Annotated in this window: 50 protein-coding genes (1 of these 50 running past the window's edge); 16 read left to right on the top strand and 34 right to left on the bottom strand. The window is 52.1% G+C overall.

Annotated features, from left to right (window positions below):
* The first annotated feature begins 397 nt into the window (after positions 1-397).
* From ABEW73_RS17885 to ABEW73_RS17870, 4 genes are all read left to right on the top strand, one after another.
* Complete coding sequence (locus ABEW73_RS17885) at positions 398-2,023, top strand: PhoX family protein (RefSeq protein ID WP_430166910.1); 1,626 nt, start codon at positions 398-400, stop codon at positions 2,021-2,023.
* Positions 2,024-2,047: 24 nt separating this feature from the next.
* Positions 2,048-2,269, top strand: a complete 222-nt coding sequence (gene tatA / locus ABEW73_RS17880; RefSeq protein WP_015737862.1) for a twin-arginine translocase TatA/TatE family subunit — start codon at positions 2,048-2,050, stop codon at positions 2,267-2,269.
* Entirely contained in the window at positions 2,226-2,999 is a 774-nt protein-coding gene (tatC, locus tag ABEW73_RS17875; protein ID WP_430166908.1) for a twin-arginine translocase subunit TatC, read from the top strand. The genes tatA and tatC overlap by 44 nt, the downstream gene beginning before the upstream one ends.
* 889 nt (positions 3,000-3,888) lie before the next feature.
* Positions 3,889-6,189 carry a helix-turn-helix domain-containing protein gene (locus tag ABEW73_RS17870; protein ID WP_430166715.1) on the top strand — a complete coding sequence of 767 codons (2,301 nt, stop codon included), beginning with the start codon at positions 3,889-3,891 and terminating at the stop codon, positions 6,187-6,189.
* A gap of 148 nt (positions 6,190-6,337) precedes the next feature.
* On the opposite strand, the gene ABEW73_RS17865 is transcribed toward ABEW73_RS17870, so the two are convergent.
* The 8 genes from ABEW73_RS17865 to ABEW73_RS17830 all read right to left on the bottom strand — a co-directional run bounded on the left by ABEW73_RS17865 (position 6,338) and on the right by ABEW73_RS17830 (position 17,725).
* Entirely contained in the window at positions 6,338-7,384 is a 1,047-nt protein-coding gene (locus ABEW73_RS17865) for a glycoside hydrolase family 18 protein (RefSeq protein ID WP_430166713.1), read from the bottom strand.
* A gap of 21 nt (positions 7,385-7,405) precedes the next feature.
* On the bottom strand, positions 7,406-10,024 hold the full coding sequence (locus tag ABEW73_RS17860; protein ID WP_430166711.1) for a transglutaminase domain-containing protein: 2,619 nt from the start codon (positions 10,022-10,024) through the stop codon (positions 7,406-7,408).
* 8 nt (positions 10,025-10,032) lie between these two features.
* Positions 10,033-11,055 carry a carbohydrate-binding family 9-like protein gene (locus ABEW73_RS17855; protein ID WP_430166709.1) on the bottom strand — a complete coding sequence of 341 codons (1,023 nt, stop codon included), beginning with the start codon at positions 11,053-11,055 and terminating at the stop codon, positions 10,033-10,035.
* Between the two features lie 63 nt (positions 11,056-11,118).
* The gene (locus tag ABEW73_RS17850; protein ID WP_430166707.1) at positions 11,119-12,405 is read right to left on the bottom strand and encodes an alpha-L-fucosidase; all 1,287 of its coding nucleotides are present in this window, start codon (positions 12,403-12,405) and stop codon (positions 11,119-11,121) included.
* A 235-nt stretch (positions 12,406-12,640) separates the two neighbouring features.
* A complete protein-coding gene (locus ABEW73_RS17845) occupies positions 12,641-14,026 on the bottom strand; it encodes an alpha-L-fucosidase (RefSeq protein ID WP_430166705.1) in 1,386 nt (461 codons plus the stop codon).
* A gap of 149 nt (positions 14,027-14,175) precedes the next feature.
* On the bottom strand, positions 14,176-15,786 hold the full coding sequence (locus tag ABEW73_RS17840) for an extracellular solute-binding protein (protein ID WP_430166703.1): 1,611 nt from the start codon (positions 15,784-15,786) through the stop codon (positions 14,176-14,178).
* Positions 15,787-15,829: 43 nt separating this feature from the next.
* Positions 15,830-16,738, bottom strand: a complete 909-nt coding sequence (locus ABEW73_RS17835; protein ID WP_098749345.1) for a carbohydrate ABC transporter permease — start codon at positions 16,736-16,738, stop codon at positions 15,830-15,832.
* Positions 16,739-16,753: 15 nt separating this feature from the next.
* Positions 16,754-17,725 carry an ABC transporter permease gene (locus ABEW73_RS17830; protein ID WP_076323853.1) on the bottom strand — a complete coding sequence of 324 codons (972 nt, stop codon included), beginning with the start codon at positions 17,723-17,725 and terminating at the stop codon, positions 16,754-16,756.
* Positions 17,726-18,147: 422 nt separating this feature from the next.
* Here ABEW73_RS17830 and ABEW73_RS17825 point away from each other — a divergent pair, with 422 nt between their 5' ends.
* Complete coding sequence (locus tag ABEW73_RS17825) at positions 18,148-19,182, top strand: glycoside hydrolase family 18 protein (protein WP_430166701.1); 1,035 nt, start codon at positions 18,148-18,150, stop codon at positions 19,180-19,182.
* 450 nt (positions 19,183-19,632) lie between these two features.
* On the opposite strand, the gene ABEW73_RS17820 is transcribed toward ABEW73_RS17825, so the two are convergent.
* A complete protein-coding gene (locus ABEW73_RS17820; protein WP_430166700.1) occupies positions 19,633-19,860 on the bottom strand; it encodes a DUF378 domain-containing protein in 228 nt (75 codons plus the stop codon).
* Between the two features lie 153 nt (positions 19,861-20,013).
* Positions 20,014-20,910, bottom strand: a complete 897-nt coding sequence (locus ABEW73_RS17815; RefSeq protein ID WP_430166698.1) for a LysR family transcriptional regulator — start codon at positions 20,908-20,910, stop codon at positions 20,014-20,016.
* 159 nt (positions 20,911-21,069) lie between these two features.
* Between ABEW73_RS17815 and ABEW73_RS17810 the strand changes: the two genes are divergently transcribed.
* Positions 21,070-22,113 (top strand): YeiH family protein, encoded by a 1,044-nt coding sequence (locus ABEW73_RS17810; protein WP_430166696.1) that lies wholly within the window; start codon positions 21,070-21,072, stop codon positions 22,111-22,113.
* Between the two features lie 347 nt (positions 22,114-22,460).
* On the top strand, positions 22,461-23,930 hold the full coding sequence (locus tag ABEW73_RS17805; RefSeq protein WP_430166694.1) for an alpha-amylase: 1,470 nt from the start codon (positions 22,461-22,463) through the stop codon (positions 23,928-23,930).
* Positions 23,931-24,064: 134 nt separating this feature from the next.
* On the opposite strand, the gene ABEW73_RS17800 is transcribed toward ABEW73_RS17805, so the two are convergent.
* Together ABEW73_RS17800 and ABEW73_RS17795 are read right to left on the bottom strand one after the other, a co-directional pair.
* A complete protein-coding gene (locus ABEW73_RS17800) occupies positions 24,065-24,964 on the bottom strand; it encodes an ABC transporter permease subunit (protein ID WP_430166692.1) in 900 nt (299 codons plus the stop codon).
* 18 nt (positions 24,965-24,982) lie between these two features.
* Positions 24,983-25,891 carry an ABC transporter permease subunit gene (locus tag ABEW73_RS17795; protein WP_430166690.1) on the bottom strand — a complete coding sequence of 303 codons (909 nt, stop codon included), beginning with the start codon at positions 25,889-25,891 and terminating at the stop codon, positions 24,983-24,985.
* A 263-nt stretch (positions 25,892-26,154) separates the two neighbouring features.
* Here ABEW73_RS17795 and ABEW73_RS17790 point away from each other — a divergent pair, with 263 nt between their 5' ends.
* Positions 26,155-26,631, top strand: a complete 477-nt coding sequence (locus tag ABEW73_RS17790; RefSeq protein WP_430166689.1) for a glutathione peroxidase — start codon at positions 26,155-26,157, stop codon at positions 26,629-26,631.
* A 163-nt stretch (positions 26,632-26,794) separates the two neighbouring features.
* Here the strand turns inward: ABEW73_RS17790 and ABEW73_RS17785 are convergent, their stop codons facing one another.
* Entirely contained in the window at positions 26,795-28,768 is a 1,974-nt protein-coding gene (locus ABEW73_RS17785) for a glycoside hydrolase family 127 protein (RefSeq protein WP_430166688.1), read from the bottom strand.
* Between the two features lie 138 nt (positions 28,769-28,906).
* Here ABEW73_RS17785 and ABEW73_RS17780 point away from each other — a divergent pair, with 138 nt between their 5' ends.
* Complete coding sequence (locus tag ABEW73_RS17780; RefSeq protein WP_430166687.1) at positions 28,907-29,731, top strand: helix-turn-helix domain-containing protein; 825 nt, start codon at positions 28,907-28,909, stop codon at positions 29,729-29,731.
* A gap of 166 nt (positions 29,732-29,897) precedes the next feature.
* On the opposite strand, the gene ABEW73_RS17775 is transcribed toward ABEW73_RS17780, so the two are convergent.
* The 4 genes from ABEW73_RS17775 to ABEW73_RS17760 all read right to left on the bottom strand — a co-directional run bounded on the left by ABEW73_RS17775 (position 29,898) and on the right by ABEW73_RS17760 (position 32,151).
* The gene (locus tag ABEW73_RS17775) at positions 29,898-30,299 is read right to left on the bottom strand and encodes a VOC family protein (protein ID WP_430166685.1); all 402 of its coding nucleotides are present in this window, start codon (positions 30,297-30,299) and stop codon (positions 29,898-29,900) included.
* A 29-nt stretch (positions 30,300-30,328) separates the two neighbouring features.
* Positions 30,329-30,826 carry an SRPBCC family protein gene (locus tag ABEW73_RS17770; protein ID WP_430166683.1) on the bottom strand — a complete coding sequence of 166 codons (498 nt, stop codon included), beginning with the start codon at positions 30,824-30,826 and terminating at the stop codon, positions 30,329-30,331.
* A gap of 85 nt (positions 30,827-30,911) precedes the next feature.
* Positions 30,912-31,256: an ArsR/SmtB family transcription factor gene (locus ABEW73_RS17765; protein ID WP_430166681.1), complete on the bottom strand. Its 345-nt coding sequence runs from the start codon at positions 31,254-31,256 to the stop codon at positions 30,912-30,914.
* 154 nt (positions 31,257-31,410) lie between these two features.
* Positions 31,411-32,151, bottom strand: a complete 741-nt coding sequence (locus ABEW73_RS17760) for an HAD family hydrolase (RefSeq protein WP_430166680.1) — start codon at positions 32,149-32,151, stop codon at positions 31,411-31,413.
* A gap of 205 nt (positions 32,152-32,356) precedes the next feature.
* Here ABEW73_RS17760 and ABEW73_RS17755 point away from each other — a divergent pair, with 205 nt between their 5' ends.
* Entirely contained in the window at positions 32,357-33,241 is an 885-nt protein-coding gene (locus ABEW73_RS17755; protein ID WP_430166678.1) for a class I SAM-dependent methyltransferase, read from the top strand.
* A 125-nt stretch (positions 33,242-33,366) separates the two neighbouring features.
* Here the strand turns inward: ABEW73_RS17755 and ABEW73_RS17750 are convergent, their stop codons facing one another.
* From ABEW73_RS17750 to ABEW73_RS17735, 4 genes are all read right to left on the bottom strand, one after another.
* Complete coding sequence (locus ABEW73_RS17750) at positions 33,367-34,134, bottom strand: YheC/YheD family protein (RefSeq protein ID WP_430166676.1); 768 nt, start codon at positions 34,132-34,134, stop codon at positions 33,367-33,369.
* 555 nt (positions 34,135-34,689) lie between these two features.
* Positions 34,690-35,511, bottom strand: coding sequence for a carbohydrate ABC transporter permease (locus ABEW73_RS17745; RefSeq protein WP_430166674.1), 822 nt, complete (start codon positions 35,509-35,511; stop codon positions 34,690-34,692).
* Complete coding sequence (locus ABEW73_RS17740; protein WP_430166906.1) at positions 35,508-36,419, bottom strand: carbohydrate ABC transporter permease; 912 nt, start codon at positions 36,417-36,419, stop codon at positions 35,508-35,510. The genes ABEW73_RS17745 and ABEW73_RS17740 overlap by 4 nt, the downstream gene beginning before the upstream one ends.
* 92 nt (positions 36,420-36,511) lie before the next feature.
* A complete protein-coding gene (locus ABEW73_RS17735; protein WP_430166673.1) occupies positions 36,512-37,816 on the bottom strand; it encodes an ABC transporter substrate-binding protein in 1,305 nt (434 codons plus the stop codon).
* A gap of 194 nt (positions 37,817-38,010) precedes the next feature.
* Between ABEW73_RS17735 and ABEW73_RS17730 the strand changes: the two genes are divergently transcribed.
* A complete protein-coding gene (locus ABEW73_RS17730; protein WP_430166671.1) occupies positions 38,011-39,756 on the top strand; it encodes a cache domain-containing sensor histidine kinase in 1,746 nt (581 codons plus the stop codon).
* On the top strand, positions 39,753-41,261 hold the full coding sequence (locus tag ABEW73_RS17725; RefSeq protein ID WP_430166670.1) for a helix-turn-helix domain-containing protein: 1,509 nt from the start codon (positions 39,753-39,755) through the stop codon (positions 41,259-41,261). The genes ABEW73_RS17730 and ABEW73_RS17725 overlap by 4 nt, the downstream gene beginning before the upstream one ends.
* 10 nt (positions 41,262-41,271) lie before the next feature.
* Here the strand turns inward: ABEW73_RS17725 and ABEW73_RS17720 are convergent, their stop codons facing one another.
* From ABEW73_RS17720 to ABEW73_RS17680, 9 genes are all read right to left on the bottom strand, one after another.
* The gene (locus ABEW73_RS17720; protein WP_430166904.1) at positions 41,272-41,451 is read right to left on the bottom strand and encodes a helix-turn-helix domain-containing protein; all 180 of its coding nucleotides are present in this window, start codon (positions 41,449-41,451) and stop codon (positions 41,272-41,274) included.
* Between the two features lie 64 nt (positions 41,452-41,515).
* The gene (locus ABEW73_RS17715) at positions 41,516-43,054 is read right to left on the bottom strand and encodes a solute symporter family protein (RefSeq protein WP_430166668.1); all 1,539 of its coding nucleotides are present in this window, start codon (positions 43,052-43,054) and stop codon (positions 41,516-41,518) included.
* 139 nt (positions 43,055-43,193) lie between these two features.
* The gene (locus tag ABEW73_RS17710; protein WP_430166666.1) at positions 43,194-44,705 is read right to left on the bottom strand and encodes a solute symporter family protein; all 1,512 of its coding nucleotides are present in this window, start codon (positions 44,703-44,705) and stop codon (positions 43,194-43,196) included.
* A 6-nt stretch (positions 44,706-44,711) separates the two neighbouring features.
* Entirely contained in the window at positions 44,712-45,011 is a 300-nt protein-coding gene (locus ABEW73_RS17705) for a DUF485 domain-containing protein (RefSeq protein WP_009593006.1), read from the bottom strand.
* Positions 45,012-45,197: 186 nt separating this feature from the next.
* Positions 45,198-45,995: a LytR/AlgR family response regulator transcription factor gene (locus ABEW73_RS17700; RefSeq protein WP_430166664.1), complete on the bottom strand. Its 798-nt coding sequence runs from the start codon at positions 45,993-45,995 to the stop codon at positions 45,198-45,200.
* The gene (locus ABEW73_RS17695; RefSeq protein ID WP_430166662.1) at positions 45,982-47,748 is read right to left on the bottom strand and encodes a LytS/YhcK type 5TM receptor domain-containing protein; all 1,767 of its coding nucleotides are present in this window, start codon (positions 47,746-47,748) and stop codon (positions 45,982-45,984) included. The genes ABEW73_RS17700 and ABEW73_RS17695 overlap by 14 nt, the downstream gene beginning before the upstream one ends.
* 319 nt (positions 47,749-48,067) lie before the next feature.
* Positions 48,068-48,550 (bottom strand): threonine/serine exporter family protein, encoded by a 483-nt coding sequence (locus tag ABEW73_RS17690; RefSeq protein WP_430166660.1) that lies wholly within the window; start codon positions 48,548-48,550, stop codon positions 48,068-48,070.
* Positions 48,551-48,573: 23 nt separating this feature from the next.
* Complete coding sequence (locus ABEW73_RS17685; protein ID WP_339291939.1) at positions 48,574-49,329, bottom strand: threonine/serine exporter family protein; 756 nt, start codon at positions 49,327-49,329, stop codon at positions 48,574-48,576.
* Positions 49,330-49,527: 198 nt separating this feature from the next.
* Positions 49,528-50,511: an aldo/keto reductase gene (locus ABEW73_RS17680; RefSeq protein ID WP_430206391.1), complete on the bottom strand. Its 984-nt coding sequence runs from the start codon at positions 50,509-50,511 to the stop codon at positions 49,528-49,530.
* 221 nt (positions 50,512-50,732) lie between these two features.
* On the opposite strand from ABEW73_RS17680, the gene ABEW73_RS17675 reads away from it, so the two are divergent.
* From ABEW73_RS17675 to ABEW73_RS17660, 4 genes are all read left to right on the top strand, one after another.
* Entirely contained in the window at positions 50,733-51,257 is a 525-nt protein-coding gene (locus ABEW73_RS17675) for a PadR family transcriptional regulator (RefSeq protein WP_430166656.1), read from the top strand.
* Positions 51,258-51,375: 118 nt separating this feature from the next.
* Positions 51,376-51,582 (top strand): hypothetical protein, encoded by a 207-nt coding sequence (locus tag ABEW73_RS17670; protein WP_430206390.1) that lies wholly within the window; start codon positions 51,376-51,378, stop codon positions 51,580-51,582.
* Positions 51,583-51,880: 298 nt separating this feature from the next.
* Entirely contained in the window at positions 51,881-53,182 is a 1,302-nt protein-coding gene (gene serS / locus ABEW73_RS17665; RefSeq protein ID WP_430166655.1) for a serine--tRNA ligase, read from the top strand.
* Positions 53,183-53,671: 489 nt separating this feature from the next.
* Positions 53,672-54,709: an LLM class flavin-dependent oxidoreductase gene (locus ABEW73_RS17660; protein WP_430166653.1), complete on the top strand. Its 1,038-nt coding sequence runs from the start codon at positions 53,672-53,674 to the stop codon at positions 54,707-54,709.
* A 67-nt stretch (positions 54,710-54,776) separates the two neighbouring features.
* Here the strand turns inward: ABEW73_RS17660 and ABEW73_RS17655 are convergent, their stop codons facing one another.
* The 4 genes from ABEW73_RS17655 to ABEW73_RS17640 form a co-directional block, all read right to left on the bottom strand.
* Positions 54,777-55,535 carry an SDR family NAD(P)-dependent oxidoreductase gene (locus ABEW73_RS17655; protein ID WP_430166652.1) on the bottom strand — a complete coding sequence of 253 codons (759 nt, stop codon included), beginning with the start codon at positions 55,533-55,535 and terminating at the stop codon, positions 54,777-54,779.
* Between the two features lie 104 nt (positions 55,536-55,639).
* Complete coding sequence (locus tag ABEW73_RS17650; protein WP_430166650.1) at positions 55,640-56,392, bottom strand: SDR family NAD(P)-dependent oxidoreductase; 753 nt, start codon at positions 56,390-56,392, stop codon at positions 55,640-55,642.
* Between the two features lie 31 nt (positions 56,393-56,423).
* Positions 56,424-56,876 (bottom strand): MarR family winged helix-turn-helix transcriptional regulator, encoded by a 453-nt coding sequence (locus tag ABEW73_RS17645; protein WP_430206389.1) that lies wholly within the window; start codon positions 56,874-56,876, stop codon positions 56,424-56,426.
* 513 nt (positions 56,877-57,389) lie between these two features.
* Positions 57,390-57,671, bottom strand: partial view of a nitrite reductase gene (locus tag ABEW73_RS17640; protein WP_430166647.1) — the 3' end only. Its footprint extends 360 nt past the window's final position; the window shows 282 of its 642 coding nt (coding positions 361-642); the start codon falls outside the window, past its right edge; the stop codon is at positions 57,390-57,392.

Raw genomic sequence — 57,671 nt, 5'->3', positions numbered from 1 at the left:
GTTAACACGCTCATACAGCGTCTGGTATTCCGCAGACCAACAAACCTCGCCCTATCGATACAATCCGTCCATCAATCCATTCGCGTCCTTCGATTCATTCTATCCGTTCGACACAGTAGGTTGATCGTAACAAATCGGCCGTTCGGTCGATCCACACAATCCATCCATCAATTCAATCCAATCAATTCACCTAGGACCCAAATAACTGAATCTGTTCAATTTGACACCATCATCTGGCAGTTAGGCCAAGTTATTAAAATTAGAACCGTATATCATACCTAGATTACTTTATTTTTACAATTCCACCATTCACCGATGATATTCCCTTAACACTTTCCCTATAAACTTGTCCTGATGGCAATTTATACATTAGGGGTGGATAAGCTTGAGTAAAACGATGGATCGCAAAACGTTTCTGTCTTATCTGGGTACTGGTGCAACCGCATTGGCAGCCGCTTCCGCAGGCTTAGGCGTATTGGAAGGGAAGGCTTCCGCCATGTCCGGAACCGCAAATCATCTGTTCGGATTCAAAACGAATCGGGTCAGCGGTTACTTCGAACCAATCGAACCAACCAAAGCAGACCAGCTCGTCCTGCCTAAAAACTTTAAATATGATGTCATTGCGGCTTTTGATGACGTGATCAATCCGGCTGGCGAAAAATTCGGCTCCGGCTGTGATTACAACGCATTTTTTCCGCTTAAGGGCTCCAATGTCCGCGGCCTCCTGGTCAACAATCATGAATACTCCACCATCTTCTCCATCGGTCCTGTGAAGGACGGGAAGATGACGGCGGACCAAATCCATAAAAACCTATATTATCAAGGCATGTCCGTTATCGAAGTATACCGTGACGAGAAGGGTGTATGGAAAATGGACACCACCTCCACCCATGCCCGCCGCATCAACGGCTTCAGCAAATTCGATATCACCGGTCCGGCCAAAGGCATCCCTGCCCTGAAAGGCGCAACGACAGCTACCGGCACGTTTGCCAACTGCTCCGGCGGCGTGACGCTTTGGAACACAGTCTTATCTTGCGAGGAGAACTTCGAGGACACCGCGGCAGTCTCTAACCTGCCGGATACGCATTACGGCTGGGTCGTTGAGGTTGACCCATTCGATAAATCCTTCCTGAAGAAGCATACAGCCCTCGGCAGATTCAATCATGAGAATACCGCGATGGGCCTTGCCGCAGACGGCCGGATCGTTGTCTATATGGGCGACGACAAGAAGGATGCCTGTGTCTATAAATTCATCAGCAAAAACAAATATGATAAAAGCAAAGGCCGAGCTAACTCCGCGCTTCTGGAAGACGGAACCCTGTACGTGGCCAACCTGAAGTCAGGCAAATGGCAGCCGGTCACCCTGGAGGCCGTAACCAAGGCCGCCGCAGAGGATAAAGAGGCACAAGCCAAATTCAAGTTCCAAGGCGATGTGGTCACTTACTGCCAGGAAGCTGCGCGTCTTGTCGGCGGAACACCAACGGACCGTCCAGAGGATATCGAAATCTCGCCGTTCGATAACACCGTGTTTATCTGCCATACGAACAACGACAATCACGGCAACATCCATGGTCATATAACGCGCATTTTTGAAGCGGGCAACGATCTGGCAGCCATGGAGTTTGACTTTGAAATTTTTGCTGCGGGAGGACGCCAATCCGGATTCAGCTCGCCGGACAACCTGGCTTTCGACTCGAACGGCGATCTGTGGGTCGTGACGGATATCTCCAGCAGCAGCCAGAACAAAGGCGTTCACAAATCCTTTATGAACAACGGACTGTTTGTGATTCCAACAAGCGGGCCGGATCAAGGGGTCGCGCTGCAATTCGCCTCCGGTCCGGTGGAATCCGAGCTTACAGGTCCTTTCTTCACACCCGACGAGCAGACGCTCTTCCTGTCCGTCCAACACCCGGGCGAGAATACGGAGGACCTCAGCAAACCAACCAGCACATGGCCTCACCGCTCCGGTGAAAACATGGCGCGCTGCGCCGTTGTAGCCATTAGCGGCTTCAAACTGGAGTAATACCAATCGAAAGGAGCGAGGATCATGCCGTTTGGTAACATCGGAATCGGTGGTTTAATTCTTATTTTGATTATCGCACTCATCATATTTGGTCCATCCAAGCTTCCCGAGCTCGGTCGCGCTTTCGGGCGGACCTTAAGCGAATTCAAGGGCGCAACCCGTGGCTTGATGAACGGAGACGACGAGAATGGAAAAAAAGACGATGCTCCGCAAACTGCTGCAGCGGTCGATAAGCAGCACAGCTAATCCGAACGACCAGAGCGCGATCGAGCATCTGGAAGAAATGCGGAAGCGCCTGATCCGCACCCTGATTGCGTTTCTCGTCGCGATAGTAGCTGCCTTCATCTACGTCGAGAAGATCTACCACTGGCTGGTACGAGGCATGGACAAACAGCTCGTTCTGCTCGGTCCTTCCGAAGTAATGTGGGTGTATATGATCATTGCGGGCGTTGTGGCCGTAACCGTCACACTTCCGATTGCCGCCTATCAAATATGGCGGTTCGTGCAGCCGGCGCTGCCGGATGGGACTCACCGCTCGGCTGTGCTGCTCATTCCCGTGATCAGCGTATTATTCATTGCCGGCATCTGCTTCGGATACTTCGTGCTGTTCCCGATGGTGCTGCAGTTCATGCAGCGTATGGCCGAAGGCGCATTCCAAACGATGTATACCGCGCAAAAATACTTCACGTTCATGATCCATATGACCGTTCCTTTCGGATTCCTGTTCGAAATGCCTGCCATCGTCGTTTTTCTGACGAAGCTCGGCATCGTGAATCCGCATCGGCTGGCCAAGATGCGCAAATCAGCCTACTTTCTGCTATGTATCGTGGCCGTCACCATCACGCCGCCGGATATCATGTCCGATTTGATTGTGATCGTTCCGCTGTTCCTGCTGTACGAAATCAGCGTATCGATCTCCAGATTCATCTATCGCAAGCAGTTGCGGCTCTCTCAACCGGAGGGCAGCGCAACCTAGTAAGGAACCAATTTCAATGTGTGCACTGCTCCCTGTGCGCACGTTGCTTGGTCCGGTGTATGCCTTTTACGAGATTTGCACGAAAAATCGTACAAACTGAATGGATAAGAGCTGTCGACTCAGGATGTTGTACGAAAAATCGCACAACAGGATGGCTAATTCCAGCTGTTATACGAGATTTGTACGAAAAATCGTACAAATCGAATGAATAAGAGCTGTCGACTGAGGAACTTGAACGAGAAACCGCACAACAGGAAGGCTAATGCCAGCTGTTATACGAGATTTGTACGAGAAATCACACAAACTGAATGGATAAGAGCTATCGACTCAGGAATTTGTATGAAAAATCGCACAACAGGAGGGCTAATGCCAACTGTTTTACGAGATTTGCACGAGTAATCGTGCAAATACGATTATGAAGGGATCCTTGCAGGAAATTAGAACGAAATTTCGTTCAACCCAAGTACATGTCCGTTTCCCCCGAAATTGGACGGAACTTTATAGAACCCGTAACTGGACAGCCTCATCATGCAGGTTGTCTGACCTACGGGTTCTTTTTTTTGCAATCCTCCCCTTTACCGATATCTTCGCTTCAACACGTATCCCCCGCTTTTTTTCGAACCGATTGTTTCGTTATATCCCCCCCTATCTGAGACTTTTGACGTGATTCCATTGTATATTCGAAATGATCCATTGATTTATTAGTCAAGTTCTCCTAGTATTTTTAATAGGGTATCTATCTGCTTCGGCAGCATTTATGATAGCGCTATCAAATAGCGTAACGTGAAAACACAAATTGCTATTTGAAGAACCGTCTCGCGTGTGTAGAATGAGTTAGTTCCGGCTAAAAACTTAATAATCTAAAATCGTAAAAACGGGGGTTGCAGATATGAAATGGAATCACTTCAAGTCCAAGCTTCTGCTTAAATACACACTGTCCTACATCTCCATTTTTCTGATACCTCTTGTTATATTAACCATCATTATTTATCACAATGCCGTGAATACGCTCCGTTCCGAGATCGAGCAAACCAATGTCAATCAATTGACCCAGGCTAAAACCGTCATCGATGAGCGCATGAAAGAACTGCAGGACATCGCCTTTCGCATCGCCTACGATGAGCAGTTGACCCGTTATTGGACTCACCATCCTTACTACAGCCGTGAATCCATCGGGGCCTTGGTCAAATACAAAGCCACCAGCTCCATTATTGATGAACTGTTCCTGTTCTTCCGCGGAGATAACAGCATTTACTCGTCACAGGGCTTTGAGAATCTGAACGTCTTCACCGACCGCTATAAATTCAACAGCTGGAACGAAACGGAGATGGTCCGTGATTTAAACTCTGTCCCGATTCCGACCATGCGCCCGGCGGAGCAAGTGGTTCAGGGGACCAAAATCCAAAAGTCCATGCTGGCATACCTTGTGCCGATCGCACCTAACAATACGCCTGCCCACGGCACCGTCATGTACCTGATCCATGAGTCCAATCTGACCGGATTGATCGAATCCATCCTCAGCGACTACCATGGGATGACATATATATTCGATAATTACGGACAAGTGCTGGCCGCTAATCACCAAGGCGAAACCATTACCGAGCAGGAAGTCCACGCCCTGTTCGCGCTTGAGCCTGGAACCCACAGCCTTTCCTTGAACCAAGAGCCTCATTCGGTTGTATCCGTCAAATCCGATGCGGGCTGGACTTATGTCACCGCGATGCCAAGCAACCAATTTTTCAGCCGTATCGTTCATATTCGCACCTTCGTGATTCTGGTATTCTCCTTCGTCGTAGTGATGGGCACCATTCTTGCCATTATGCTGGCTCGCAGGCAATACCATCCGATTTCAGACTTGATGGAGTTCATCCGCTTGAAGAATGACCCGGAAACGTCCACATCCAGCAACGAGCTGGAATGGATCAAGAAAACACTGCATGACTACAGCCAGCGCGTCGATCTTCAAGAGCCTTATGCGCGGAATCATATTCTGCTCATGCTGCTGAAGCATGGCCATACCGGCGAATTCCCCTCCGAGTTCACCGAGAAGCTGGGCATTCGCTTCAGCCAATCTCATTATTTTGTCCTGACTATGGGCTGGGAAACGCACGCCCTGCCCATTGGCGACAATCCGGAGCGGCGGCCCGTCATGCAGTTAATGAACGATGTGGAGCTGCCGGCGTTTTCCGCCTATGCCTATGGAGTGGAGCTGCCACAGCCCGATCAGCTGGCCCTCATTGTCGGATTTGATGCCGAAACCGGGCATGAAGCGAGCCTTAACGCCCGTATGGAGCCGATCGCCCTGGCCCTGCAATCGATGGCGGGAGAGCACACGGGCGTCTCTCCTGCGATCGGGGTAGGCAACCGCTACAGTTATCCGGAGCAGCTGAATCAATCCTTCATTGAAGCATCAACCGCTTTGGAGGCTTCCATGCTGCACGGACAGGGCAGCAGCACCTTCTTTAACGCACTTTCCGGTTCCAGCGCACAGGATTCATCCTTCTGGGTCCCTAAGGATGTGCTGCTGAAGCTGGTTCAAAGCTTGAAACAGGGCAGTTACGATGTAGCGGTTCAGATGGTATCCACCGCATTGAATAACCTGAAGACGGAAATGCCGTCCGTACCGCTGCTGCGCTGTATCTGCTTCGATATTCTGAATACGATGCTGAAGACCGCGTCCGAGCTTGGCATCCATCATGTGGTCAATCAGCTTCCACGGGTCACCTCTTATGACTCGCTGGAGGATTTGGAGAAGAAGCTGGCAGGCCTTGCCGCGGAAATCTGCGCCCATGTCGAGGCGAAGAGCGAGACCGAAGAGAGCTCCCTGATGGACGAAATCGTTGCCTTTATCGATGCCAATTTTACGGACTATGACCTCAGCCTGGGCACGATCTCGTCTAAATTCTCCATCTCTTCATCCTATTTCAGCCGCTCCTTCAAGGAGAAGATCGGGATGAACTTTACCCAATACATCTGGCAGAAACGAATGGATGAGGTGATCCGGCTGCTGCTGCACACAACCGATCCATTAAAGGATATCATCACCCGGGTCGGTTACCTGGACACGCCGAACTTCATCCGCAAATTCAAGAAAGAGACGGGGTACACGCCCGGTCAATACCGCAAAATGCACAGCAGCAACGGCGCTGCTGATTCGCCGGATGAGGATGACGAAGAGTACACCGGATAACGAATTCGGATGATGGCGAAGAATAGTGAGTCGGTAGCGGTTTTGCCGCAAAAATAGAAACCTCCCCTGAGCCGTACCGTTAAGGGGAGGTTTTCGTATGTTTTAAACTCATCCGAGTTATCAGATCCACCGCGACCGCCAGCTGTTCCTATTTCCCGGCCGAGATGCTTTGAAGTCCTTGATGCATAGCGCCCAGCAGACGTTGGGTCGGGTCGCATCCATATTCCCAGAACATGATCCCGGCCAAGCCTTGTTCTTTCACATAATTGCATTTGCACTGAATCGATTCCTCATCGTCATAAGAAATCAAGCTGGAGCCGTTAAAAAGGTACGGCGCACAGGCTTCCTTGTCCCAATAACGAATGTAGCCGTTCTTGTTGATGTACTCCGCAGCCAGCTCGGCAAAGGTCGGACCATAGCCGCCTGTGCTGCCAGCCATTTGGTGAAGGCCATGGTTTCGATCCGGTACCTCATTCCATACACGGGAGTAGAATGCGGCACCGATGACTATCTTCTCCTTCGGGACGCCGGCCCGAACGAACAGGTTCACGGAAGCATCCGTGCTGATTCGGAACAGATCACCGGTCGACGTGTACAGATTCGTATGATGTCCGGTCAGAACCTGAAACCCGCCTCGCATATCATAGGTCATCAACTGGACAAAATCCAGGTACTGCTGCACCTCAGCCATCTCCGTGCCGTCTACATAGTACTGGTCAGCCCCTGCCGCAATCGTGAGCAGGTAATGCCGGCCATCCCGGGAGCCCTTAGCATCCAGCGCCTCCCGGATCGTCTTGAGCAGCAGGGTGAAATTCCGTTTATCATCCGGACTCGACCCTATGTCGGCCTCACCGTAACATGGATACTCCCAGTCCAGATCGATACCGTCAAAAGGGTATTCCTCCAGTACCCGTATGGCGGATGCGGCCATACGGTCCCTTCCGTCTTCGGTTGAGGCGGCTTCAGAGAAACCGCCGGCGCTCCAGCCGCCAACAGACAGAAGTACCGTAAGAGTCGGGTGATCCCGCTTGATGTTCCGGACAACCTCGCCATTCTTCAAATGCTCAGTGGTGATCTCATCATGCTTGACATGACCGAAGGCTACGTTCAGATGCGTTAATTTCAGCAGATCCTCATGCGTCATGTCGGGAAGAACCGAATCGACGGCGTAACCCGCTACAATATAATTCGTCATTACTCTTCACTCCGTTCCCTTCTAGGGTTGTAATATCGCGGTCGCAATCTGCAGGGCTTCCTTCCCGGTGCCGATCTTGTATCCGGAAGCCGTATAACGGATTTGATCTTGACGGTCCAGGACGAACAGATGAGGATAACCGGCTTCATGGGCTGCCGGATTCGGAATGAAACCCGACAAGGAAGCATAACTGGAATCCCGTACAAAAATGGTGCGGGCCGGCAGCTTCGGATAGCTTGCCGGATCAAAGGAAGCCGTCCATTCCGCATCCCCGATCACCAGCACAATCGGCAAGTCCAGCTTATCCAGCGGCTCGGCCAGCTCGCTGAGCTCGCGAAGCAAATGCTTGGTCGGCTCCCGCTCCGGTTCGATCCAGGCAGCGATAGCGCCCTCGGATCCCAGAAGATCCTTAAGAACGGCTTCCGTTCCATCTAATCGGGTAAGCGTACTGCCCGGCGCCAGTTTGCCCAGCACCGGAATGTCGACCGCCGTCTCACGATAGGTCAGCGCCACGCGCGCGGTGTCTCCGGCACGCACGGTAAAATACGTGAAGCGTACTCTTACCGTGCCATCCTTCAGCCGGATGCCCGATGTTAGGCGGTACGAACCCGGTTCAACCTCATACGGCTCGTCGTAAACATCCGTGCTGCCATAAGGATACACCAGCGTTTTGTATACGCCGTCTTCCAAGCGGGCGAAGGTAAAGTTCTCGGCATAGGATGCGGCCGGGGTATCCTGCGAACCTTTCGGATCCCTGAGAAATTGCAGCATTCCCCAGCTTGAGCTCTCCTGATTCCGAGAGGAGCCCAGACGGAACACCGCATCTTCCCAGCCTCCGTCATATAAGTACTGCGGCTTCTGCTCGCTAGGATGCAGTCGGGCGGGAATCCCCAGACTGCGGCATACAGCCACAAATAGAATGTCCAGCGACTGTTCGTCTCCCTTCATGAGACTGTACGTACCCGCCGGATTTCCCTTACCCTTCAGGTTGGGAAGGTCCTCCGCATAGGCATAGCCCTGCTCCAAACGCTCGGCAAGTGCGGAAGGATCCTTCCTGAATGCTGCAGTTTCCGCAGCCGTAAAGGTCTCACCGAATAGGCGTCGATACGGAACCAGCATTTCATAAGAAACCCTCGGGCACAGGATGTACTTCACGAAGGTATCTTCATCCCACTGTCCACGCTGCGAGAGCGCACCCATCAGATGATCATCCAGCGTCTGCCGGAAGGTATCAATCAAATCCTTTTCGTTCAGCGATTCCAGCAGCCGCAGCGGCCACTCGCCATATTCCCCGGAACGCTCCTTCAGGAATGCTGCGATTTCCTTGCTGTTTCCTCTGGCTTTTTGAAGGACGTCCCACACCCGCTCCGGAGGCAGTCCTGATGAATGGGCCAGTGCCAATGCCTCTTCTTCGCCCAGGAATGTCCCCTCATATTCGGTCCGGACCTTCGTTCCTTCCTCCAGACGGCGGTTATGAGCCTGGGTCTTCTCTTCGGATAACGCCGTCGCGGCGTCCCCTTCTCCTTCCGGTGGAGGAACCATATCGAAATCTACGATTCCTGACGACTGTTCGGATGAATCAAGCACAAGCTCGATATGTTCGCCGTCTTGGGCCTTAAACAGAGCTTCACTCCACTTGCCGCCGCTGACCGCACGAACCAAGAGGTCGCCATAACCGGTCTTAAAGGAAGCCTCTCCTTGCTCATCAGTCTTGATTTCGGCGATCGGATAAAATTCAGCCATATTATACAGTTCAAATCGAACGCTTGCGCCGGATACGGGCGCTCCCTGCCGATCCTTCACACTCACGTAAAGGGTGCGGGCCGGCGCATAGTTCTCCAGCAAATTAATCTCTGTAAATCCCTTTTCATTGAGGGTAATATCCTCCGGTCCGGGATAATCGGCAAAAATTCGTGTATTGATCAGCATCGCTCTGCGGGCTGGCGGACTGAACCAGCCTTGATTCAGGCGGGCTTCCGGTTCGCATGCCCCGATGTAATACCACTGGCCGTCCGCCCATGCCTCCACCCAGGCATGGTTGCTATCGCAATGCGCCCAGCGCGGCGTATAGACCTGACGCGCGGGGATGCCAATGCTTCGAAGAGCGGCCACCGCCAGCGTGGACTCCTCGCCGCAGCGTCCGCGTGCGTTCCGAATCATCGTCAGCGGCGAAATCGTCCGCAGATCGCTGCCGATGTAGGTCGCCTTCTCATGACACCAATAATTGGTCTCCAGAATGGCCTCCGCCATGGATAGCTTCGCGGTCCGTTCAGCCAATTCGTTGTAGAGAATGCCGCGGAAATCCTCAATATTCTCCGTATTAACCCGGTAAGGAAGCACAAAATGCAGGAACAGATGATCCGGCACGCGCTCGCCCCAAGGCACGCGCTTACGGATGTCCAGGGCTTGGCGCACATGATTCAAGAACAATTCTCCATCATAGTCGGCCATGTCGTTCACCGGCATGTAAGCAAACAAATATTTCAGGGCCCAAATCTCTTCATCGGTCAGTTCCTGCTCCAAAACATGAAACAGCTTATCTTTGCGCGCTTCCGCAAAGATGATCTTCTCCTGAAACTTTTGCTCGATCCGCTCCCGTGTCTGCGAATCCAGCGAGAACACCGCGGTTTGGCTGGTCATCCTAGCGTTCACTCCCTCCATAGCTTTCCGTCTTCCCGAATGCAGATTAGAGCCGTGCCGTCCGATGAAGGCGCGCTAATCTGGAACAGGCTGCGAGTCGTTTCAATCACAGGCTGGATGCTCCATGCATCGTCGCCCATGAGCTGCTTCGTGTCCTGCGTAAATTCACCATGGGCTTCATAGTAATTACGCTGCCGGTAATAGAGTCTGCGCAGCTCCCATTTGATCCGTTCGTCTTCCGGAAGCGTAAACGGCTGTTGCTCCTCGCCACCCGCGAACACAACGTAACCCCACAGCTCCGGGTAATGCATATTGATGATGCCCATCGGCGACCATACCCAATTGTCCTCCGGAAAAGGCTTGCCTGTCTCCGGATTCAGCACCTTACGGTACTCGCCGTCTTGCACTTCGGTCTGCCATTCCACGCGCGAGAAGTTGACGCGCCAGAACTCACCTGGCGCAGGGCGGCGGCCACCTTCGGCACATTCCTTGAGACTAGTCCAAGGAATCGCCACCTCCACACTCCATTTCCGGTTGTCGGCGCCAGGACGGTTCAGCTCCCCATCGATAAATACCGCCGTCTTAAGACCGCTGATATCCCAGCCGTTGACCGGAGGTCCGCCATCCCGGTACGGTTTCACGAGCAGCAAGTCCCACACCGTGTTCAAGGCATTAATTTCGAATTCATAATATTGATGGCTGTCTCCGTCCGGATCAATGAATATTTCAAAGTCATTGTCATAGAAAATAACCGAATCGCGTTCCGTCAATGTCGCCCATATCTGATCCTCGATCAACTCGGCTGCAAAATAAAAATAATCGTCGTCCCACAGCATTTTGACCCGGGTCCGTTTCCCCGGCTTCGGACGAAGATCCCCTTCAATATCAACGAAATCATCGGTCCACTCCGCCGCATCCCAGAATGCCTTATCCACGCGGCCATCCAGCACGAGCGGCTGCCCCGCACGCTTGCATAAATAATGCTTGGGAGCATACTCAATCCTCGGCTCCGGCACTCCACTTCTGTTCATGTCATTCTCTCCGCTTCATAAGGGAGGGTAAGCACTTATCAAGCACGTCCCTCCCCGTGATGGTTAGTTATGCGTGACAACAGCTCCCGAGCCGCCGTACATCTCCAGCTCCTCGTCAAACTCCAGCTTAAGAACCGTCACCTGTTCATGCGCGTCTTCAGGAGTCATCTTGATCCACGTCGTCCCCGGGATGTTGAACCAAGGCACGCCCCCATGAATCTCGTGCGTAAGCTCCTTGCCCGAATGCAGCACGGTAATTTTCTTGATCGGGTTGCACAGCCCCTTAATGCACACATTCTCTTTCGGAGCGTCATAGACAAACAGGTACAGTGTCTTTCTGTCCTCGGAAATCGTGCTTCCCCCCAGATAATAGCGGGTCATAATGCCCTCACCCGTTCCGAATACAGCTTCCTCATGGGTACGGATCCACGCACCCAGCCCAAGCAGAATGTCCTCCTGCCTTGGATCAATGGTGCCGTCTTCGCGCGGACCGATATCCAGCAGCATATTGCCGCCCATCGAGATGCAGTCGCAGAACATCCGAATGATCTGGTTCAAGGATTTGTATTTATGATCGGTCGGCACGTAGCCCCACGAGCTGTTGATCGTTGTGCAGAATTCCCACGGTCCCTCCGGTCTCGTGATCGGAATGCCCTGCTCCGGCGTTTTATAATCACCGTGGCCCTGCAGCCGTGAGTTGATGATGATATCCGGATTGAAGGATTGCAGGTAATGCTTGAACTCCGGCAGATTCCACTGCTCGGCACTTCGCTCCCAATCGCCATCAAACCACAGCAGATCCACTTTCCCGTAATTCGTCAGGATCTCCCGCAGCTGGTTGTTATTAAACTCCAGAAATTTCCGCCATTTCTCCTGATCCTGAACACCGTCCACGGGACTGGTGTGCGGGTTGACGCCGCTGAGATCCTCCGGCACCTTGCCTCCTTCGAACACGCTCGGATAATCCGGATGCGACCAATCAATCAGAGAGAAGTACATGCCCAGGTGAATCCCCCTCTCCCTGATCGCTTCGGCATACTCCCGCACGATGTCTCGATTGGCCGGTGTCCGCTTGACCACGTTGAGATCGCTGTACTGCGTATCCCACAGTGCAACACCATCATGGTGCTTCGTTGTCAGCACGGCATACCGGGCACCGGATTTCTCGATCAAATCCGCCCATTTCTCCGCATTGAATTTCGATGCCGTAAAACCGTCCAGCTGCTTCATGTACTCGTCGTACGTGATCCTCCCATTGTAGAAGGACCAGGATTCCGAGACTCCGTCCACGGCATAAATGCCATAGTGAATGAAGATGCCCAGCTTGGCTTCTTCGAACCATTTCTGCATATTTGTCCCCACCTCTTCATGAAGTCGTTATAAGTGAAAAATACGTTTATGAGGTTGTTCAAAAAGTCACGAAGCGAATCAGGAAGCAACTCGGCATCGAATCTTGAATTCAGCCGGGCCTTCCGGTGCTCACGTACCCAAAACGTACGCTCCGCTCCTCAGCCCCTAGCTTCATCCAACCTTCTCGGTACTGAAAATCGACCTTTTTGAACACGCACTTTATACAACCCGCCTCTTAACGAAACCGCAACACATGCGCAATCGGGGCCGGTCCCTGACGTTCCTGATCCGGAAGACGGACCGCAACGCCATCGTCCGTGCGACGATAATCGAGCGCCTCCTGACCCCCGACGAGATCAATGCGGCTGAACGCCGTCTGAATCGGAATGTGCAGCTCTTCAGGAACAGCATCTTGTTCATTTCGATACAGATAGATGGCATAGGTCGTATCGTCTTTTTGGGTAAACTGGACGGCCCCGGAGGAATACGGCTCGCAGATACGCGTGCCATAGATCGCCTCTCCATAGACTTTCAGCCATGCCCCCATGCCCTTCATTCGTGAAATAGCCGTCTCGGGCAGCCTACCGTCCGGCTGCGGACCCACATTGAGCGCCAGATTTCCGCCTTTGGCCACGATCTCGACCAGCAGATGAATGAGCTGACGCACCGTTTTATAACGATCCTCGTAGCGGAAAGAGAAGGAAGTTCCCATCGTGATACAGCTCTCCCAAGGCACATGAAGAGCACGCTCAGGGAGGGTCTGCTCCGGCGTAATCAGATTCTCGTAAGGCCCGCCGACCGTGCGGTCCGCCGAGAGGAGCCAAGGCTGAATCTCACGCGCTTTCTCTACCACTTCACCTAGCCGGATATTCTGATCACGATAATCGTTCACCCAGCCTGCATCCAGCCACAGCACATCAATGCGGCCGTAACGGGTCATCAGCTCCATGATCTGCTCATGGGTAAACTGGACAAACTGTTCCCACAGCCACGGGTATTTCTTCGGGTCATAGCTAGGACCGCGTGACGTAAAGCTTCCCGCCTCCATTCCCGGCGCCCAGTAGTATGGCGTATGCCAGTCAGCCTTCGAGAAATAAGCGGAGATGCCGAGCCCTTTGGCACGAAAAGCCTCAAACAGCTCCTTCGTGATATCGGCGTGTTTATGCGTATGGAACGGACAGTCGGGACCCGTGACACGGTAGTCGGTCGTATGCGTGTTCCACATGCAGAACCCGTCATGATGCTTGGTTGTAAAGTTCAAATATTTGAAGCCGTTATCGGCTGCCAGGTCAGCCCACAGATCAGGCTGAAAGCGAAGCGGGTTGAAGGTCTTGTTCAGATCAAAATACTGCCGCTTAAGCTCCTCTGCATCGATATCCCAGTCAATGCCGTCACGTGACCAATCCGCGTCTTTATCGCTCAGTGCCCATGATTCAACAAGACCCAACTGGGAATACGGTCCCCAATGCATCATCAGGCCCAGCTTCTGGTCCTTGAACCATTCCAGGCGCTCCAAAAGCAGCGGATCCTCCGGCTTGACCCATTTGTCCTCACTGCTGAAATTGTGCACGCCCTGCTCCACTACTGCTTGCTCTTCCTCTACCAGCTTGTTCTCCGACATGGTGTACCTCCAATAGTCATTTGTTGATAACGATATCTTTGAAGACCGCTTGGAACAGGTTTGCCTGCCCCTTAAAAACAATAGCCAACCCCCGGTCATGAATCGAGACCGGGATACGTTGGCTCTTTGTTTTTCATCTATGCATCTGATTATTGCTCGGCATTCCAGCGATCGTATGCCCCTTGATAAAGCTCGACGAGACGGTCGCTGCCCATTTTCTTAACTTGTGCAACGTATTTATCCCAATTTTCAAGCGGCTCTTGGCCTGTAACGAATTTCGCTTCCATCTGTTTTACATACGTTTCCAAATCGGACAACAGCGCAGTCGCCTCGCTCTGCTCTTCATTCGTCAAATAAACGTTAGGGAATGGCGATTTTCCGATTGGCACCAGCTTCTCTTGATTCTGCTGATCGATCCACTCATCAAATTCAGTGCGAAGACCTTTCGCAACATCCGGATCATTGACGCCTGGTGTCAAAATACCGTAGTTCGGCGTGATTTTGCCGCGATACTCCTCACGATCTCCGCCGCCTGGAACCGGGAGCCATTCTTTCACGCGGTTTGCCTCATCCTTGAATTTCCACAACGTGCCTTCAGGCCCTTGGTTAAACAACGTCGCGCCTTCATAGCTGTACAGATAATCGATCCAGCGCATGGTCGCTTCCGGAGACGGGTTGCTGCTCGAAATGGCGAATGTGCCTCTTGCCGACATACCAGGGTGCATGCCGTATACAGGAGAATCGGCGATTTCACTCTTCACTGGCGTCATGAGCGGATGCTCGCCGCTAGGTTCGCCACCGAGCGTGAAGTACGCATGGTAGTCGTTAAACAGAGCCAGCTGATTGTTTTCTCCCTTGGCTTTTTTCTGATCGCCTGTTTGCGAGAAGGTTTCATGATCCAGCAGTTCTTCCTTCCACAGACGGTTCATGAACGTCAGATAGCCTTTGTAACCTTCTTCCTGATAAGGGTAGTGTACTTTCCCATCCTTGTCAGAATAGATGCCTTCGTTGTACATGCCCCAGAAGCCGAAGAAGTACATGCGCAGGTCATCCAGCTTGACGGAAGTCAGCGGAATCTCGTCTTTCTTTCCATTTCCGTTAGGATCTTCTTCCTTGACGCGTTTCAAGAATGTATATAATTCCTCAGTAGTCTTAGGTTCGGACACGTTTAGCGCTTTTAGGAACTTGCCGTTGTACCACATCGGGCCTCTGTACCATACGGCGGCCTTGTCGACGAACGGTAGGGCATAGATATGTCCGTCCGGGGTCGTGAAGGATTTGCGGACATCCGGGTTCTCGTCAAAAATCTTTTTGATGTTCGGTGCATAACCTTCGTCAATGTACTTCTCCAGCGGAATAAGGATCCCTTGGGTGCCGTAAGTCACCTGCTCAGCCGGCTTCAGGTCTGCCGCATAGAACATATCGGGCAAATCGCCACTCGCAAACACCAGATTTTTCTTCGTTTCAAAGCTGTCAATCGGAGAAAGCTGATATTCCAGCTTGATGCCTGACAATTTCTCCATCTCTTGTAGTACGGGCATCGTATTCCAATCGGCTACACCGGCATCCTGTGACATGACCGTCAGCGTGATCGGCTCATCCACAATCGGGAAACCTTCCTTTTTTACCCCTTCCGTGCTGGCCGTCCCGGACGGTGCTGTAGCAGCGCCGTCTCCTTTGGGTGAACCACAGGCTGCAAGCATGGTTGCTGAGAGGGTGAGGCAGAGTAAAATAGATGATGCCTTACGAAGCTTTTTCATGACAACAACTCCCCTTTTTTGGTGTGGATTGTATGGTTTAAGATCAGCCCTTAACGGAACCAATCATAACACCCTGCACAAAGTAACGTTGAAGGAACGGGTAAACAGCAATAACCGGAAGTGTCGCAACGATAATGACCGCATATTTGACCAATGCGGCAATTTCCGCTTTGGAATTCATCGCTGCTGCGGACGAGGCGTCAATCGCCCCGCCGCCCTGTGCCGCCATCTCCTGAAGAACCAGGATTTGACGCAGGAAGAGCTGCAGCGGGTACTTCGCGGCATCGTTCAGATAAATCATGGCACTGAAATAGCTGTTCCAGTGGCCGACTCCGTAGAAGAGCGCCATGACGGCAATAATCGGCATCGAGAGCGGCAGTACGATTTTGATGAATAACCGGAAGTTCGTACAGCCGTCGATATGGGCAGCTTCCTGCAGCTCCTTCGGAATGGTCGATTGGAAGAACGTCCGGGACACAATAATATTCCATATGGACGCAGCTCCCGGCAGAATAAGAGCCCACATGCTGTTGACCATGCCAAGATCCTTAACGAGCAGGTAACTCGGAATCAGTCCCCCGCCGAAAAACATCGTAACCAGAAACACCGCCATAAAAAATCCTCTGCCCACAAAATCAGAACGGCTGAGCGCATAGGCTGCAGGCAGCGTGACAATCAGATTCACGATCGTACCGATCACTGTATAAATAATCGTGTTCTTGTAGCCAATCCAAATGTTGGCGTTCTCAAACACTCGGGCATATCCATCAAAAGTGATCCCTTTCGGAATCAACCACATTTCACCTGAGCTTACGTACTTCGGATCACTGATGGAGGCACTGACAATGTACAGCAGCGGGTACAGTACGATGACAAGCGCAATCGTCAGATAGATGTAGTTGCATAGCAGGAATAATTTATCCCCTTTGCTTTCCCTTACCGTGGATGACATATGTTATTCCCCCTTCTACCACAGGCTGTTTTCGCTGGTGCGACGAGCGATTTGGTTCACCGCAATCAGCAGAATCGCATTAATGACCGAATTGAACAATCCGACGGCGGTAGAGAAGCTGTACTGCGCGTCAACCAGACCGGAACGATAAACAAAAGTCGAGATAACATCGGAAGAGCTCATATTCAGCGGGTTCTGCAGCAGCAGGATTTTCTCGAATCCGACGCCCAAAATGCTGCCCATGTTCAGGATCAACAGGATGGTAATCGTAGGTATAATCGCCGGGATGTTGATGTGCAGAATCCGTTTGAACCGGCTTGCTCCGTCCACGACAGCTGCTTCATGCAGCTGAGGATCGACACCCGATAAGGCTGCGAGATATATAATGGTACCCCAGCCTGCACTCTGCCAGACGCCGGACAGCACATACACCGTCTTGAACCATGCAGGGTCCGTCAGGAATTGCGGCGCCTGAAAGCCAAGCATTTCCACAAAGTTAACAATCATGCCGGACGAAGGCGACAAGAAGGTAATGATCATACCGGACATGACAACGACCGAAATAAAATGCGGTGCATACGTGACGGTCTGTACGGTACGTTTAAAGAACGAATCCTTCACTTCATTGAAGGCCAGTGCCAGAATGATGGGCAGCGGAAAACCGATAGCCAGCTCGTACAAGCTGATGCTCAAGGTATTCCAGAGCAAATCCCAGAAGTAATAAGAGTTAAAGAAGCGTTCGAAGTGGTCGAATCCGACCCACGGGCTTCCCGTTATTCCCAACGTCGGGATGAAGTTTTTGAAGGCGATTTGGATCCCGTACATCGGGCCATAATGGAAAATGACAAAATACAGAAATGCCGGAGCTATAAACAAATACAACTCCCAGTTTCGAATCATCCTCCTCCATAATGTATTTTTCTTACGATTCGGCATCGTGTTAACCGATAAGCTTTGCGACAGGGCGGATTGACCATCTTGCTGCATAGGTTGCCCCCTCCTTTTCTAATGAAAATCCGGCCATTTTTTTCGGAAAAGCACCCCTGTTTAATGTAAAAGAAAGAGCCTTCCTGACCACTCCTTAGCGTGCAGCTTTTCGCCCGCTTCAGAAATGTTAACGCTTACATCCCAAGTGTATGGACCGCGGCACTATCCGTAAATATGTCATTTTCAATGGTCTAATGAAAACGGCTTCATGCATTGGTATGACGGGCTTTTTACGTCCTTTTCACTCTTGTCATTGTCGTTTTCAGGCAAGAAAACATGTGGTTTTTGACCCTTCCCCTCCGGCAAATTGTCATTCCGGCCAATGGGATGAGCCTTGACAGATGTCATATCTGACCGTAAGTTGGAAAAATAAACCGTAAAAGCAAAACTGACATATTCTAAAAGAAACGAGGTATTCACGTATGCAGCCATCATCCTGGATTTTAGCCGGTTATGCAGGGCGCAGAGTCTTATCCGAGATCACCGCCGAGGATGCCAAGCGGCTCACTCACTTGAACGTCGCTTTCGCCCATCTCCAAGAAGACAAGATTACGTATACCGACACGAACACCATTCACGAGATCCAACGCCTGAAAACCGTCAATCCCCAGTTAACCGTTCTGCTGTCCGTTGGCGGCTGGGGCTCCGGCGGATTCTCGGAAGCTGCAGCCACGCTCGAAGGAAGACAAAGCGTGTGTGAATCGGCCATCAAACTGCTGCAAGAGTTTCCATTCGACGGCATTGACCTGGACTGGGAGTATCCATGCTACTCGATAGCCGGAACGGCGGCATCGCCAAGCGACAAGGAGAACTTCACGCTGCTGCTGAAGGAGCTCCGGGAAACACTGGATCAGTACGGGCGGGGCAAGAAGCATTATCTGCTCACGATCGCGGCCGGGGCCGATCAATACTATATCGATGGTACCGAGATCCATAACATCCACCCCTATCTCGATTTCATTCAGCTGATGACGTACGACATGCGCGGCGGATTCCAGACGATGACGGGCCATCACACCAACCTGTACACCTCCACCGGCGATCTGTTCCGAATCAGCGTCGATGCTTCCGTCCGCCTGTTCACCCTAGCCGGTGTGCCGCGCGAAAAAATCGTGATCGGCGCCGCATTCTACTCCAGGAAGTGGAAGGATGTGCCGGATGTGAACAACGGCTACCTCCAGGTCGCCCCATCCTCCGGTGGTTACGGCCCGACCTATACCCAGCTCGCAGCCGAGTATCTTAGCAATCCTTCATATAAGCGGTACTGGGACGATGAAGCCAAAGCGCCATTTTTATTCGATGGCAGCAGCTTCATCACTTACGATGATGCCGAATCCCTGACTCATAAATGCAAATATATACAAGATCAAGGCTTGGCTGGTATTATGTTCTGGGAATACAGCTGTGATGCGACACACAGCCTGCTGGATGCGATGTACAATGCATTCCACTCCTAAAACTTGCCTGAGTCGTAACAGCCTCACTCCCCTTCAGCGTATCTTTATTTCGCTATTCGTTCCGGACTCTTTCGTTATGGTGAAGGAGTCCTTTTTCACTGCTTACGCAAAAAAAGAGACTGGCGACAGATATCATGTAATGTTTTCTACCATTTCGTTGACTTCCGATTTCTGCACTGCAATGGCTTGACTTTATTCTATGAGTCCCTTCCAAACTTCGTAAATATGTCGTTTTTATCTTTAACTATAGAGCATGCAAAGCCTCATAAACACTGGAAATTTCATACTGTATATGTTGATCTTGCACCTCACATGAAGATTACAATTCACTGACAATCTTGAGATTTGGACAGAAAAAAAGCCATTCCTGAATACGGAACGGCTTTTTTAATCTATGAGATTATGGATATCTCTCTTTATTCATGTCATTTATGTGTTATTAAATGTAACCTATTTAGCTGTTCTAGCAGTATTTCGGTCGTCATTCGTAACATCACCAAAGAAACGGATCGAGTACAATGCACACAGACCGACAATCGTATAGATAATGCGGGACCCTGCGGAGCTCTGTCCTCCAAATAATGCAGCTACCAGGTCGTATTGAAACAGGCCGACCAAAAGCCAGTTAATGCCCCCGATAATCAATAACAGCAAAGCAATTGTATTAAATGTTCTCATCGTTTAACCCCCCTTGCGTCCGATTTTCACATCATTCGTTACATGGTTTGTTTTTCTAAGGATTTTAGTATCTATTTTTAACCAATTATCGCGTTTGTAATCATGTCCGAACAAAAAAATATCCCCTTAACGGGGATGCTCTTGCACCGAGATTTAGACTCCTTTGGGAAAACCCCGCTTATGATGCAGAAGCTCAAGAAATACCTCAACGGCCTTGGTATGATAAGGTGTCTTCTGCGTAATCCATGAGAACTGCCGGGCCACCGGCTTGCCGTTCGGTATCAGCATGTGCAGCGTTCCGAGTTGAACTTCCTTGCGCACCGCCCATCTCGACAACAGCGTGACGCCAAGGCCTGCCTCCACGGATTCCTTGATCAGCTGGGTGCTTCCGAACTCCACGATATGCTGAGGGTGAATATGATACCGTGAGAACATCCGCTCCGTTGCCGCGCGGGTGCCTGATCCGGCTTCCCTGACAATCCAGGTCTCATCCGCAAGTTCGGAGAGCGATAGCTCTTGCAGATGGTCATACCGCCCGTCCCGGGGAACCATCACCACCATCTCATCCTCGGCAAAGGCCTCGATATGCAGCTTCTCATCCTGATAATCCCCTTCCACGATGCCAATATCCGCCTCATGGCGCAGGATCATCTCCGCCACCTCCGTGGTGTTCCCGATCATAATCGATGGGCGGATCAAGGGATAATGTTCCCTCATATAAGCGATCAAATGCGGCAGCATATATTCCCCGAAGGTGTAGCTGGAGCCAATGGACAAATTGCCGCTTGCCCGATGCATCAAATCGTCCACAAGCGTGTTCATGCGGGTGTACAAACCCAGAATGTCCTTCGCATGATGATATACAATCTCTCCGGCTTTTGTCAGCCGGACATATTTATTGGTTCTCTCCAGCAGCTTGGTGCCAACAGACCGCTCGAGCGATTGGATATATTGGCTTACCGCGGGCTGTGTCATCAGCAGTTCCTCGGCCGCACGGGTAAAATTCCCCTTCTCTACCACCGTAACGAATACCTCCAATGTTGGATCCACGCTTTCGGCCTCCTTCGTTTGCAATATCCACGAATGGTTATGATCTATATTATCATAACTTATCACTTATGATTATCATCATAATGATTTATTTTTCTTATCCAGCGGAATGAGATACGATGGGTTCAGACCAACCGAACGAATCGGAGGTTACATCTTATGACAGAGCCAGCTTATTCCAAATCACAAGAACACGTCCATCGCCTGGTTCGATGGACACAGCATACGTTGCCCGCCGCCGCAGGCGGCATTGCCTTTACCTTTGTCATCGCCCTCATCGGTTACGCATTAGCAAGCGTGCCAGGCCTTGGCTACCTTGGCCAGCTCGCATGGGCGATTCTCATCGCCGCGATATACCGGCAGCTGCGCGGTTACCCGGAGAGACTGCGCATTGGAATCCAATTCACGGCCAAGCGGCTGCTGCGTGTAGCGATTATACTATATGGCTTAAAGCTGAATATCGGCATCGTATTCCAGCAAGGCCTCGGTTTAATGATGAGAGATGTCATCAGCGTTGTATTTGCCATTGCGCTTACCCTGCTGATTGCCAAATGGCTGAAGGCCGATATGTCCCTGTCCCTCTTGCTCGGCATTGGAACCGGCGTATGCGGTGCGGCGGCCATTGCTGCCGTGTCCCCGATTCTCAAGGCGAAGGAGAAGGACACCGCGCTTGGAGCAGGGCTTATCGCCTTTCTTGGAACCATCGTTGCTATCGGATATACCCTCGTCCAGCCTCTGCTCCCTTTAACAGACACCCAATATGGCGTGTGGTCGGGCGTAAGTCTTCATGAAATCGCCCATGTAGCACTGGCAGCTGCTCCGGCAGGTGAGGACGCCCTTGCGATTAGTCTGCTTGCCAAGCTGGGACGCGTATTTTTGCTTGTACCGCTCAGTATCGTGCTCATGGTCTGGATGAAGCGCACCGGGCGTTTACAGAGTCAAACACGGATGGAGTTTCCCTGGTTCCTGCTGGGCTTCATGGCAGCGAGTGTACTGGGAAGCTGGGAATTTACCGGACAACCGATCATTCCCCTGCCGATCAAGGATTGGATTTCTCAGGCGGCCTCCTTTATTCTTGCCATGGCCATGGTGGGACTTGGCCTGAATGTCCACTTGAAGGATGTACGCGGTGCCTGGCGGCCGCTGCTGGCCATGTCCATCACCACCGTGCTGCTGATCCTGCTTACTTATGCCATGGCATAAGTAAGCGGAAGGCAGCCAATATGTAAGGAACGAACACCATCTCTAGCGTTGAATTATGCGCTGGGAATGGTGTTTTTTGCGTACATGATCAGTCTGGGGTGCGTGTGTTTGCCGCGGGTTTCGGGTTCGTGTGTACAGCTTACGATCCTTCCCCAAATCAAAAACCCGCGACGCAGATTCGCCAAGTCCCCCAGGGAACCCCCGTCTTTTTCTTTCCATTTTAGGGTAAAACTAAATGTATGCGGTCCTCCATTTCGAGTGGAAGGTTTAGCTCCCCTGCTTTCTTGGGTATTTGAGCTTAGTATGCAGCATTCATGCAGAGCTATCATGATAGAGGAGATGGAAGTATGCAACGAAATCATACGATTATGCAATTTTTCGAATGGCATGTTGCTGCCGATGGCTCGCACTGGAACCGACTCAAGAACGCAGCCCCGGAGCTGAGCAAGGCAGGGATCGATGCGGTATGGATTCCTCCGGTGACGAAGGCATCGTCCGCTGAGGACAATGGTTATGGCGTGTACGACCTGTATGATCTGGGAGAGTTCGATCAGAAGGGAACGGTTCGCACGAAGTACGGAACCAAACTGGAATTGATCGATGCCATCGCGGCCTGCCACAAGAACGGGATTGCCGTCTATGTGGATCTGGTCATGAACCATAAGGCCGGTGCAGATGAAACCGAGCGGTTTCGGGTTGTGCAGGTCGACGAGATGGATCGGACCAAGGATATATCGAAGCCATTCGAGATTGAAGGCTGGACCAAATTCACCTTCCCTGGCCGAGGGGATCAATACTCCTCGTTCCAATGGAATTTTACGCATTTTAACGGTACCGATTACGACGATATCAGCAAGCGTTCAGGCATTTACCGGATCGTCGGCGAGAATAAATCATGGAGCGATAACGTTGACAATGAATTCGGCAATTACGACTACCTGATGTTTGCCAACATTGATTACAGTCATCCGGATGTACGCAAGGAAATGGTGGCATGGGGCAAGTGGCTGGTGGATACGCTGCAATGCAGTGGTTTCCGGCTGGATGCGATCAAGCATATTAACCATGACTTCATTAAAGAATTTGCCACCGCCATGAAAAAAAAGCGCGGAGATGATTTTTACATCGTGGGCGAGTTCTGGAATCCCGAGCTTCAGGACTGTCGAAACTTTCTGGATACGGTGGATTATAGGATCGATCTTTTTGACGTGTCTCTTCACTATAAACTCCAAGCGGCTTCCAAAGCCGGCCGTTCCTTTGATCTGCGGACGATCTTCGACGACACGCTTGTGCAATCGCACCCGATGAATGCCGTCACGTTTGTGGACAACCACGACTCACAGCCGCAGGAATCGCTGGAATCCTGGGTGGAGGATTGGTTCAAGCAGAGCGCTTATGCGTTGATCCTGCTGCGAAAGGACGGATATCCTTCCGTCTTCTATGGCGATTATTACGGAATCGGCGGCGAGAAGCCCATTCCCGGCAAAAGGGAAGCGATTGACCCGCTGCTCTATGCCAGAGCGAATCGGGCGTATGGCGAACAGGATGATTATTTTGACCATCCGAATACGATAGGTTGGGTTCGCCGCGGCATCCAGGAAATCGAGTTTTCCGGCTGCGCGGTGGTCATTGCCAATGGTGAAGCCGGGGATAAGCGGATGTTTGTCGGCGAACATCGAGCCGGAGAGGTATGGGTGGATCTGACCCGCACCCGGAAGGATCGCATAACGATCGGCAAGGATGGCTTCGCTCTTTTTCCGGTGAACGGCGGCAGTGTATCTGTCTGGGCTCATCCGGATATTCCCGTAAAAGTGTAAACAGCAGCATACTTTCTGATATTTTGAAAAGAACCGGAGGAATCTGGATTTCACCAAAGTCTCTCCCCTGTAAGGGATACAAGCGGCGAAGGCCTTCATTCTTCCGGTTCTTGGCGTTAACAGTTAAATACCGATCAGCCCTTAACTTGAAAACGACGGCGCAGGCCTTCGCCTAACAGGTTGAACGTGATAATTAGCAGCATCATCGCAAATGCGGGATAGACAACGAATTGGAACTTTCCTAACCATATGTCCGCTCGATTCTTGGACAGAATCGTCGCCCAGTTGTAGCCGGTCTCCACGAATTCCATGACGTAATAATTAACTTCCTTCCACTCATGACCAAGAAAGATGTTCACGATCGCAAGCTGGCCGAGCAGAAGCATGACCTTTCCCATATCCAAACAGAAGTTGACGATCACTTCGGGGAACATGACCGGAATATAGTAATTTTTCGTCAGTGTCCTCGTTCGAAGTCCTAACGCCATTCCGGCTTCCATATAGGGCTCGCTCGCCATTTTGTGGGCCTGCTGCTGAATCGTGATGGCCACCCGTCCGGCTTCAACGCTGGCCAGAATCAGAATGGCCCAGGCCATCCGCTGCTGGGAGAAGAGAAAGAACGGAAGCGCAAGCAGCAGGGCCGAGGCGAAGACCGGCGGCAAATAGGAGCACAGCTGGTTCCAGAAGGTAATGAACCGGTGGGTGAAGCCCTTTTTCTTACGAGCGATCAATCCCAGGGGCACCCCGATCACATATCGGACAGCCGTAATCGCGAGCACCAGCAGGATCGTATCCTTGGCGGTCACAACCAACTTGCTCAGGTTATCGACCCCCCTCTTATCCGATCCCAGCCAGTTCTTCGAGGAAGGCTTATAGGGCGGAAGGGTCAGCTTCTGCTTCCCATCCTTCATGACCCATCTGGAGGGTTCCTTCTTCAAATCCTTATCAATGAAGGGCATGTAAGGCCCCGCCAGCATAACAAAAACAAAGAATGCGAGCAGCGTGCCTCCAATCCATAAAGGGACATTCTTCAAGTCGACTCACCTCATTTCTTATCGTGGATCAAAGTAATTGCGTGCCGAATGACTGATCCATTGGACGATCATGAACAGCACCATGAAGGAAAATGCGATATAAATAATGACACCCGGTTCATAATTGCCGCCGGTGCCGCTGAACGTATTGAAATCCAGCGCCTGAAACAATCTCCACGCCGCCCCTGGGTAGTTGCGGTAATATTCCACCACGAGCAGGTTGGACAATATGAAGACAAGCAGGCCCGGAAGATGGGTCAAGATGGTCGCGATGCCGTTGCGCAGCATATGTTTATATACGATCTTTCGGTCACTAAGTCCCTTGGCTTTAGCCAGCAGTATGTATAGTTTGCCCTCCTGTGCAAGCAGAGAAGCCGAAGTGATTCGGGCAATGAAGAAAATCGGGTAAATCGACACGAGCAGCGAAGGCAGCACGAAGGCCTCCCAGCCGTCAACCGCAAAATAGCGGATAGCCGGAACATACTTAATGAGCACCCACTGGGCGATCAGCATCAGAAAAAAATCCGGAATGGATTGGAACAGCCATGTGGTCCAGTGTCCCAGCACATTGAATTTGGTCTTGGACAATTTGTAGTCCAGGACTCCCTTCAGAATGCCGAACACGAATCCAATGATTAAAGCGGATACAATAACGAGCAGGCTTTTACCGACGGCTCCAAAAGCGGCGGCTTCTGAAGACTGGCCGGTATACTGCGATTCCCCCAGCGTCCCGTTCTGAATGGCATTTGCAAAATAATCGCGAATATACGTAACATATTCACCCAGATCAAAGGAATAATTCGTCACCCACAAATTGCTGTCCAGCGACAGATTCAAATCCCTCGGAACCAGGACAATGAGGACGATGAACATAAAAGCGAGCAGGCTGGTTACCGTCGTTTTGAGCATTTGTGTTTTTAATCTCATAAAGTCCCCCCACATATGATTTCAGCAGTATACTCTTGTTTCATCTGCTTAAACACTTATTCTACTACTACCATATATCTCCTAAATTCGTCCAGATGAAAATACAAAATTTCACTCTCTATATTTCCGCATCATGTATTGCATTCCAGCATTTGTCATGATATAGCACATAACTGCCGCTACCGTTTATAGCAAATTGCAATCCATGGCGAAAGAATATACTCTGATTGTATATACATCCTATTGGAGGAGGTTCTACGGCGATGTCCATCTATGAATATGAAGTAAAAACGATACGCGGCGAGTCCCAAACGCTCAAATCTTATAAAGGCGACGTTATGCTCATTGTCAACACAGCGACCAAATGCGGCTTTGCCCCTCAATTCGGCGGTTTGGAGAAGCTGCACCAAACCTACCGCGATCAAGGATTGGCCGTTCTCGGTTTCCCCAGCAGTCAGTTCATGAATCAAGAGCTGGAGGAGGACTCCGCGATCGAGGAGGCCTGCAAGCTCAATCATGGCGTCACCTTCCCGTTGTTCTCCAAGATTGATGTGAACGGCACGAACGCTCATCCGCTCTACCGGCATCTAACGAATGAAGCTCCCGGCGCATTGGGCATTAAAGCGATTAAATGGAACTTCACCAAGTTCCTTGTGGACCGCAGCGGCAGGGTGGTCAAGCGCTTTGCGCCAACCGATACTCCGGAGAAAATAGAAGAGGATATCAAGAAGCTGTTATAAACGCAGGCAGCCGATTCGGATAAAAAAGGGCTTGCCCGAGGTCCATCGACCTTGGGGCCTTCACGTCATGCGGTTCGGCATCATCAATCCTTTGCCATTGCATCCTTTGTATGCTGGCTGTTCTGTCAGCTCCCTCTTCGGGAGAGAGCCGACTGTACGATCTTTATACCGTGTGCGGCAGCTCGCGCACCCAAACGGCCATTTCATTCTCGCCACGGTTGCCCCATAAATAGTACGGAATGGCCTTTAATGCCGCAGGAAGCCTCTTTTTCGGAGAGGAGCGATACAGTTCATCGCCCCAATCATCAGACTCCTCAAGCCACCCATCCCCTTCAATGACTACGGCCCCGCCGAGAAAATCCGGGTCGAATCGGGAATGAAGCTTCGGATCGCCTGCGAGCGACAGCGAGGATACCGGCGCTCCATGGTCAACGCTTTCCAGGCAGTATACGAGCGGCCCCCGCTGAATCGCGGCCCTGCCGGCATTCCCCCGTATGTTTGGATTGGCTCTTACTTGATGGATTTCCATGGAGAATGCCAGTTCCACCGTGTCCCCCGATGCCCACACTCTCTTCACGTAGGCATAGCCGTCTTGGGTAATATCCTCCACGATCATCTCTTGCCCGTTCACCCGCATGACGGCTTTGCCGCGCGACCAGTCCGGAATACGGAGAGCGACGGTCCACTCGGCTGCCTGCTCAGGCTGAAGCGTAAGCGTAACATTCCCGTCCCATGGCAGCGCGCTGGTCTGGGTTACTTTCACCGGCACGTTCCCGAACCGGACCTCCGCTTCGCCGCCGATGTATAGATGGGTATACAGCGTATCGTCATTCATCGTATACACGTATTCACCCAGCGACGACAGCAGTCTCGCCACGTTCGGCGGGCAGCAAGCGCAGGCGAACCATCCCGGCCGAACCGGCTTTACATGGAATTTACCCGGATTATGGCGGCAGGCCGTAGGCCATACCTCAAGCGGATTCACATAGAAGAAATGCCGCCCGTCCTGTGCCATGCTGCCAATTACCGTGTTGAACAGCGCGCGCTCCGTCACGTCCGCATACTCCGATTTGGGTGACAGCTGCAGCATGCGCTGGGCAAAAAAGATCAACCCAATGGATGCGCAGGTCTCCGAGTATACGGTATCGTTCGGCAGGTCATAGTCCGTGGTAAACGCCTCGCCGTGATGGGTGGAACCGATTCCCCCGGTAATGTACATCTGTTTACGGACCATGTTATGCCATAGATTTACGCAAGCTTCAAGCAGAGAAGGGTCTTTCGTTCTGGCGGCTAAATCCGCCATCGCCGTATACATGTAAACGGCACGGACCGAATGCCCGACCGCTTCCTTCTGTTCCCTGACCGGCAGGTGACTCTGATGATAAGCCAAATGCGGCGGATGCAGTACCGAGGGGTAGAACGACTTCTTCTCTCGCTGTTCCCACTCCTGAAGGAAAAAGTGAGGTTCTGTCCCGCGCTCATCGATGAAATATAGGCTCAGGTTCAAATATCTCGGCTCTTGAGTCACCTCATACAGTTTCACCAGTGCCAGTTCAATCTCCTGATGGCCGTCGAACCCATGGATTTTGCCATCCTCGGGGCCAAAGACGGTATCGATGTAATCCGCCAAACGGCACACCACGTCCAGCAGCTTCCGTTTGCCCGTCGCCCGGTAGTGCGCGACTCCAGCTTCAATCATATGGCCGGCGCAGTACAGCTCATGGCAATCCGTCAGATTGGTCCAGCGTTTCTCCGGTTCCTTCACCGTAAAATACGTATTCAGATAGCCATCCGGCTGCTGGGCAGCGGCCACAAGATCGATCAGCTCATCCACCTGCTCCTCCAGCTTCGGATCGGGATGAATGGCAAGCGAATAAGCCGCAGCCTCAAGCCATTTGGCGACATCGCTGTCCTGAAACACCATGCCGCCAAATTCACCCTCGTCCCTGCCGGCAGCAATTCGAAAATTGGACACGCCATAACTCGGCTCCACGCCCGGAATTCGATCATGGAGGACTTCATATTGGTATGGGATCACCACTTCCCTTACCAGCTCTATGTAACGGGACCAGAAAGGATCCGTCAGTTTCACTTGCTTCAGAGGGACGGCAGTTGAACGCGAAGTAAGAGTTATCATCTTGGACACACACTCCTTTTGAGATTAGATAGGATAAAGCCTCGACACATCCCATTCTACGTTCTATGATAGGATGAAAACGATAACAGAATTGACCTAATTCCTTATACGATTTCACACTTCCCTGGAGGTGTTACCATGACGGAACGGAGCGTTCTTTCCTTTCCTTCGCCGCCGCTCCCCTACTTCCTTGAATCCGGAAAAACACACTATATGCCGGGCGAGTCGCATCCTAACCGGAGAAACCTTGGCGTTTTCGATCTCATCCTGGTTCAACGCGGCTGCTTGTTCCTGGGCGAGGAGGACATGCAGTGGGCGCTTGGCCCAGGGGATTCCGTTGTATTATTGCCGGATGCGTACCATTACGCCGTGCAGGGGTGCCGGGAGGAAACCTCCTTTTATTGGCTGCATTTTCAGTCCGCAGCATCAAGCGCAGCCGATGATGATTCGATCTCACACAACATTAAGCTGCCGAGGCATGGCCCTATCCCTTATCCGGAGCAAGCCTATCAACTGTTCGAGTCCCTGCACCTACTGGCAACGGAACCAAGGTCCACGGCATTTTGGCGGGAACAAACGCTGTTTATCGAGCTCCTAGTGCTGCTGGACCCGTCGAGATCGGGGCAGGAACAATCGCGGGTACGCAAAATCGCGGAGCAGGTAGAGTCCTATATCAAAATGCATTACCGTGAGCCTATCAGCAACGCACGTTTATCATCCGATCTGCATTTCCACTACAATTACCTAACACGGTGCATGAAAGAATCACACGGCGTGACGCCAACGGAGTACCTGCTTCAATATCGCCTGGACCAGGCGAAGCGGCTGCTGCTGACCACCCAGTGGTCCATGGCGCGTATTGCGGAGCATGTGGGGTTTCAATACCCGCCCTATTTCTCCCGCCGCTTCTCCGCACGTTTCGGCCTATCGCCGCTGCAATTCCGTAAGCAGTATACGGAGTAAGAAGCGAAGATGGGGCCAGCTTCGAGACACCCTACACTCTGCCATTCGGTTGGCAAGGGGATCGGCGGGGTCTTGATCGCGGAGCAACGAGCTGGCGATGCATTGTCAGCACCAAAAAGAGACGGACCCCTCCAGGGCCCGTCTCTAATGGATCGATTGCGTAACGTTACGCTTCATTCGGCAGATTAAGCTGCCATGATACGCCGAACTTGTCCGCGATCCAGCCGAATTTTTGGCTAAAGCCATAGTTGTCCAGCGGCATCATCGCACCTCCGCCATCAATTAATGCCCCGTACACCTTCTCGATCTCCGCTTCCGATTCGCAAGTCAGATAGATGGAGAAGGAAGGCGTGAACGTGAAATCATGCTTCACATTGCTGTCGATGCACATGAACGTTTGCCCCTTCAACGAAAAGGTGGCATGCATGACACTTCCCTCGGCTCCCGGCTGATTGGGGCCATAACGGACAATGCTTGTAATTTCGGAATCCTCGATAATGGAAATGTAATGGTTCATGGCTTCTTCGGCATTACCTTGAAACATTAAAAACGGGGTAACACTCTTCATGGACAAAACACTCTCCCTTGTTCATCAGATTAGGATGGGTAGTTTATCTTTCCTGTCTCAAGCAGCTGCTTCAATCCCTCAAACATATAACCCCATCCATGTTCGGTCTGGGTATGATACTCCGTCAGCGCCTTCTCGATATCCTCTGCGGTCCAATCTTCCTCGTGAGGGACAACGATCTCTTGCGTGAATGTCATCTCGCATCCTGCGTCCACTGCTTTGAACTCAACCGTTATTTGGTCCACGGTGTCGCTGAACTGGGGCATCCTGAAGGTAAGCACCAGCTTGTGGGGCCGATCGATTACAAGATACTCCCCAATGGCCCGGTACTCCTTGCCTTCCCGAACGTCAACAATCTCCCAGGTTCCGCCTACCCGAGGATCATTACGGGCGATCTTGTTCGTCGTTTCCAGCGTAAACAACCATTTGCGCATCATGTCGGGGTTTAACCAGGCATCAAATACTCGTTCCGGCGCTACCTCAAACAAGCGTTTCATGACCAGCGTGGTTGTAGAGGCATTCTCCAATGTTAATCATCCTTCTCATATTCAAAGTGGTATTCCGTCTGTTTCCCTACGTTCTCATCGTTGTCCAGTATATCCAGCCGTATTCCTAATGCTCCTCCTTCTTCGCTTTGTTCAGCTCGCGTTCCAATGCATCAAATTGTCGGGTCCAGAATCGTTCGTAGAATTGCAGCCATTCCAGTGCCCTGGACATGACGCCCGGATTGAGGCGACAGGTATGTGTCCGCCCCTGAATGGATCGATCCAGCAGGCCGGAGCGCTCCAGCACCTTGATATGCTTGGAGGCTGCCGCAAGCGACATGTCAAACGGCTCGGCCAGCTCGGATACGGTCATCTCCCGCGCTGCGATCATGCGCACCATCTCTCTTCGGGTCGGATCAGCCAGCGCGTGGAAGATGTGATCCAGTTGTTCTTCGTTATTTTGTTCAACCATATGGTTAACTATAATGAACGGAACCCATAAAGTCAACCAATCGGTTGAATATTAAGCAAGAAAAAAGCCAAACCCTCCATTTAAAGGGCCTGGCCACGATAATTCTTTAACTTAGTCCTGCTCCGGTAACACTTTGCGCTCGCCGCAGCATTTTTTATCCGATAACCTCATCCAGCAACCGCTCCAGCTCGCCATAACTCGTCACGGTATGCTGCGGTTGATGCTCCGATTCCGGCCCGACGCTCCGATGATTGAACCAAATCACATGCCAACCCGCAGCCAGGGCGCCAACCACATCATTACGCCACGAATCCCCGATGTAATAAGAGCCCTCCGGCATCGTTCCGGTCAGCCGATTCACATGGTGGAAGATCCGAGGATCGGGCTTGTCCCAACCCACGGCTCCGGATACAAACAGACGCTCCTCCGGTATGAGGTCACCCAGCTGCATAGCTACGATTTTATTCATTTGGTGTTCCGCCGGACCATTGGTAATCAAGCCAACGACATGCCCGGCATCCGCCAATTTCTTAAGAAGCTCCCGGGCGCCTTCAAACATCGTGATGTTATACTGCCGGTCCAAGTAGGTCTGCTGTACCGCCTCAGCCTCCTCGAGAGTCAGCTGTATGCCGAATTCGGCCAACGCGAATTGGAAACGACGCCTGCGCATATCCTCAACCGCTTCCCCATAAGCTTCCGTGCCAGCCCCTCCAAGTTCTACGGACAGCTTGTCGCTGTAATAGCGCATCCGGTGATAGGCGTCTTCATAAGGAAACCCGCCAGCAGGGCGGGCAACCTCCTGAACGGCATCACGAAAAGGCGCCAGATGGTCATACAATGTATCATCCACATCGAAGAAGATCCCCTTCGGTGATATTGGTGTCTTCATAAGCATCCCTCTTCCTCATTCGATCTCTCTATTGTACCCGCATCGGCACTCCCCGGGTCAAGCCTATCTGTTAATAAGTTCCTTTCCTATGATATGATGGAATTAAAGCGGCAGGAAGCAGCAATTGGAGCCTTCGTCCGTACTAGAAGCAGCCAAGAAAGCTCGAATTGTACTGCCCGACTCATGTACCCGGATAAGGAGATGAATATTGATGACCAAGGATATGACCGAAGCGTGGAGTAAGGATTTCGTTCCCGATGGCAACCGGGCCAGCAACGTGGACCGTTTCACCGGCTTTGAGGATACCTACGACCAGCATCGTCCCGAAGCTCCCCAGGAGGTTGTCGCCCTGCTGGCAGGATATTTGGAACGCAAGCCCTCTCTCGTTGTCGACTTGGGATGCGGCACGGGATTATCCTCGTTTGCCTGGAGAAACGCAGCCGACCAAGTCATCGGCGTTGAACCGAATGATGATATGCGGGGCAAGGCTATGGCCAAACTGCGATCGCTTCAGCAAGAGGCCGACGCCAGTCACGGTGTGCAGCTTGCCGACATCAAGTTCGTCTCCGGCTACTCGAACCAATTAGCGCTCCCGGATCAGTCCGCGGACATCATCACCTGTTCCCAATCCTTTCACTGGATGGACCCGGCCAGCACGTTGAAGGAGGTTTCCCGCGTTCTGCGTGAGGAAGGGATATTCGCGGTATATGATTGCGACTGGCCGCCGAGCCTGACCTGGAAGGTCGAGCAATCCTACCATGAGCTGATCGAATGGGCAGAGGCCATCATCGACCGTCATGTGGAGACACAGGAGAAGGCTTATAAAGGGAATAAGAACGAGCATCTGAAGCATATCCGGGAGAGCGGGGTGTTCCGGTTCTCTAAAGAGATCGTATTCCATCATATGGAGCCGTTCACCGCTGAACGATATACCGGCCTTGCCGTCAGTCAAGGCGGTATTCAGACCGTGCTCAAGCTGAAACAAACCGAATTGAACGATAGAATCGCACAGTTTCATGCGCTGGTCGAGGAGCACTTCCAAGGACGGACACTTCCCGTTATGCTCAGCTACCGCATGCGGCTTGGTATTAAATAAACACACAGAAAGGGGCAGCTCCAAGATCGTAATGGCCTTGGAGTTACCCCTTCGTTCGTTTTTCAGTGTAACAGGGCTGCCTTTGATTCATTTTATTGAGCTAATATTTCCGTTAGTGCAGCTCTTTATGTTTCGGTTACCTTATCGCCGAAGAGTCGCCCTTTTCGCAGAATGTTGTTCATTTTTTTGATATCCCAGTAATATTTTTGATTGGGTAATTGGGAGAACCCCTTGAAGCCCGGATAAGTAAAATTCACTTCGATAATCCATACATTTCCATTACTATCGACAGCAAAGTCAATACCGATCTTTTGATAATATTTTATCTTCCCGGCCCGATTGCAAATTTTGTTGCTTAGGCGGGTAAGTTGTTTTTTGACACTCGACGCTTTTTCTTTAGAATACCCCAATGACTGCTTCATTGACTCTTCAAAGAGAGTCACATATCCTCGTGAGCTGGTTATATTGGTGACAATACTCTTGGGCCCTGCCACTTTCGAATAAAGCCCGAAAAACTGCCAACGATTCTGCATGTTACGCATCATCATAACCCGGATATCGAAAGGCCTACCGCTAATTTGGGCTAGAGGAATGGCTTTTTGAATGATGTATGGCTGGGACAAAGACCGTTTTTTGATCTCCTTGTACAGTTCGTCCAAAGAAGCACATTTTATTACGGCCCCCCTCAAAAGGACAAAAGCGTATCCGCTGTCTGTTTTCCAAGCTTTTAATATTCCTTTACCCATGTGCTCTTTATCAGGTTTAATATAGACCGCACCATATTTTTCTATAAATATTCTCAAAGTCTGTTCATTGAATAATGTGGTAGGCGGCAAATACTTTCGTATCTCGCGGTCTTTTGAATAGAAGCGATGAAGATACCATTTTCCCACGGCCGTCATTCCTCTCCTGAGTTCCTGATTCTGTTCGTTTGCATTTCATAAGTTACTAACCAACATATTAAAAACATTTTAAAATTCAACGGCTTTTGATGGGGGTTTATAAATCATTTTTTATACCTTAGTTTTTGCTGGTTGACTTGAAGAGCATCCTAAGGCTTCAAAAGTGCGAGGTAAGAAGAAGTAAGGTTTTTACTTCGGATACGCCAGGGGGAATAACTTAGGATTACTGAACCCAAAAAACGGCCGATCTTGTTAGCAGACAGGCAACGCTATATAAGCTCCACCTTTTGATGGCACTATGTAACACTGTTACATTATTGCAGAATGAAAGGATTGCAGCATTAGAGCGATTGACTTTATTACTTTCAGATTGCATTCGGGACATATACATGAACGAAATCTCCCTCAAATGCTGTATGTTCAAATCAAAGATTAAAAAGAAAGACTGACAGCAGCATGTCAGCCTTAAATATGCTCAAAAACCTCTTATGGACCAAAATGGAACACTTGCTAAACCGTCTCACTGTCTCACATAAGCCATCCCGCTCAACCCTTCACGGCACCTGCCGAAATTCCATCAACGAAATATTTCTGTAAGAAGATATATACCAGAATGCTTGGAATGGCAGCTAACAGCGAGCCTGACGCAATCCAGCCGATCTGCGCGCTGTTCTCTCCGAAGAAGCTGGATAACGCAACTGTAATCGTTCTCGCATCCGGCTCTTGCAGGAAGAAGAGCGAAAACTGGTAGTCATTCCAGATCGAGTTCGCATTCATGATGAGAATCGTAGCCGTTACAGGCTTCAGCAGCGGGAAAATGATTCGGAAGAACAGCCCGGTCCTCGTTGCCCCATCGATCATGGCGGCCTCATCGAGTTCCCGCGGAATCGTTCCGATAAAGCTGGTGTAAAGGAAAATCGCCATCGACAGCTGAAACGTCACATGGAGCAGCACGATCCCCAGATACGTATTCATAAATCCGATATCCACGAACAGTTTATACAACGGCACCAGAATCGTAAGCGGCGGAACGATCAACGCGCTGACGAATATACCGTAAACCCATTTATTAAGCTTGGACTGATAGCGCGCCAGAGGAAAAGCGGCAAGCGAGCCAAAAGCCAGAATGAGCACGACCGATAATATCGTGATGACACCCGTATTGAGAAACGCCTGGCCCAGCCGTGCATTCTGCCAGGCGCTCACGAAATTGTCGGTAAACCAGTATCCCGGAAACAGCCACTTCGAGCTCATGTCCCGCATATCCTTGAAAGAAACGGTCAGCAGAATGTAAAAAGGGATGATGTGCACCGACGCCACGGCAAAACCGATGAACGTATAAATCCAAGTACGCTTTCGATGCTTCATTGGGACAGCTCCTTTCGGCGCAAGAAGTACAGGGCTGTCAGACTGATGACGGTAATGAGCAGGAACATCAGATTACCGAGCGCGGCCGCGAGCCCCGCATCCTGACGGGCAAAATAAAGCTCATACATCATAGTGGACAGGGAAGCCGAGGCATACCCCGGTCCGCCGTTTGTCAGCGCTTTAATGACATCGAACAGCTTTAACCCGCCAATCAGATTCAGGATTATGCTGGTGGTAAGGGCCGGCGCAAGCAGCGGGAACGTAATCCGGAAGAAGCGGTTTTTGGCCGTGGCACCGTCGATTTCAGCCGCCTCGTAATAATCCTTCGGAATGCCCTGCAGCCCCGAGAGAAAGATCATCATTGCGATCCCCAGGTACTGGTAGGTGTTAACGACCATAATGATCCACACGTTAATGTTCGGTTCGGCGAGCAGATTGACCGGCGATCCGGTAAACAGCATGATGATGTCATTGATGGCCCCGCCGTTATACTGGAGCAGAAAATACCATATATAACCCATGATGATCGGGCTGACAATGGCAGGGATATAGACGATAACTCTAACGAAGGTCCGGCCCCTGCCGTACTTGTTCAGCAGCAGCGCATACACGAGGCCGAATATATTCTGAAAAAGCGTACTGCCGACACCGTAAATGAGCGTGTTCAGAATGACGGTATGAATTCGGCTGTCCGTCAGCATTCTGTGGTAGTTATCAAGGCCAATGTAATTCATCGCCTGGGAGAACCCATTCCAATCAGTAAAAGAAATGAGCAATCCGCGGAAAAAAGGATAAAAAATAAATACGATAAACAGCAGCAGTGCGGGAACGTACATCCAGTTCAGCATAAAATTCGAATGGGTAAAACGCTTGGTGCCCCGGACCGGAGCGGCTTCACTTCCAGCCATGCCTGTCTTCACTCTCGCTCACACTCCTCTTAGCCAAGTGATAAGGCGCGCATAAGCGCAGCATACATTCCTGCACTTCGCGCGCCTTCATGTTATTCCTTGGACAACCGTTCGACCTCCATCTTCATGGTCTCGCTGAACTGCTCCGGCGTCACCCGGCCGGCCAGGAGCTCGGTGCCCGTCTTGCAGAGCACATCCCACATACCGTTCGGCAAGTAGACACGGTCAAAATAAGGGAAGACGCGAATGTCGGCGTATTGTTCATAGTAAGTGGTCAGTTCATGGTCCGTCTCCACATCCTTAAGTCCGGGAGGGTTCTTCGACACGTTGGAGAGTTCGGCCATATTCTCCGGCTTGGCAAAATACTGCAGCAGCTTCTTGGCTTCATCCGGATGCTTGGAATCCTTCCACAGCGCAAGCGTATTGCGCTCGCCGCCGGCGAATGTCGGCTTATCACCTTCGATCATGGAAGGCACCGGCATAATGCCGATGTTGATGTTCGGATCGATTTTGTGGACGTCATCCATGAATGCAGGCCCTACGAGCACGAACGTTGCTTTGCCTGCGGCAAAGGCTGCCGGAAGGTCACTGCGCTTCGCCGTCAGCACGTCCTCGTTCATGAGGCCCCGCTCCTTCAGATCGACCAGGCTTTGTGCCAGTGGCGTGAAGCCGGACCAGTCGAACGTCCCGTTCAAGAGGGCATCGGCTTGATTATTTGGAGCCGTAATGAGAAGCGGGCTCGCAAAATTGTCCAGGTACTGCCCGATCATCGAATCGTCGATGCCCGAGAGATAGAAGGGTCTCGTCTTGCCTCCACTTTCTTCCTTGATCTTTTCGCCGGCTGCAATTAACTCCTCGAACGTGCTTGGCACCTCGATCCCGTATTCCTTCAGCATATCGGCATTGTACAGGAGTCCGTCCTTCGCTTCGGTCAGTACCAGCGCGTATAACTTGCCATTCTCATCCGTCACCACGTCACGAATCGTGTCGGTGAGATTGGCGGCCCACGGTTCATCCCTCAGATCCGCCAAGTACTCTCCATAACGGAGTTTGGCCCAGCCATGCGTATCAAAAATGTCAGGCAGGTCGTTGGCGGCCATTTTGACCTTCATGGTGTTCTCATAGCCCGTGCTGTCAAACTGGAGGTTGACGCTGATGTCGGGATTCTCCTTGGTGAAGCCGTCCACGATCCCGCGATACACCTCGGTAAGCGACTCATCGGCGACGTTGACCATCATCGACAGCGTGACTTTCGCTTCACCGGAGCCAATTTTGCCCGAGCCGCTGCCGCCGTTGTTCGTGCCTGCGCCTGTTTCTATTGCGTCCGGCCGCGAGGAGCACGCCGTGATCAAGCACAGCAAGGCGACGGCCATGATCCAACATGCACGTTTTTTCATCAATACCCACCTCATTCGAAAATGTATAGTGTAACAATCCTTGCATCATTAAGGTTAGCATACATAATAGCGCTTACATATGATCCAAAACTACGATGTAAGCGCTATTTTATCTGTATTGTCGCCCCGTCCAGGTTCCAGTACAATAGAACCAACATGCTTATTCGAGACTTAGCGAAATGGAGGCTGCTCCCGTGAAGAACCGCACCTTGTCCATGCGCTCCAAGCTCATCATCCTTTTTTCCGTGACCATACTGGTCCCTGTCCTTATCATCGCTTACGTGATGCCTTCCTATTATACAAAGCTGATTACGTCGGAAACGGAGAAGCTGACCGAGTCGTCCCTTGTCGGGCTGACCAGCAACATCCAATATTATCTGGATGAGCTCGAACGGGTGACATCCATCCCCTATAACTACGACGAAGTCATGTATGCCCTGAAACTCAGATCCTCCGGCCTGTACCCGAAATCGGATCAATATACCCAATATAAGGCGGATTACGCCCTGTACAACACACTGCCAACCGTGCTCGAAAATATGCACAAGGAGATTCTAGGTACCCTGCTGCTGCCGTTCGACGGCTCCGTATTCTACAAAGATAGCCGCTCCACCCTATACACCGCCCGTACCGATTACGACTACACGGGCCAGGATTGGTACATCGATGCAGTCAAGGCAGGCGGCAAAGCCACCTTCGTGAAAGTCCATGATCAGGATTATGTGAAGATGGACGGTCTCCAATCGGTCTTCTCCGTCGCCAGGCTCATCCGCGACATGGATACACGCAAACCGATTGCGGTCATCATGTCGGATGCCGATACCGTCGTCATCGACCGCATTGTGCGCCAATTGATTACAAACGACTCGGTCGTTGTCATCACGGACAAGAATGGGCAGCTGGTCTATGCAAGCCAACAAATTCCCGAAGAAACCTTGAGCCAGCTCTCAGCAAGCGAGGTCAGATATCATAATCAGACGTACGTTAAAGTGTCGAAAACGATTGAATCCAGCTCGTGGATGGTGACCTCCCTGATCCCTCAAAGCCGATTTACGGAGAAGGTGCAGTGGATGCATAACATCGGCATGATCTTTGCCGGCGGCGGTATGATCCTTACGCTGTTTCTATTTCTTGCCTACTCCCGCAAGCTGCTCACTCCGTTTAGGGAGATGATCGGCGTGATGCGTCACGTGCAGCGCGGCGATATGTCCAAGCGGGTCGACATCCACGGCAAGGACGAGGTCGCGGAGCTGGGCGGCGCGCTGAACCGCATGATCGTCAGGCTGGACGAGATGGTCATCAGCGAATATCGTGCCAAACTCAAGCAGCAGGACGCGGAGATGCAGGCTCTGCAGGCACAGATCAACCCCCATTTCCTGTACAACACGTTGAATGGGTTTATCGGCCTGAACCGCAAAGGCGAGCAGCAGAAGCTCGACCGGGCCATCCGCTCGCTCAGCGGGCTGCTGCGCGACATCCTGTCAGCCGATATGTCGATAACGCTCGAGGCGGAATTTAACATTATCCGCAAATACGCGGAGCTGCAGTCCATGCGCTTTGGAGACCGGCTGACCTTCCATTTCTCGCTGGAGCCCTCGCTGGCTTCGCTTCGAATTCCCAAGCTGCTGCTGCAGCCGCTGGTCGAGAACTCCGTTGTGCATGGCGCCGAGCCATGCGCCCACCCGTGCCATGTCGAGGTCAACGCCCACACGCGGATTGCAGGCGGGAGGGCCCATGCCGTCATCCTTATCAAGGATAACGGGACCGGATTTGACCCTAAGAAGCTTGAGCACACCGATCGCGTCGGGCTCCGCAATGCACAGGAACGGCTTGCGCTTATTCGAGACGGTCAGGCTTCACTTCATATCCAAAGTCAGCCTGACCATGGAACAACCATTACGATCACGATGGAACTGGAAGAGGAGGGGATTGCGCAATGAAAATTATCGTAGCGGATGATGAAATGCTGGCAAGAGAGACGCTAATCCTGATTCTTGAGAACCTTCGGCCCAATCTGGACGTGACGGAGGCCAAAAACGGCTTGGAGCTGATACAACAGGCGACAGAGCTGAAGCCCGACATCATATTCGTCGATATCCGGATGCCCGGCAAGAGCGGACTTGAAGCGATGGAAGAGGCACTCCCTTATACCCCCCATGCACAATGGATCATCATGACCGGTTTTGCGGAATTCGACTATGCCCGTCAAGCCCTTCAGTTGGGTGCTCTTGATTACCTCCTGAAACCAATTGAGCCCTTCGATGTGGAGCGGATCGTACTGCGGGCTGCCGCCCAGATCGGACAGGACGCAAAATCGCTCAGCCGCGAGTTTGAATCGATGGTCGCATCGCTATGGCATAACCCGATCATGCAGACCGGACTGGAACACAAGACTGCCGAACGAGAAGGCCAATGGACTGGCATGCTGCTCTATGAGACGCGGCCCGTCCATGCCAATGAAGCTCGACTCGAACAAGCCGGACTTCTGCCGCAAGCTGCACGCCAGGTCATCGCCGACCACGGCTACAAGGAGCTGCTTCTGGCCCTGATTGGACTGGAGCAAGGCGAATATGCCCTGATTGGAAAAGCGCTCACTTCCCAAGCGGAAGCAATCATGCGACGCTTAACCAAGCTGCTTCACGACATGCTGAACAGCCGTTCTCCTGAACACCATGGAAGCCGCCCGGCAACCATCCTGGAATCGGGAACCTATGATTCGTTCGAACCGCTGCGGAATGAAATGCTGGAAATGCGTTCCCTCTCCTACCTGCGAAGCGTTACTGACGATGGGAAGCCCCTGGTTCTCTCCGACATGCGGCGGCTGGCAGAAGATCCGGTGACTGCCCGGTTCGGCACAACTGCGGTCCAGCTTGTTAGAGCATATGCGGAGGGAGACTATACAGCCTTTATGACCTGCGGCGATAAACTTAGGATGCTGTGGGTCCATGAACGGGAAGCCGCGCGCAAACTTCAATCCAGGCTGCTGGCTTTTCTGGCAGCCAGCCTGGACAAGGAAACGCCGACACCGATGCATGAGGAGTTTGTTCCATGGCTAGAACAGCTTTATGAAGAAACAGGGACCCGACTGCTTCGCAAAAAATCTGAGGGCGACCCCGGAGCCAAAGACTGGTTTGAAGAGGTCGTACTTTATTTGGAGGCGCACTTTTGCGGTGATATTACCGTTTCCGCCGTGGCCGAGCGGTTCGGGGTTTCACCAAACCACCTCAGCACGCTATTTCATAAACGAATGGGGGTAACCTTCAGCCAATACGTAACCCGGCTGCGGATGATGAAAGCGAAGGAACTCTTGTCCATCCCCGGCATGAAGGTCAATGAGGCAGCAGAGCAGGTCGGATATTACAGCACCCGGCATTTTACGAATCTGTTCAGGGAATATGTCGGTTGTTATCCCTCTGAGTTCGGCAAGCTGCTGAAACCTAAATGATGAAGCTTCGCTATTTTCTCCACATCAACCCGCATAACAATTCGAACAAATCGAGCACATGGCGCGAATTTTTGCCAGTCAGCTGCTTGATCCGATTTAAGCGGTAGTTCAGGGTGTTCCGGTGGATATTGAGTCCTTTTAACCGTATTGTTATGACAGTGCCTCCAAACAAGGCATAGACCTTGTGCACATGCACAAAGGGGCAGTACGGGGAGACACAGAGACCTTGACAGAAATTCGTATGTCATCCGTGGTTACCCCAATTCGCGGGAACGAATCTCATCCGGGGCCACATGGGCAATGGCCTGCATCTTCTCGAATCGGCCGCTTGAGCCGATTTTGCCGGATAGCAGGGTACCGAGAATGCCGCCAGCGAAGCCAATCGGAATGGACACGATGCCCGGATGCTTGAGCGGGAAGATCGCCTCCGCCCGGATCCAGCCGGCCCCGGGGTCCATCACGTTAGGCCCCACGGCCATGAGCAGCAAGGAGGATACCAATCCGGCCGCAATGCTCGACATGGCCCCATACGTATTAAATCTCCGCCAAAATAGCGTGAACAGCAGCACCGGCAGGTTAGCCGAGGCCGCAACCGCGAACGCGAACGAAACGAGGAATGCCACGTTCAGCTTCTGCGCGCCGAGGGCGAGCACAATCGAAGCGGTGCCAACCACGATGGCCGATAGTTTGGCCACTCTCATCTGCTGCGCCTCGGTCGCCCTTCCTCTGCGGAAAATGCTGCTATAAACGTCATGAGCAAATGCGGAGGATGCCGTCAGCACAAGCCCCGAGATCACGGCCAGTATGGTTGCGAAGGCAACAGCCGATACAAAGGCCATTAAGAATTCGCCACCCAATGCGCTTGCGAGCAGCGGCGCCGCCAGCTCAACCCGCTCCGACAAAACGGACCAATCGACAAAGGCCGCCGCCCCAAAACCAAGAAAAATGGTCATGGCATAAAAGATGCCGATCGTAAACGTTGCCGTTTTTACCGAAGAACGGACCGTACGCGGGTCTCTTACCGTGTAGAAGCGCGCAATAATATGCGGAAGTCCCGCTGTCCCTAAGACCAGTGCCATATTAAACGACAGCATGTCTAGCGGGTGGTCGAACATGTTACCCGCCATCAGAAACCGCTCCTGCAATGGAGTCGCCTGCTTCATGGATTCGAACAAGCCAAGCAGATCCCAATCGAATCTTGCCAGCACGATGAGACTCACGATAAAGGTGCTGCTGACCAGTAATATAGACTTGACGATCTGCACCCAGGAAGTCGCGAGCATGCCGCCGAACGTGACGTAAATGGTCATTAAGCCTCCAACCAGCACGATGGCGAGCGACGTTTCCAGCCCAAACAGCAAATGGACGAGCCACCCGTCACCAACGAGCTGGGCAATCATGTAGAAGACGGTGATCATCATGTTGTTAACGGCGATACATCCGCGCAGCCGTTTCTCGCTGAACCGAACCGCCACCGCATCCGCCATCGTATACCTACCCAAGTTATGAAGCGGCTCGGCGATGATGTACTGCACGATCACATAGGAGGCAAGGAAGCCGATCGAATAGAAAAAGCCGTCGAAGCCGTACACTGCAATGGAGCCCGCGATGCCAAGGAAGGACGCCGCGCTCATATAGTCACCGGAAATGGCCAAGCCGTTTTGCAGCCCGCTCAGACGATTGCCCGCTGCATAGAAATCATTCGTGCTTGTTGTCCGCTTGGCAGCATAATACGTAATCATTAACGTGCCGACCACAATCGCCAGAAAAAAAACGATGCCGGATATGTTCATTTGCAGCCTCCCTCCGCTACAGCCTGAAAGTCCTGTCCTGATATTCCTTTATTTTACGATAAAATGACAAAAAAAGGGCGATCCCCTGTGCTGCTAAGCAGCTGGATACACCCTTTTTGGTCAAAGAATTGGATCCGGATTACGCGCCCGTATTGGCCTTGACCAGCACTTCGGCATACTTCGCTTCATCCTTGGAAGAGGATAACACCGTCCCGATATAAGCTGCCACGAAGCCAAGCGGAATGGAGATAATGCCCGGGTTGCTCATCGGGAAGATCGGATCGCCAATCAAAATCGCTTTGCCGGCCGGATCCCATATATTCGGACTAAGCGCCACAAGAATCACCGTGCTGATCAATCCTGTCAGCATCCCGGTAACCGCGCCTGTCGTATTAAACCTCTTCCAGAACACCGTGAACAGGATGACCGGCAAATTCGCGCTGGCCGCAACGGCGAAGGCGAGCGAGACAAGGAATGCCACGTTCATCTTCTGGGCGAACAATGCGAGCAGAATGGAGACAATGGATACACCAATCGATGCGTACCGTGCCATCCTTAGCTGCTCCTTCTCCGACGATTCCCCGCGGCGCACGATTTGGCCGTAGAAATCATGGGCGAAGGCCGATGCGGCAGACAGCACAAGCCCCGTCACCACCGCGAGGATCGTCGCGAACGCAACCGCCGAGATGAGCGCGAACAGGAAGTCGCCGCCAATCGCTTTGGCCAGGAGCGGCGCAGCCATGTTGCCCGCTTTATCGACCGCGGTAATATCCGCCGCGCCTACGAAGGCGGCAGCCCCGAAACCGAGAAAGATCGTCATGACATAGAAGATGCCGATAATCCAGGTAGCGTATACTACGGAGCTGCGTGCCGTCTTGGCATCCTTAACGGTAAAGAACCGGGTCAAAATATGCGGCAGACCTGCCGTACCGAGTACGAGGGCAAGGTTGAGCGACAGTGTCTCCAGCGGGATTTTGTATTTATTCCCCGGGTTCAGGAATGCCTCCTGCAGCGGGGTGGCCGTCTTCATATGGTGGAACATCTGGGTCAGGCTGAAATCGAATTTGGCGAATACGATCAGCGAGATGATGAACGTGCCGGCCATGAGCAGTATAGCTTTCGAGATTTGAACCCAGCTCGTGGCGTGCATGCCGCCGAAGACAACATAGATGGTCATGAGCACGCCGACAATCAGCACGGACGTGACATAGTCCAGTCCCAGCAAAAGCTTAATCAGCGCACCTGCTCCAACCAGCTGCGCGATCATGTAGAAGATAGAGATGGAAATCGTGTTTAGCGCTGCAACGCCGCGCACTTTCTTGTCGGAAAAACGAGCGGCAATCATATCCGCCACCGTATACTTCCCGAGGTTCCGAAGCGGCTCGGCGACAAGGTACAGCACCACCAGGTAAGCTACGAGGAAACCGATGCTATAGAAGAAGCCGTCAAAGCCGACTAACGCGATCGAGCCTGCGATGCCAAGGAAGGAGGCAGCAGACATATAGTCGCCGGCAATGGCTGTCCCATTCTGCCAGCCCTTGAGCCCTCCGCCTGCCGTATAGAAATCGCTTGTGTTGGATGTTTTCTTGGCAGCGTAATACGTTATGATCAGCGTGAGAAATACAATTCCGCAAAACAACGCGATAGCCATAGTCGATTACGCCCCCATATCCTTTTTAATATCGTCTACCATACGGTCAAACTGGGCCGCCTTGCGGGAGTACAGGATACACAAGACCCATGTCATGACGAATTGCGCGAATGCAAATACCCATGCCCACGTGATCGGACCGATCGCCGGGTGGTTCAACACGTCGGTGTACGAAGTGAGAATCGGCAGCGCAAAGTAAAACAGAAGAAAAAAGACGGTCATCGGTATAATGAACCGTTTCTTGCGGGAGAGCAGCGTTTTGAATTTTTCGGAATGCCATACTTCAGTATAGCTTTTTTCTTCCATTGCCTTTCCCTCCATTAACGATCAGGATTCTATTGCGTCTCCCATGAATGAAAGCGCTTTATAATGATTATATACAGGAGGATTGCCTGCGACCACAGCTCCTGCGCGAAACGTCCGATAGGGTGCGCGAAAGGGCGGATATGCCGCCTGAACCGGGAGACAACCACCGTCCCCACGCGCTTCTCCCTAGGCCTCTCTAAGCAACCGGAACAAATCCCGGGCGGCCTCCCGCGACAAAGGAATCATCGTCCGCTGCTCATCCTTTAGCACAATATTGTAAGCGCCGTTCTGCCAAGGGGACAGCTCCGCAATCCGGTTTACGTTAACCAGGTAACTGCGATGAGGACGAAAGAACGAGTAACCCGTAAGCTTCTCCTCCAGCTCCTGCAGCGTGCTCTTGCTCGTAATCCGCTGGCCTTCCACCGTCCATATGCGAATGACCCGTTCCTCGCGCACCGCGTACAGTATCGCCTCGGGATCGACGAGCACATGTTTGTCCCCATCATCGAACAGCAACTTGCCACGCATGCTGCGGGCAGCAGCCTCAGTGGATGGATACGGAGCTGCCTGTGGGGCGACATCGTAAGCTTCCTGCTTTGGGGAGGCTTGCCCTTCATGAACCCTGCTGCGAATTCGCTGCAGGGTTTCCTTTAAGCGCATATGGCTGTAAGGCTTCAGCAGATAATCAATCGCATTCAGACCAAACGCCTCGACAGCATACTCGTCATAGGCTGTCGTAAAAACAATCAAGGGCGAGATCGGGGAGGCCTTCAGCATCCGCGCAGCCTGCAATCCCTCCAGCTCCGGCATATGAACGTCGAGAAAGACGACATCCGGCTGCCGTAAGGGAACCAGCTCGAGCAGCTCCCGGCCGTTCGCGGCATGAGGAAGCAGCTCGATATCGGGCTCCTGTTCCAACAGGTAAGCCAGCTCCTCCCTTGCCAATCGTTCGTCTTCCGCTATCATCGTTTTAATTCGCTTCACGGTACCGGCTCCCTTCCGATAGACTGCAGGGGATGCTGAAGGATATGCTGCATCCGCCCTCTGCAAGATTTTCTACGATGAGTCTGGCTTCCTTGCCAAACATGCTGATTAAACGCTGATTGATATTGTAAATGCCGTTTCCGGTACCTTCGCTGCCGATGATCGGTTGTTCGCCGAGGCTGTCCAGCACCTCAGGAGAGATACCTGCCCCGTTGTCCCGCAGCTGCACAACCGCCAGATCGCCCGCCCGCTTTAGGGTCAACTGGATGATGCCCCCGCTCGCTTTATCGCGCAAGCCGTGCTTAATGCTGTTCTCCACCAGCATTTGCAGCGTTGCAGGCGGAATCATAAGCTCGCCAAGCTCCGGATCCAGCTGGCATTCAAACGTGAACTGATCCTCAAACCGGATTTGAATAATGTCCAAATAGGCATTCAACAGCTCCATTTCCTCACGAATGGTCGTTCTGCGGGAGGCCATGACCTTGACGTTCAAGCGCATGAACGCCCCCAGTTGCATCGTGGCATGTCTTGCCAGCAGCGGATCGCTCCGGATCAACGAATGGATTGCATTGAGCGTATTGAACAGAAAATGCGGATTGATCTGCGCCTGCAGAAGCTTAAGCTCCGCCTCTTTCATTAAATGGCTCATCTTCTCGTGGGCCGTGGCCCCGAGCTGATAGGAAATCAGCTGTCCAAGCCCTTGGGCCATTACCAGCTCAACGCGCCGAATATCCTGCGGCCGCTTGAAGTAGAACTGAATGACGCCTACGATCTCGCGACCCTCGATCATCGGGACAAGAATGGCGGCGCCGAGTGCCGGATGACGGGGCTGAATATCTTCCGCATTCTCGATGATCCGAAGCTCGCCGGTCGAGATGACATTCTTGGTCAAACCGGATCTGATCTCTTCTCCGGGATCAACGGTACGGCTGGCGGCTCCGGCATGGGCCAGGAACCGCTCCGTATCCGTAATGGCGACTGCCGTTGTTTTCAGCTCGCGCAGCAGCAAGGTGGCCACGGCCTGAGCCGTTCGGTACGTCAAGCCCTGCTTCAGATGCGGCAGCGCCGCTTCCGCGATATGGAATGCCTTCTCCGTCTCGTACGCGGCTGCCCGCTCTTCCTCGGTGAGCGCAACCCGCAGCATCGTCGTGAAGATCGCAATGGATATGCTGTTGGTCAGCACCATCGGCAGACCGATCAGGTTGACCAGCTCAACCGCGCGGTCCGGCTCATCCGCACAGATCAAAATAACTCCCATGAGCAGGATCGGCGCGAACATGCCGACGAATAACGCTTTTGCCGGCGAGATCACCCGCTCCTGCGAGAAGAATCGGGCCACGCCCCCGGCCAGGGCGCCCGTAAGCGGTACGGCGACAGCTCCTGCCAGCCCCGTGTAGCCCCCGATATACAGCAGATGGGCTCCCGCCAAAAGCCCGCCCCCGATGCCAACGCGGGGCCCGCCGATCAGCCCGCCAATGACAACGCCGACCAGAGCAGAATGGGCCAGGGCCTGTTCCTCCGTCAGCTGCATCAGCCAGAAGGAGGAGCTCGACTCGCCATTCTCCACGACAACGCCTGCATACACCCCGAGGATGCCGAAGAGGCCAAACAGGCAGGAATAGATGAACATTCGTGTGCCGGACATCTCTTTGCGGTCCAGCAATTGGCGGAACAACGGAATTCTCGTCAGTATAAACGTCAGGATGAGCAGCATGCCCATCCGTTCGAACAGATGCAGCGTCAACTCCTGCATGGACATCCCTCTTCTTTGGTAGACTAGGAATCTTCAACTGTCGGTCAGTGGATGGTATCGATAGATAGGATAGAGGTGAATGCGGTTTCATTTCATGCAGTAAAGATTATATAGTACAGCGAGGATTTGGACAATAAAAAGGAATAACATGAAACTTATGTAAAAATATTCACGAAGGGGACAGCCCCTTCAGTTCACTCAAAAAAACCGTATCCCCTGCAGTTAAGCGAAAGATACGGCCAGTAAGCAGCTGCAAGGCCAAAATATCCGAACTTGTTCCTCGTTCTGATGGGTTAGGTCTCTGTGGAATCGCGAGAGTTCACGACGAGCCGGTCGATTTGGGTTTTCCAGCTCTCCTCCGGGATATCGACCACTTCCGAATGACCTGATTGGTCACCTCCGACAGCAGCAACCCCAGTGCGATGGCGCCTGAAATCATGAAGGCTTGCGCCCCCAGCTGAACAGCCTGATCGAATTGATTCTGGGCGACATGCCGAAGGGCATTATAGGCGACTCCGCCCGGTACGAGCGGAATAATCCCCGACACGCTGAACACGATAATGGGAGTCTTGTATTTTTTGGCGAAAAAATGGCTGATCATCGTCACGCAAAAAGCCGCAAACACAGTGGCCGTCACCGGCTCAACCATCATGTTCTGCAGCATAATGTAGAGCAGCCAGCCCACCATGCCGGCAAACCCGCACTGCAGCAGTGCTTTTTTGGGCACGTTGAATATGATCCCGAAGGCCGCCGAAGCAACAAAACTCGTGATGAGCTGCTGTATATAAAAGGTTGCCACCATCTTCACCTCCACTCACACATCTCTTAGAATGACAACGTAAACGCAATTCCCGCTCCGATGGCAAAGGACGTAACAAAAGCCTCCGCGCCTTTGGACAAGCCGGATATCAGGTGCCCCGCCATTAAATCGCGGATGGCATTCGTGATCAGCAAGCCCGGTACCAGCGGCATCACGGAACTGATAATGATCGTATCCAGCTGATGGCCGAATCCGTATTTGACCATCCATACGGAGGTTATGCCGATGACCAACGCTCCCGAGAATTCGGCGAAGAATCGCACCGGTATGACCCGATGCATGAATAGAAAGCAGGAGAAGCCAAGACCGCCCGCAATGGCCGCCGGTACGAAATCCGGCCAGACACCGCGAAACATAATGAGGAAGCAGCCGCTTGCGATCGCTGACAGGAGAATCAGCAGCCATGTCGGATATATCGCCTGCTCATGTTCGATTTTCTCAAGCGCCCTATGAGCCTCTTCAATCGTCAGCTCACCGAGGCTTATGCTCCGAGACACGCTGTTGACCTGATCGATCTTATCGAGATTGGTTGTCCGATCCGAAATACGAATAAGCCGCGTAATATGCTGAGGCTCCTCCACCGAGAAGATGATCCCGGTCGGAGTCATATAGCTGTGGCTGTTCTCCACGCCGAAAGCCGCGGCGATCCGCATCATCGTATCCTCGACCCGATAGGTCTCAGCACCGCTTTGCAACATAATTTTTCCTGCTAACAAGCAGACCTTGATGATGTCATGCTCCCGCTTCAACAAGTCATTCAAAACGACAATCCTCCTGCTGAACACATACCGATTCAGAATCTTTGCCTATATTATAGTATCATTGCCATGATAAAGCATAGGGTATGCTTTAAAGCAGCGCTGCAGCAGCTGCAATCGTTCTGTTCAATGCCCATCATCGACACAAAAAGCCCCCCGAACGATCGGGAGGCTTCTTACTATTTATGCTCGGAATGCAGCTTAATAGGCACCGCGGATGTGCTCCGCTACCCGCTCCTGATAGAAGCGAGCCAGGCGTTCTTTCTCCTCCATGCTGAACGAAGGCACGTCCAGCGTGCCCAGATTATCTTCAATCTGGCGGACGCTGCGGAAGCCGGGTATGACAGCGCTGACCTCGGGGCAGTCCAGGATCCAGCGCATGGATGCGCGGGCCATGTCGCCTCGGCCCTCGGCAATCCAAGCGAGCTCTCTGGCGAGCTCAACCCCTTTTTCGAACCGGAGGCCGGCAAAGGTCTCGCCCACGTTAAACTGCTCCCCGTTTGCATTGAAATTTCGGTGATCCCCTTCGCTGAAGGTGGTGGTCTCCGTAAATTTCCCGGTTAACAGACCGCTGGCAAGCGGCAAGCGCACCAAAATGCCGACGCCCGACGCTTTGGCTTTCGGGAGCAGCCCAGCCAGCGGTTTTTTGCGGAACAGATTGAAGATAACCTGCAGGGAGCTTACGCCAGGTACCCCCAGACAAAAAAGTCCTTCTTCCACCGTCTCCACGCTGACGCCATAATGCCGGATTTTCCCCTCCGCCTGCAGCTTGTCCAGCACTTCAAACACCCTTCCGTCCTTCAACACCTCGAAGGGAGGGCAGTGAACCTGATAGAGATCAATCCGCTCCCGCTGGAGCCGCCTTAGGCTATTCTCGCAATAAAGGCGGATGGAGTCCTCCGAGTAGGTCTGAAAATCATGAATATCTCCGGCACGGCAAAATTTGGTGGCGATATGCACCGAGTCTTCCCTGCCTTTGGTTGCGCGAGCGAGCAAATCCTCCGCATGCCCATCTCCATATACGTCGGCCGTATCAAAAAAGTTCACCCCTTCGCCGATGGCGCGATCCAATCCCTTCAAGGCTTCCTCATCATGGGTCTGCCCCCATGAACCTCCGATCGCCCAAGTACCAAAGCTGACCTCGCTAATGTGAAGCTCCGTATTTCCCAATTGTCTGTAGTTCATCAACGATATAGCCTCCTCATCCAACTGCCATACTAGTTCACACTAATAGACTAAACGTTAAACCGCTTTCATTCAATCCATATATGACATTTACCTATTTTTCGGCAAATTGTTGACAAATCATTCCATCGTATTTATAATTACAACCATTATATATCCAACATTGGATATCCAGTTATGAAATTATTCTTTACCTACACATCCTAAGGAAGTGACCCAACATGACCAACCTCATCCTGCTCTCATTCCTGCGCCAGCGCCCGATGCACGGCTATGAAATTCAGCAGCTTATTCAGGCCAGCCGCATGGACCTATGGACGAATATTCTATCCGGCTCCATCTATTATGCACTTAACAAGATGGAAAGCGACGGTCTGATTGCAGCCACCGCTGAAGAGCGGACCGGTGCGAGACTTCGCAAAATTTACAGTATTACGGATGAAGGCGAGAAGTTATTCCAGAAGATGATCCGCGAAACCTTGACGCTTCCTCCCCATACCGTCAAATCCGACTTCTCTCTTGGATTGGTCTGGATCGAGAACATTCCGAAGCAGGAAGCGGTGGAATTACTGCAGCAAAACCTCAAGCAAGTGGAAGAATCGCTGGCACAATGGCGTTCAGGTAAAGAAATTAAGGGACAGTACGGCTTATCGAAGATCGCCCTTGCTACCTTCGACAATGCGATCTCGATCCTGGAACAGGACATCACCTTTCTCAACAAGATCATAACACTGGTTCAAGAATAAGCCTCAGCATCAGCTGCGGCTTTCATTTCCGGTCAATAAACAACATTGAATATAAAACATTGATTAATAAGTTGCCATCCTGGGTCAGCTGCAGCCGTTCCATTACCTGGTCGATGCCATGTCCATTGCCGTTTCTCCGCAAGGCGCAATCACCGGCATCTGGATGCCCCTTATAATTCTTATAGGCTTCACGATCCTTATCCTCGGTGCAGTCGCATGGACCTTCCGCTGGGATGCGGAGCAGCCTGCCAGATGGAAGCAGGGAGCTGCGAAGAAAGCTGCGTCGATATATCAGCGTACAAAATCCGAAGAGCCCCTTGTATAAAAGACATCTCATGCGGTATACTGAACAACAATATCAACATCAGGCCGATGAAGAGCTTCCAACTCCGAGGCGTTCTCGTCAAGGGGAGCCGATCCTACAACCGATCAGCCCGTCCCCCTAAGTTAACCGGACCCGCCCGTTACCGCGGAATCAAAGTGGATTGAACACGGACCAACCCGTTTCTTGATGAGGTTACGGTTCAATCAATTTGGGTGGCACCGCGAGCGCATAAGCGTCCCTCGTCCCATATGGACTAGGACGCTTTTTTATTTTTTTCAGAAGAAGGAGCGCGGTGATCATGCTAGATTTGAAATGGATCCGAGAGAGCACAGAGAATCAGGAAGAACTGCAGCGAGTGGCTAACCAAAAAGGCATTGCCCTATCGGTTGCCGAACTTGTCCGGCTGGATGACCAGCGCCGGACACTGCTGCTGGCCGTGGAGAGATTGCGGCAGCAGCGCAATGCCATCTCGCAGGAGATCAGCATGCTCGTGCGGCAAGGCAAACAGGAAGAAGCCGAGCGGACGAAGCAGCAAGTCAAGGACATCAATATGGAGCTTGACGAGCAAGAATCGTTGTACCGGGAAGTAGACGCGGATTACGCCCGGCTGCTCATCCTTGTACCGAATATCGTTTCGCCGGATACGCCGGTCGGAGCTTCGGATGAGGACAATGTAGAGATCAGACGGGTTGGCGAGCCCCCTTTGTTTAATTATGAATACAGGGATCATGTCACGCTCGGCGAGCTGCACCGGATGATCGACATTCCCCGCGGCGTCAAAACCGCCGGCACGCGCAGCTACTACCTAACCGGCATCGGCGCCATGCTGCACCGGGCCGTTCAGCAGCTTGCGGTGGATATGCTGGTCGCCAAGGGTTTTACCCTTATGGACGTACCGTTAACCGTTAGAACGGAGGCCATGCAGAATACAGCCTTCTTCCCGCTTGGTCAGGATCAGGCTTTTCAAATTATGGAGCAAGACAAGTGGCTCGTCGGTACGTCCGAAGTGCCGTTGGTATCGTTCTATAGCGGTGAAGTCGTCGATGTGTCGCAGCCGATTCGCCTGGCCGCAGCGTCGCTGTGCTTCCGGAGCGAGGTCGGCTCGGGTGGCCGGGACGTCCAGGGCCTGTACCGGGTGCATCAGTTCGCGAAGGTGGAACAGGTCGTTCTCTGCGAGGCCAGCGCGGAAGCCTCGGAGCAGCTTCTGCAAGAGATCACAGCCAATGCCGAGGAGCTGCTACAGAAGCTCGAATTGCCTTACCGTGTCGTTGCCGTCTGCACCGGGGATATGTCGCAGAAAACGTACAAGCAATACGACATCGAGACATGGATGCCAAGCCGCGGGGCTTACGGGGAGACACACTCGTCGTCGAATCTACTCGACTTTCAGGCGCGTCGCTCGAACATCCGCTACCGGGACGCGGAAGGCAAGCTGCACTACTGCCACACCCTGAACAATACGGCCGTGGCTTCGCCGCGAATTCTCATCCCGCTGCTGGAGAACCACCAGCAGCAAGACGGTTCGATCCTCATTCCAAAGGCGCTCAGACCTTACATGAACGGGATGGAGCGGATTGAGCCTCCAAGTGAAACGAAATGAAATCAAAACCAGCATAATCTGAACATTCGACAGCGCAGCCGTCAAGGCTGCGTTGTTTTGCTATTCTTACCTTCTTAACGAAAAGCTTGCCAAAACTTCGCCAATTATAGATGCACCGAATAGGGTCCACCGATAATTAGATCAGAATAAAAGGCATATATTATATGGAGCAGCTATATAACACAAGAAAAGGTCTGGCTTCTGTGAAGGTTCTTCGATGTACATTTTTCTTTAGATTATCGAAGCTATATGTTTTCAGCGAAGCTGAACTATTCGTTAATCGCAAGAAAAATTTCCTCTTATTGCGGTCTGGCTTCTTTGAGGTGCATCGATGTATATTTTTCTTATGGATTAAGTAGGTATATAATGTTCGTTATATAGGGATATCAACTATCGATAATAGATTTCATATTTTTCAACATCCAGACGGATGTCTTCTCCCTATATAAAAACTTGCCGTGCCGCGCACGAATAAGGAGGTCAACCCATATGACAGAACCCCATCTTGATCATACAGCGTCCAAAACGCTTCGCGATATCCCAATTTCCATTCTGGATCTCGCCCCGATTACAGCGGGCAGCACCGCTGCGCAGTCGCTGCGGAATACACTCGATCTGGCCCAACATGCCGAGAAGTGGGGGTATAACCGCTACTGGCTTGCCGAACACCACAATATGCCGGGGATCGCCAGCTCGGCTACTTCGGTCGTCATTGGCCATGTCGCCGGGGGCACGAGCAAGATCCGCGTCGGATCGGGCGGCATCATGCTGCCGAACCACGCTCCGCTGGTCATAGCCGAGCAGTTCGGCACCCTCGAATCGTTGTATCCCGGCCGGATTGATCTCGGTCTTGGCCGTGCGCCGGGATCGGATCAGCTCACATCCCGTGCGCTCCGCCGCGGTCCTGGCAGCGACGGCCAGGATTTCCCGGATCGTCTCGGCGAGCTGCGTAATTACTTCCAGCCTACTTCTGGCTCATCCATGCGTATCCGGGCGATTCCCGGTGAAGGCCTGCATGTACCGATCTGGCTGCTCGGCTCCAGCGGTTTCAGTGCGCAGCTGGCAGGCCAGCTGGGGCTTCCGTTCTCTTTTGCGAGCCACTTTGCTCCGGATTATCTGATGGCTGCGCTCGATCTGTACCGTACCAACTTCCGCCCTTCATCCGAGTTGAGCAAGCCTTATGCCATGATCGGCGTGAACGTGATCTGTGCCGACACGGATGAGGAAGCGCAGCGCCTGGCTACTTCGCCGTATCAGCAGTTCCTGAACATCATCCGCGGCCGTACCGGCCAGCTGAGTCCGCCGGTGGACAGCATGGATGAGCTGTGGAACTTACAGGAGCAGGCCATCGTGAAGCGCCAACTCAGCTTCTCCGCCATCGGCAGCCCTGCAACCGTACGTGCGCAGTTGGAGGAGTTCCAGCAGTCGACGAATGCAGACGAGATTATTGTCGCGGCCGCCATCTACGATCATGAGGCGCGCCTGCGTTCATATGAGCTGCTGGCGGATGTCGTCGGCATCCAATAAAACTATGCCAAAAAGACCAGTCAAACCCGGTATTCCGGTGCTTGACTGGTCTTTTTTTCTTTATATATTACAGCGTCAATCCGCCATCAATCGTAACTAGCGAGCCTGTCATGTAGCTGGAGCCCGGGGAAGCCAGGAAGGCAACCACGTTCGCGATTTCATCCGCCTCAGCCGGACGTCCCATCCGCATGCTGCCCACTTCCTCTGGCACGTAGCCACCTTCCATGAAGGACTTGGCCACCGCTGCCGTAAGCGGCGTCTGAACGCCGCCCGGACAAATCGCGTTCACGCGAATGCCCTGCTTCACGTATTCCAGCGCTGCTCCCTTCGTCAAGCCCACCACCGCATGCTTGCTTGCCGAATAAGCAGCTGCACTGTGCTCGCTGCGAATACCCGCCGTGGAAGCGGTATTGACGATATGTCCGCTGCCCTGCTCTTTCATGACTTTCAAAACATACTTCATGCCGAGGAAAGCGCCCTTGACGTTCACGGACATTTGACGGTCAAATTCATTCTCGTCGATGTCGTCCAGCATCGAGAACTTCTGCACGATGCCTGCATTGTTGAAGAAGAAATCGATTCTGCCGTAGGCTTCAACCGCCTTGTTCACATAGTTCTGAACGTCCTCGGTTTTTGTCACATCCGCTTGAACGAAGATTCCCTCTCCGCCCTGCTCCTTGATCAAACGCAGCGTTTCTTCGCCGGCTTCCTTGTTGAAGTCAACGAGCACTACCGTTGCACCGTTCTCTGCCAATTTCAAGCTGCTGGCTCTGCCGATCCCGCTGGCTGCGCCGGTAATGACAGCGATCTGTTTGTTATCGGACATGAAACAACACTCCCCTTGATGATAAGATAAATTAGGTCTGACCGAGTAGTATCACGATCATTTCTACCGTCTATAGCCTATAGGTAAGCCAATGGAAGAATGACTTACTTCGCAAAATATCCGCCATCAATCGGCAGCTCAACGCCTGTAATATAAGAAGATTCATCCGAAGCAAGGAACAATACGCCGCGTGCGATATCTTCCGCTTTGCCCAGGCGTGGAAGCGGAGTCTGGGATTGGAACCACTGCATCATCTGCTCATCCTTGAAGAGGTCCACGGTCATTGGCGTTTCGATGTAGCCAGGGTGAACCGAATTGCAGCGGATGTTATGTTTCGCACAGTCAACGGCCGTGGCTTTAGTCAGCATGCGCACCGCGCCTTTGCTTGCCGTGTAAGGACCGGCGCCGCTGCCGCCTGTCAGGCCGGCAATGGAGGAAATGTTGACGATGGAACCGCCGCCGGCTTCGATCATGTGCGGAATGACATATTTCTGACCGAGGAATATGCTCGTAACGTTAATCGACATCGTCTTCTCCCAGCCTTCCACCGTCAAATCCATGAACGGCGTTGCATTGGAGACACCGGCATTGTTGACCAGAATGTCGATTTTGCCAAATTTTTGAACGGTCTCATCCACGACACGAACCCAGTCTTCCTCGGAAGCGACGTTGTGCTTGAATCCGATCGCTTCGCCGCCAAGCGCTTCAATCTCAGCTACGACGTCTTTGATCTTGTCTTCCTGAAGGTCCGTAATCGCAACCTTGGCTCCCTCCTGCACAAACAAAAGAGCGTCGGCTTTACCCATCCCACCTGCTGCACCTGTAATGATTGCTACTTTATTATCTAATCTCCCCATGGGAATACCTCCTGCAATAGTAGTCGTTGGTTTAGCTATCTTCATGAGACTGCCCGATCTTAAGCTGCAAATGTTCAATCATCTTCTCATATGAAGCGATCAACACATCCATCTCCTGATCCGAGAAATCCGACCATAAGCCTTCATTCAATTCACGGTACTTCGCAATCATCCGGGCTTCAACTTCACGGCCCTGCTCCGTAATCTTAAGATAGACCTGACGCCTGTCCTCGCTTGACGCCACCCGTTCAATATAACCCTTACTGACCAGCTTGTTGCTCAAGTTGGTCACAGCCGAAAGCGTAACATTCAAGGCATTGGCAAAATACGAGCTGGTCTGCTGCCCCTCGTACGCCAAGGTCTGAAGAACGTAATATTGCGGACCGGTCAAATCATTGTCCAGAATCTTGGCATAGTTCGCCACAAGCGTCATCATCTGACGGGCCACCATGTTAGATAATTGTTCCCTCTTATCCAGTTTCATCACCTCGATGCACAACGAAGTCCTTACAAATATATTACAAATTTAAATAGTTAAAATCTTTTAACAATATAAATTGTATACCCTTTCATATCACTCGTCAACCACGATAAAATACCCGATCTGGCTGTTATTCCCACCGCCGCAAGTAGAGGAGACGAAATGCGCTCAGAGTGGGTCTCGCTTGATCGAACCAAGGATTCCAATGGGTGGCGCGTTCTAGTCTATAGAAAAAAGAGCACCCTCAGGTGCTCTTGAGAGTATATCCATCCTCGTTTCGGCGTATCCCGTTATGAGAAATAGCCGGTATATTCAAAAGAATCGAAGTCGGTGTGAGCCGGACCTTCTCTGCCATTCCCGGTGGTGTTGGGATCAGCGCTCCGGTAAATCGGCCAATCCTTCGGACGAGACAATGGAACCTGGTGGATGAAGCCGTACGAAATGGAAGATCCCCACTACGCAGCGTTGGTGATGAAAAAAGGCACCACCCTTAGGTGATGCCTTCTAAACTTTCGTTTATCCTGCCGGATCCATCCGCCCATCCAGCGTGAGTTGACGCAACTGATCGAGCGTCATGCGATCTACGAAGCGCGAGAACTTCTCTTTCTTCTTGCCGTTCTCCTGGTAGACGGCGATCAGCTTCAGGATGATCGGGGCCAGCAGCTCAGGCGCTACATTCTTATGCAGCAGCTTAGCCAGAGCAGCCTTCAGCCCTCTCGGCTCTCCACCCACATAGATATCATAGGTGTTCCTCATCTTAATAACGGCAATATCCTTCAGCAGCGGCTCGCTGGTGCC

It is taken from the genome of Paenibacillus lautus (assembly GCF_050482385.1).
GTDB classification, from domain to species: Bacteria; Bacillota; Bacilli; order Paenibacillales; family Paenibacillaceae; genus Paenibacillus_AQ; species Paenibacillus_AQ lautus_B.
This window is presented reverse-complemented; position numbering and strand designations above follow the sequence as displayed.

What these genes read in the sequence shown, in the direction of transcription:
- ABEW73_RS17885 (WP_430166910.1), top strand. Translation starts at nt 398, where the DNA reads ATGGATCGCAAAACGTTTCTGTCTTATCTGGGTACTGGTGCAACCGCA.
- tatA (WP_015737862.1), top strand. Translation starts at nt 2,048, where the DNA reads ATGCCGTTTGGTAACATCGGAATCGGTGGTTTAATTCTTATTTTGATT.
- tatC (WP_430166908.1), top strand. Translation starts at nt 2,226, where the DNA reads ATGCTCCGCAAACTGCTGCAGCGGTCGATAAGCAGCACAGCTAATCCG.
- ABEW73_RS17870 (WP_430166715.1), top strand. Translation starts at nt 3,889, where the DNA reads ATGAAATGGAATCACTTCAAGTCCAAGCTTCTGCTTAAATACACACTG.
- ABEW73_RS17865 (WP_430166713.1), bottom strand. Translation starts at nt 7,384, where the DNA reads ATGACGAATTATATTGTAGCGGGTTACGCCGTCGATTCGGTTCTTCCC.
- ABEW73_RS17860 (WP_430166711.1), bottom strand. Translation starts at nt 10,024, where the DNA reads ATGACCAGCCAAACCGCGGTGTTCTCGCTGGATTCGCAGACACGGGAG.
- ABEW73_RS17855 (WP_430166709.1), bottom strand. Translation starts at nt 11,055, where the DNA reads ATGAACAGAAGTGGAGTGCCGGAGCCGAGGATTGAGTATGCTCCCAAG.
- ABEW73_RS17850 (WP_430166707.1), bottom strand. Translation starts at nt 12,405, where the DNA reads ATGCAGAAATGGTTCGAAGAAGCCAAGCTGGGCATCTTCATTCACTAT.
- ABEW73_RS17845 (WP_430166705.1), bottom strand. Translation starts at nt 14,026, where the DNA reads ATGTCGGAGAACAAGCTGGTAGAGGAAGAGCAAGCAGTAGTGGAGCAG.
- ABEW73_RS17840 (WP_430166703.1), bottom strand. Translation starts at nt 15,786, where the DNA reads ATGAAAAAGCTTCGTAAGGCATCATCTATTTTACTCTGCCTCACCCTC.
- ABEW73_RS17835 (WP_098749345.1), bottom strand. Translation starts at nt 16,738, where the DNA reads ATGTCATCCACGGTAAGGGAAAGCAAAGGGGATAAATTATTCCTGCTA.
- ABEW73_RS17830 (WP_076323853.1), bottom strand. Translation starts at nt 17,725, where the DNA reads ATGCAGCAAGATGGTCAATCCGCCCTGTCGCAAAGCTTATCGGTTAAC.
- ABEW73_RS17825 (WP_430166701.1), top strand. Translation starts at nt 18,148, where the DNA reads ATGCAGCCATCATCCTGGATTTTAGCCGGTTATGCAGGGCGCAGAGTC.
- ABEW73_RS17820 (WP_430166700.1), bottom strand. Translation starts at nt 19,860, where the DNA reads ATGAGAACATTTAATACAATTGCTTTGCTGTTATTGATTATCGGGGGC.
- ABEW73_RS17810 (WP_430166696.1), top strand. Translation starts at nt 21,070, where the DNA reads ATGACAGAGCCAGCTTATTCCAAATCACAAGAACACGTCCATCGCCTG.
- ABEW73_RS17805 (WP_430166694.1), top strand. Translation starts at nt 22,461, where the DNA reads ATGCAACGAAATCATACGATTATGCAATTTTTCGAATGGCATGTTGCT.
- ABEW73_RS17795 (WP_430166690.1), bottom strand. Translation starts at nt 25,891, where the DNA reads ATGAGATTAAAAACACAAATGCTCAAAACGACGGTAACCAGCCTGCTC.
- ABEW73_RS17790 (WP_430166689.1), top strand. Translation starts at nt 26,155, where the DNA reads ATGTCCATCTATGAATATGAAGTAAAAACGATACGCGGCGAGTCCCAA.
- ABEW73_RS17785 (WP_430166688.1), bottom strand. Translation starts at nt 28,768, where the DNA reads ATGATAACTCTTACTTCGCGTTCAACTGCCGTCCCTCTGAAGCAAGTG.
- ABEW73_RS17780 (WP_430166687.1), top strand. Translation starts at nt 28,907, where the DNA reads ATGACGGAACGGAGCGTTCTTTCCTTTCCTTCGCCGCCGCTCCCCTAC.
- ABEW73_RS17775 (WP_430166685.1), bottom strand. Translation starts at nt 30,299, where the DNA reads ATGAAGAGTGTTACCCCGTTTTTAATGTTTCAAGGTAATGCCGAAGAA.
- ABEW73_RS17765 (WP_430166681.1), bottom strand. Translation starts at nt 31,256, where the DNA reads ATGGTTGAACAAAATAACGAAGAACAACTGGATCACATCTTCCACGCG.
- ABEW73_RS17760 (WP_430166680.1), bottom strand. Translation starts at nt 32,151, where the DNA reads ATGCTTATGAAGACACCAATATCACCGAAGGGGATCTTCTTCGATGTG.
- ABEW73_RS17755 (WP_430166678.1), top strand. Translation starts at nt 32,357, where the DNA reads ATGACCAAGGATATGACCGAAGCGTGGAGTAAGGATTTCGTTCCCGAT.
- ABEW73_RS17745 (WP_430166674.1), bottom strand. Translation starts at nt 35,511, where the DNA reads ATGAAGCATCGAAAGCGTACTTGGATTTATACGTTCATCGGTTTTGCC.
- ABEW73_RS17740 (WP_430166906.1), bottom strand. Translation starts at nt 36,419, where the DNA reads ATGGCTGGAAGTGAAGCCGCTCCGGTCCGGGGCACCAAGCGTTTTACC.
- ABEW73_RS17735 (WP_430166673.1), bottom strand. Translation starts at nt 37,816, where the DNA reads ATGAAAAAACGTGCATGTTGGATCATGGCCGTCGCCTTGCTGTGCTTG.
- ABEW73_RS17725 (WP_430166670.1), top strand. Translation starts at nt 39,753, where the DNA reads ATGAAAATTATCGTAGCGGATGATGAAATGCTGGCAAGAGAGACGCTA.
- ABEW73_RS17715 (WP_430166668.1), bottom strand. Translation starts at nt 43,054, where the DNA reads ATGAACATATCCGGCATCGTTTTTTTTCTGGCGATTGTGGTCGGCACG.
- ABEW73_RS17710 (WP_430166666.1), bottom strand. Translation starts at nt 44,705, where the DNA reads ATGGCTATCGCGTTGTTTTGCGGAATTGTATTTCTCACGCTGATCATA.
- ABEW73_RS17705 (WP_009593006.1), bottom strand. Translation starts at nt 45,011, where the DNA reads ATGGAAGAAAAAAGCTATACTGAAGTATGGCATTCCGAAAAATTCAAA.
- ABEW73_RS17695 (WP_430166662.1), bottom strand. Translation starts at nt 47,748, where the DNA reads ATGCAGGAGTTGACGCTGCATCTGTTCGAACGGATGGGCATGCTGCTC.
- ABEW73_RS17690 (WP_430166660.1), bottom strand. Translation starts at nt 48,550, where the DNA reads ATGGTGGCAACCTTTTATATACAGCAGCTCATCACGAGTTTTGTTGCT.
- ABEW73_RS17680 (WP_430206391.1), bottom strand. Translation starts at nt 50,511, where the DNA reads ATGAACTACAGACAATTGGGAAATACGGAGCTTCACATTAGCGAGGTC.
- ABEW73_RS17675 (WP_430166656.1), top strand. Translation starts at nt 50,733, where the DNA reads ATGACCAACCTCATCCTGCTCTCATTCCTGCGCCAGCGCCCGATGCAC.
- ABEW73_RS17670 (WP_430206390.1), top strand. Translation starts at nt 51,376, where the DNA reads ATGTCCATTGCCGTTTCTCCGCAAGGCGCAATCACCGGCATCTGGATG.
- serS (WP_430166655.1), top strand. Translation starts at nt 51,881, where the DNA reads ATGCTAGATTTGAAATGGATCCGAGAGAGCACAGAGAATCAGGAAGAA.
- ABEW73_RS17660 (WP_430166653.1), top strand. Translation starts at nt 53,672, where the DNA reads ATGACAGAACCCCATCTTGATCATACAGCGTCCAAAACGCTTCGCGAT.
- ABEW73_RS17655 (WP_430166652.1), bottom strand. Translation starts at nt 55,535, where the DNA reads ATGTCCGATAACAAACAGATCGCTGTCATTACCGGCGCAGCCAGCGGG.
- ABEW73_RS17650 (WP_430166650.1), bottom strand. Translation starts at nt 56,392, where the DNA reads ATGGGGAGATTAGATAATAAAGTAGCAATCATTACAGGTGCAGCAGGT.
- ABEW73_RS17645 (WP_430206389.1), bottom strand. Translation starts at nt 56,876, where the DNA reads ATGAAACTGGATAAGAGGGAACAATTATCTAACATGGTGGCCCGTCAG.